This window comes from Paenibacillus sp. GCM10028914 (assembly GCF_042666275.1).
GTDB lineage: Bacteria > Bacillota > Bacilli > Paenibacillales > Paenibacillaceae > Paenibacillus_AQ.
This window is the reverse complement of record NZ_JBHTFO010000006.1, coordinates 173,015-224,981: the sequence shown is the minus strand read 5'-3', so window position 1 is coordinate 224,981 and position 51,967 is coordinate 173,015. Positions and strand designations below refer to the sequence as shown.

General features: G+C 41.3%; 41 protein-coding genes, 4 pseudogenes and 1 riboswitch. Of the genes and pseudogenes, 8 read left to right on the top strand and 37 right to left on the bottom strand.

The window, feature by feature from the left end; translation table 11 throughout:
* Positions 1-115 precede the first annotated feature (115 nt).
* The 15 genes from ACFQV5_RS05685 to ACFQV5_RS05615 all read right to left on the bottom strand — a co-directional run bounded on the left by ACFQV5_RS05685 (position 116) and on the right by ACFQV5_RS05615 (position 19,667).
* Positions 116-844, bottom strand: a complete 729-nt coding sequence (locus tag ACFQV5_RS05685) for a DUF6081 family protein (protein WP_379244502.1) — start codon at positions 842-844, stop codon at positions 116-118.
* Between the two features lie 16 nt (positions 845-860).
* Entirely contained in the window at positions 861-1,787 is a 927-nt protein-coding gene (locus ACFQV5_RS05680) for a prenyltransferase (RefSeq protein WP_379244500.1), read from the bottom strand.
* 263 nt (positions 1,788-2,050) lie between these two features.
* Positions 2,051-2,860, bottom strand: coding sequence for an adenosylcobinamide-GDP ribazoletransferase (cobS, locus tag ACFQV5_RS05675; protein WP_379244498.1), 810 nt, complete (start codon positions 2,858-2,860; stop codon positions 2,051-2,053).
* Positions 2,857-3,429, bottom strand: coding sequence for a bifunctional adenosylcobinamide kinase/adenosylcobinamide-phosphate guanylyltransferase (gene cobU / locus ACFQV5_RS05670; RefSeq protein ID WP_379244496.1), 573 nt, complete (start codon positions 3,427-3,429; stop codon positions 2,857-2,859). The genes cobS and cobU overlap by 4 nt, the downstream gene beginning before the upstream one ends.
* Positions 3,429-4,496, bottom strand: coding sequence for a nicotinate-nucleotide--dimethylbenzimidazole phosphoribosyltransferase (cobT, locus tag ACFQV5_RS05665; RefSeq protein ID WP_379244494.1), 1,068 nt, complete (start codon positions 4,494-4,496; stop codon positions 3,429-3,431). The genes cobU and cobT overlap by 1 nt, the downstream gene beginning before the upstream one ends.
* 69 nt (positions 4,497-4,565) lie before the next feature.
* On the bottom strand, positions 4,566-5,576 hold the full coding sequence (locus ACFQV5_RS05660) for an ABC transporter substrate-binding protein (RefSeq protein WP_379244492.1): 1,011 nt from the start codon (positions 5,574-5,576) through the stop codon (positions 4,566-4,568).
* Between the two features lie 222 nt (positions 5,577-5,798).
* A riboswitch (cobalamin riboswitch) is annotated at positions 5,799-6,005 on the bottom strand.
* A 100-nt stretch (positions 6,006-6,105) separates the two neighbouring features.
* Positions 6,106-6,699 carry a histidine phosphatase family protein gene (locus ACFQV5_RS05655; RefSeq protein WP_379244490.1) on the bottom strand — a complete coding sequence of 198 codons (594 nt, stop codon included), beginning with the start codon at positions 6,697-6,699 and terminating at the stop codon, positions 6,106-6,108.
* A complete protein-coding gene (cbiB, locus tag ACFQV5_RS05650) occupies positions 6,690-7,667 on the bottom strand; it encodes an adenosylcobinamide-phosphate synthase CbiB (RefSeq protein ID WP_379244488.1) in 978 nt (325 codons plus the stop codon). The genes ACFQV5_RS05655 and cbiB overlap by 10 nt, the downstream gene beginning before the upstream one ends.
* On the bottom strand, positions 7,664-8,386 hold the full coding sequence (locus tag ACFQV5_RS05645; protein ID WP_379244486.1) for an adenosylcobinamide amidohydrolase: 723 nt from the start codon (positions 8,384-8,386) through the stop codon (positions 7,664-7,666). Before ACFQV5_RS05645 ends, cbiB begins: the two co-directional genes overlap by 4 nt.
* 16 nt (positions 8,387-8,402) lie before the next feature.
* The gene (cobD, locus tag ACFQV5_RS05640) at positions 8,403-9,494 is read right to left on the bottom strand and encodes a threonine-phosphate decarboxylase CobD (protein ID WP_379244484.1); all 1,092 of its coding nucleotides are present in this window, start codon (positions 9,492-9,494) and stop codon (positions 8,403-8,405) included.
* A 200-nt stretch (positions 9,495-9,694) separates the two neighbouring features.
* Positions 9,695-11,380, bottom strand: coding sequence for a methyl-accepting chemotaxis protein (locus ACFQV5_RS05635; RefSeq protein ID WP_379244482.1), 1,686 nt, complete (start codon positions 11,378-11,380; stop codon positions 9,695-9,697).
* 222 nt (positions 11,381-11,602) lie between these two features.
* Positions 11,603-12,577 (bottom strand): AraC family transcriptional regulator, encoded by a 975-nt coding sequence (locus ACFQV5_RS05630; RefSeq protein ID WP_379244480.1) that lies wholly within the window; start codon positions 12,575-12,577, stop codon positions 11,603-11,605.
* A gap of 65 nt (positions 12,578-12,642) precedes the next feature.
* Complete coding sequence (gene rhaA, locus ACFQV5_RS05625) at positions 12,643-13,896, bottom strand: L-rhamnose isomerase (RefSeq protein WP_379244478.1); 1,254 nt, start codon at positions 13,894-13,896, stop codon at positions 12,643-12,645.
* Between the two features lie 2 nt (positions 13,897-13,898).
* On the bottom strand, positions 13,899-15,329 hold the full coding sequence (gene rhaB / locus ACFQV5_RS05620; RefSeq protein ID WP_379244476.1) for a rhamnulokinase: 1,431 nt from the start codon (positions 15,327-15,329) through the stop codon (positions 13,899-13,901).
* 156 nt (positions 15,330-15,485) lie between these two features.
* Positions 15,486-19,667 carry a S8 family serine peptidase gene (locus tag ACFQV5_RS05615; protein WP_379244474.1) on the bottom strand — a complete coding sequence of 1,394 codons (4,182 nt, stop codon included), beginning with the start codon at positions 19,665-19,667 and terminating at the stop codon, positions 15,486-15,488.
* A 488-nt stretch (positions 19,668-20,155) separates the two neighbouring features.
* Here ACFQV5_RS05615 and ACFQV5_RS05610 point away from each other — a divergent pair, with 488 nt between their 5' ends.
* Positions 20,156-21,133 carry a tRNA dihydrouridine synthase gene (locus ACFQV5_RS05610; protein WP_379244472.1) on the top strand — a complete coding sequence of 326 codons (978 nt, stop codon included), beginning with the start codon at positions 20,156-20,158 and terminating at the stop codon, positions 21,131-21,133.
* Positions 21,134-21,220: 87 nt separating this feature from the next.
* On the opposite strand, the gene ACFQV5_RS05605 is transcribed toward ACFQV5_RS05610, so the two are convergent.
* The 4 genes from ACFQV5_RS05605 to ACFQV5_RS05590 all read right to left on the bottom strand — a co-directional run bounded on the left by ACFQV5_RS05605 (position 21,221) and on the right by ACFQV5_RS05590 (position 26,840).
* Entirely contained in the window at positions 21,221-22,789 is a 1,569-nt protein-coding gene (locus tag ACFQV5_RS05605) for a hydantoinase/oxoprolinase N-terminal domain-containing protein (protein ID WP_379244470.1), read from the bottom strand.
* Complete coding sequence (locus ACFQV5_RS05600; RefSeq protein WP_379244468.1) at positions 22,782-23,885, bottom strand: S-methyl thiohydantoin desulfurase family protein; 1,104 nt, start codon at positions 23,883-23,885, stop codon at positions 22,782-22,784. Before ACFQV5_RS05600 ends, ACFQV5_RS05605 begins: the two co-directional genes overlap by 8 nt.
* On the bottom strand, positions 23,882-25,150 hold the full coding sequence (locus ACFQV5_RS05595; protein WP_379244466.1) for a cytosine permease: 1,269 nt from the start codon (positions 25,148-25,150) through the stop codon (positions 23,882-23,884). Before ACFQV5_RS05595 ends, ACFQV5_RS05600 begins: the two co-directional genes overlap by 4 nt.
* 124 nt (positions 25,151-25,274) lie before the next feature.
* Entirely contained in the window at positions 25,275-26,840 is a 1,566-nt protein-coding gene (locus tag ACFQV5_RS05590; RefSeq protein ID WP_379244464.1) for a PucR family transcriptional regulator, read from the bottom strand.
* Positions 26,841-27,014: 174 nt separating this feature from the next.
* Between ACFQV5_RS05590 and ACFQV5_RS05585 the strand changes: the two genes are divergently transcribed.
* Together ACFQV5_RS05585 and ACFQV5_RS05580 are read left to right on the top strand one after the other, a co-directional pair.
* Positions 27,015-27,977: a LacI family DNA-binding transcriptional regulator gene (locus tag ACFQV5_RS05585; protein WP_379244462.1), complete on the top strand. Its 963-nt coding sequence runs from the start codon at positions 27,015-27,017 to the stop codon at positions 27,975-27,977.
* A 98-nt stretch (positions 27,978-28,075) separates the two neighbouring features.
* The gene (locus ACFQV5_RS05580; RefSeq protein WP_379244460.1) at positions 28,076-28,399 is read left to right on the top strand and encodes a PH domain-containing protein; all 324 of its coding nucleotides are present in this window, start codon (positions 28,076-28,078) and stop codon (positions 28,397-28,399) included.
* 48 nt (positions 28,400-28,447) lie between these two features.
* Here the strand turns inward: ACFQV5_RS05580 and ACFQV5_RS05575 are convergent, their stop codons facing one another.
* Together ACFQV5_RS05575 and ACFQV5_RS05570 are read right to left on the bottom strand one after the other, a co-directional pair.
* Positions 28,448-29,869 (bottom strand): N-acetylmuramoyl-L-alanine amidase family protein, encoded by a 1,422-nt coding sequence (locus ACFQV5_RS05575; protein WP_379244458.1) that lies wholly within the window; start codon positions 29,867-29,869, stop codon positions 28,448-28,450.
* 146 nt (positions 29,870-30,015) lie between these two features.
* Positions 30,016-31,128, bottom strand: coding sequence for an FAD-dependent oxidoreductase (locus ACFQV5_RS05570; RefSeq protein WP_379244456.1), 1,113 nt, complete (start codon positions 31,126-31,128; stop codon positions 30,016-30,018).
* Between the two features lie 190 nt (positions 31,129-31,318).
* Between ACFQV5_RS05570 and ACFQV5_RS05565 the strand changes: the two genes are divergently transcribed.
* A complete protein-coding gene (locus tag ACFQV5_RS05565) occupies positions 31,319-31,738 on the top strand; it encodes a MarR family winged helix-turn-helix transcriptional regulator (protein WP_379244454.1) in 420 nt (139 codons plus the stop codon).
* Positions 31,739-31,806: 68 nt separating this feature from the next.
* On the opposite strand, the gene ACFQV5_RS05560 is transcribed toward ACFQV5_RS05565, so the two are convergent.
* From ACFQV5_RS05560 to ACFQV5_RS05540, 5 genes are all read right to left on the bottom strand, one after another.
* Positions 31,807-33,171 (bottom strand): TrkH family potassium uptake protein, encoded by a 1,365-nt coding sequence (locus tag ACFQV5_RS05560; protein WP_379244452.1) that lies wholly within the window; start codon positions 33,169-33,171, stop codon positions 31,807-31,809.
* A 144-nt stretch (positions 33,172-33,315) separates the two neighbouring features.
* A complete protein-coding gene (locus tag ACFQV5_RS05555) occupies positions 33,316-34,128 on the bottom strand; it encodes an MBL fold metallo-hydrolase (RefSeq protein WP_379244450.1) in 813 nt (270 codons plus the stop codon).
* An 81-nt stretch (positions 34,129-34,209) separates the two neighbouring features.
* Positions 34,210-35,805, bottom strand: a complete 1,596-nt coding sequence (locus ACFQV5_RS05550; protein ID WP_379244448.1) for an extracellular solute-binding protein — start codon at positions 35,803-35,805, stop codon at positions 34,210-34,212.
* Positions 35,806-35,874: 69 nt separating this feature from the next.
* A complete protein-coding gene (locus ACFQV5_RS05545) occupies positions 35,875-36,729 on the bottom strand; it encodes a carbohydrate ABC transporter permease (protein WP_379244525.1) in 855 nt (284 codons plus the stop codon).
* A 55-nt stretch (positions 36,730-36,784) separates the two neighbouring features.
* Positions 36,785-37,708: an ABC transporter permease gene (locus ACFQV5_RS05540; protein WP_379244446.1), complete on the bottom strand. Its 924-nt coding sequence runs from the start codon at positions 37,706-37,708 to the stop codon at positions 36,785-36,787.
* 248 nt (positions 37,709-37,956) lie between these two features.
* Here ACFQV5_RS05540 and ACFQV5_RS05535 point away from each other — a divergent pair, with 248 nt between their 5' ends.
* Together ACFQV5_RS05535 and ACFQV5_RS05530 are read left to right on the top strand one after the other, a co-directional pair.
* Complete coding sequence (locus ACFQV5_RS05535) at positions 37,957-40,200, top strand: AraC family transcriptional regulator (RefSeq protein WP_379244444.1); 2,244 nt, start codon at positions 37,957-37,959, stop codon at positions 40,198-40,200.
* 100 nt (positions 40,201-40,300) lie between these two features.
* Entirely contained in the window at positions 40,301-40,534 is a 234-nt protein-coding gene (locus tag ACFQV5_RS05530) for a hypothetical protein (RefSeq protein WP_379244442.1), read from the top strand.
* Positions 40,535-40,616: 82 nt separating this feature from the next.
* Here the strand turns inward: ACFQV5_RS05530 and ACFQV5_RS05525 are convergent, their stop codons facing one another.
* The 3 genes and pseudogenes from ACFQV5_RS05525 to ACFQV5_RS05515 form a co-directional block, all read right to left on the bottom strand.
* Positions 40,617-41,597, bottom strand: a complete 981-nt coding sequence (locus ACFQV5_RS05525) for a GNAT family N-acetyltransferase (RefSeq protein WP_379244440.1) — start codon at positions 41,595-41,597, stop codon at positions 40,617-40,619.
* Between the two features lie 337 nt (positions 41,598-41,934).
* Positions 41,935-42,066 (bottom strand): annotated as a pseudogene (locus ACFQV5_RS05520) (TCP-1/cpn60 chaperonin family protein); the annotation flags it as partial.
* Positions 42,067-42,476: 410 nt separating this feature from the next.
* Entirely contained in the window at positions 42,477-43,535 is a 1,059-nt protein-coding gene (locus ACFQV5_RS05515) for a hypothetical protein (protein ID WP_379244438.1), read from the bottom strand.
* Between the two features lie 188 nt (positions 43,536-43,723).
* On the opposite strand from ACFQV5_RS05515, the pseudogene ACFQV5_RS25560 reads away from it, so the two are divergent.
* Positions 43,724-44,234, top strand: a pseudogene (locus tag ACFQV5_RS25560) (transposase); the annotation flags it as partial.
* Between the two features lie 334 nt (positions 44,235-44,568).
* Here the strand turns inward: ACFQV5_RS25560 and ACFQV5_RS25555 are convergent.
* Positions 44,569-45,141 (bottom strand): annotated as a pseudogene (locus ACFQV5_RS25555) (IS30 family transposase); the annotation flags it as partial.
* A gap of 274 nt (positions 45,142-45,415) precedes the next feature.
* On the opposite strand from ACFQV5_RS25555, the pseudogene ACFQV5_RS05495 reads away from it, so the two are divergent.
* A pseudogene (locus ACFQV5_RS05495) lies at positions 45,416-46,064 on the top strand (IS256 family transposase); the annotation flags it as partial.
* 500 nt (positions 46,065-46,564) lie between these two features.
* On the opposite strand, the gene groL reads toward ACFQV5_RS05495, so the two are convergent.
* From groL to ACFQV5_RS05460, 7 genes are all read right to left on the bottom strand, one after another.
* Complete coding sequence (groL, locus tag ACFQV5_RS05490; protein WP_379244430.1) at positions 46,565-48,193, bottom strand: chaperonin GroEL; 1,629 nt, start codon at positions 48,191-48,193, stop codon at positions 46,565-46,567.
* A gap of 61 nt (positions 48,194-48,254) precedes the next feature.
* Positions 48,255-48,536, bottom strand: a complete 282-nt coding sequence (gene groES, locus ACFQV5_RS05485; RefSeq protein ID WP_054956559.1) for a co-chaperone GroES — start codon at positions 48,534-48,536, stop codon at positions 48,255-48,257.
* Between the two features lie 318 nt (positions 48,537-48,854).
* Positions 48,855-49,625, bottom strand: a complete 771-nt coding sequence (gene tatC, locus ACFQV5_RS05480; RefSeq protein WP_379244428.1) for a twin-arginine translocase subunit TatC — start codon at positions 49,623-49,625, stop codon at positions 48,855-48,857.
* 163 nt (positions 49,626-49,788) lie between these two features.
* Positions 49,789-50,019, bottom strand: a complete 231-nt coding sequence (locus ACFQV5_RS05475; protein ID WP_379244426.1) for a twin-arginine translocase TatA/TatE family subunit — start codon at positions 50,017-50,019, stop codon at positions 49,789-49,791.
* A gap of 209 nt (positions 50,020-50,228) precedes the next feature.
* Positions 50,229-50,714 carry a MogA/MoaB family molybdenum cofactor biosynthesis protein gene (locus tag ACFQV5_RS05470; RefSeq protein ID WP_379244424.1) on the bottom strand — a complete coding sequence of 162 codons (486 nt, stop codon included), beginning with the start codon at positions 50,712-50,714 and terminating at the stop codon, positions 50,229-50,231.
* 77 nt (positions 50,715-50,791) lie between these two features.
* On the bottom strand, positions 50,792-51,268 hold the full coding sequence (moaC, locus tag ACFQV5_RS05465) for a cyclic pyranopterin monophosphate synthase MoaC (RefSeq protein ID WP_379244422.1): 477 nt from the start codon (positions 51,266-51,268) through the stop codon (positions 50,792-50,794).
* A gap of 14 nt (positions 51,269-51,282) precedes the next feature.
* Positions 51,283-51,891, bottom strand: coding sequence for a 5-formyltetrahydrofolate cyclo-ligase (locus ACFQV5_RS05460; protein WP_379244420.1), 609 nt, complete (start codon positions 51,889-51,891; stop codon positions 51,283-51,285).
* Between the last annotated feature and the right edge of the window lie 76 nt (positions 51,892-51,967).

Sequence of the window (51,967 nt, the reverse complement as noted above, 5' to 3'; positions counted from 1 at the left end):
AATTTAGTCATAAAAAAACTGCACCTCCAACTGTTAGAGTGTGTCTAACAATTGGGGTGCAGTTCAATTGGGCGGCTATTTTATATTTTCAGTAAAAGTCTCAACCGTTTCAACTCTATTCCTTGATCGTCACGGTTACAGGTGAATATTCCCCGATTACGGTCTGCCCATGAACAGACACACTGCCTTCCGGCGTTAAATCCTTCTCTGTCATGATGCCAAGCGCAATGGTGAATTGATTAAACTTGATCGGTACGTTTTTCTCACGACGTACTTCTTCCCCATTCACATAAAATATCACTTCATCATTACCGCGATTGTAAGTGATTTTATAGGTGTTGAATTCGCGTGGTTTAAAGTTGGTATCTTCTTTAAAAACACAGAAATATCGAGTCTTATTGGACTCAGGAACTTCTACACCCGGAAACGGAAGAACGGCATACACGCTCGCGTATTTATCGTTAGAAGCAAAGAAATCGAGAGCTGCGCCAGTGGTGAAATCAAGCAAATTAAGCGATACATAGCCATCATAAAGATCACCCAGTACAGTTCCCTGCGTACGTGCGCGGATCTGGAGCTCGAAGCTAATCTCGCCTTCTTCCGGAACCTTCACCTCTTCTCTCGAATAATACATATGCTTCGCGTTATCGAGAATTTGCACCTGATTGTGCTGACGGCTAAGTGGAGCACGAACATACAATATTCCGTTGCGAACAATAACAACCGCATTAGGCTCACGATATTCCCAGAATGTACCGTCCGGTAGAGGAAAGCCCCCAATTTTCCAAACGTCGTCTTCCGATAAAATATTATGAAAATCTCCAAATACACGAACCTGTTCCATAATACAACCTTCTTTCCTACATAGATTGAATAAATCCTTGTACAATAAGTGATATGATTAAAACTCCTCCACACCGAAGCGCCGTCTTCGTTGAGGCACCCATTAATGGCAAATAAGCCTCTGAACGATTGCTATCCTGCAAGCGTCCGTACACCATGTACAAAGGAATAACGGTGATCAATGCCAGAAGTGCATATGGAGGAAGTGCTCCTGCTAGCACACAAGCAATGAGAGAAAGGCACGCCAATAATAAAAGAATCCGGGAAAACCGAAGTGCCCTCTTTTCTCCCCAAACGACAACAAGTGTATTCTTGCCGGCTAGTCTGTCAGCCTGCCAGTGTAAAAAATGATGGTTAAACAAAATCAAGGTTGTTAATAATCCAATGGGTAGCGATAAGAGCAACGCGCGGATATCCATATGAGAGGTCTGCACGTAATATGCGCCCATCACCGGTAAAATGCCAAAAGACAATAATATAGCAAACTCGCTGTATCCTTTACCACGATATCCGAATCGTATTGGCGGAGCTACATAGAAATATGCGATTAATCCACCTAACGCCCCAAATATAAAGGCCCACCAACCACTTATGATACTGAGAATAATACCACTGAGTGCAGCTATACCGAACAGGGTCCAAGTGGTGATTTCAAACTTCCGCATAGACCATTTCCCATTAGTAAGGAACCCAGAGTTCGTGGAGATCGCATCAACATTATTCTTGGCCTCATCATCTGTCCCGTTCTTATAATCCCAGAGATCATTGATCATATTAGAAAATAAATGAGCTGATCCCGCTCCAATCAGTGTCAATATGAACAGCCATGCATTAAATCTGCCTGTCCAAACAAATGAACCAAGTGCACCGAGCGCTACCGGAATCAACATGACGGGAATAACCTTCATCCGAGAAGCTTTTTTAAATTGTGACCATGAATCCAAGATGTGCCCCCCTTTCGTAACATGAAAGATAACGCCTGCAATAACGATTACAGACGTACTATTTGTGAAACAATGAACTTTCATATTAAGAATATCACACTTGTCGAACTTTGTAAGCCATTTAGGCTCTATTATCATCAAAATATTATGTCAATGAGGACATACCAAAGTGGAATATTCCATAACATGAAGGACATGTTTATTTATTGTCGAATAAAAAAACACCCCTGATTCATCTGTTAGATGAATCAGGGGTGTTTCATTCATATCTGATTATAAATAAGGACTAGCACGAGCATAGCGGTTACTTCCAAAAATTCATTCAAAGCACCATATGTGTCACCCGTTAAACCACCTAGTGCAGAATTCATTCTTCGTGCTAACCAAGTACCCGCGATCCATACCATAAGTGGAATGATTACGAATCCGAGCAATGCCACAATCAGTAAAACATAATCCTTAACAACCAAAGGAGTAATCGATGCCGCTACAAACGACAATATGACAGCGATTAAAAATGTTCTCCATAACTGACTTCGATCCATATCTTTAAATTGTCCAGCCAGACCACTCTTGCCCCGCGCCATAGGCCACGTGAACATTGCGTGTACCATAAACCAGCGACTCCATATGAGAGGAAGAAGTAACAAACCGGAATAATTAGAACCAGCAACAAGCAATGAGTAAATTAAAGAGAACTTAAGAATAAGAAGCAGCACACATGCAATGACACCCATAGCACCAACACGGCTATCCTTCATGATATCTAGCATCTGCTCTCGTGATCGATAACTCAAAATCCCATCTGCCGTATCCATCCAGCCATCCAGATGAAGTCCTCCAGTAAGCCAAACCCATAGGATAAGGGTCAATGCTGCGGCAGGTAAAGGAGGTAATACGAACGCCAATCCTGCGGCAGCTATCCATACGATGAGCCCGATCGCCGCTCCTACCAACGGATAAAACTTCACACTTTGACGAAAGAGTGCTGGCGTGTAATCCAAATTCGCTTTAACAGGCAGGCGCGATAGAAATTGAAAAGCGGCCGCAGCCGCTTGTCCCCATTTCATCATAAATGATACTCCTTGCTCTTCAGCTCAATCGGAATGCCTGCTGTTACCAGGAATACCTCATGACTGCTTCTGGATAGAGCTTGATTCATGTATCCGGCTAAATCACGGTATAGCCTGCCAAGTGGATATTCCGGTACAATTCCGCTACCCACTTCGTTTGTGACCAAAATCAATTGACCTGGATACTGCTCCGCTTGGTCTACAAGACGAGCAATTTCGGATTTCACCTTCGCTTGCGCATCCTGTTTGCCTTCCCAAGAGAGAAGAACATTGGACAACCATAGTGTAAGGCAGTCCACGAGGACCGTAGGAGCACACTCCTCATTACGTAGACTGTTATCACGCCAATCATTTAGCAGCTTTGCCAATTGAAATGGTTCTTCTACATTTCGCCATTCATAACCCGCTTGCTCCCGACTAAGTTTATGGAGGGCAATCCGCTCTTTCATCTCATCATCGAAAGCTTGAGCCGTAGCCACATATACAGCTTCTGGCGACTTAGACATACATAACCTTTCGGCAAAGCTGCTCTTCCCGCTTCTCGCACCGCCGGTAACGAGTGTGATCATTACACTTGCTCCTTCGTTTCACCTGAGATACCCGCACTCTCGAAAGTTGCCATTTCATTAACAATGCGGCATGCCGCATCTACAAGATGAAGACATAATACCCCGCCTGTACCTTCACCAATACGAAGATCTAGTTCCAATACAGGACGGAGATTCAGCTCTTCTAAAAGCCGCCGATGTCCCTGTTCATGAGAAGCATGGGATACCACCATATAATCCGCAGCTGCCGGACAGATCGATTTTGCAAGCAGCGCTGCTGCACTTGATATAAATCCATCTATAATTACTGGGCAGCCGTGTACCGCTGCTCCTAGAATAACACCAACTAAGCCTCCAATCTCAAGGCCCCCTACCTTAGCCAGAACATCCACTGGATCTTGCGGGTCAGGAACATTCACCGCTATCGCTCTTTCAACTACAGCGATTTTATGCTGTAAACGCGAGTCATCAATTCCAGTGCCTCGACCAACCGCCTCGGCAACCGGGATGTTGGAAAGTGCACAAATAACTGCTGAGCTTGCTGTCGTATTACCAATGCCCATTTCGCCTGTGATAAATAGCTGGACCCCGCGTTTGACAGCATCTTCAACAACTTTCATGCCTACCAGAATAGATTCGATCGCTTCCTCATAAGACATTGCAGGACCAAGTGCCATATTCGCTGTACCATACCGGATTTTACGCGATAAAAGATCAGGATGGGATAAGTCGCTATTCACGCCGATATCCACGCATACAACATCTGCGCCCGCCTGTCTGGCTAACACGTTAACAGCTGCACCACCCGCAAGGAAATTATGAATCATTTGAGGTGTAACTTCTTGGGGAAATGCACTAATACCCTCATCACATACTCCATGGTCGCCTGCCATAATAATAACTTCTCTTCGGTCAAATGAAGGACGTACCTCTCCCGTGATGCCGGCAAGCTGTAACGCCATTGCTTCAAGTTTACCCAAGCTGCCAGGAGGGACAGTAAGGTTACTTATGTGCAGTTTCGCAGCCTCGATCGCAGATTGATCAAGACCACGAATTTCTCCGATACGTTCCATGACACTTTGTCTCATACATCATTTCTCCTTCTTAAGCTCTTAAATCTAAAGCACGATTGCTTCATCTCATTACAAATCTAAGCGTTACTTGAACAGTTCAGGATAGATCGCCTTTGCTATTTGCTTCAAACCTTCAGTAACACGTGGACCTGGACGGCTTACCAAGTTATCATCTAACCCAACAACTGCGTCATTCTTAATGGCTGTAATCTGATCCCAACCACTACGTGCTTTAATCATTTGGTCTAGTGTTTCCTTCGTTTTCTCATCAACAACATTTTTTGAGAACAAAATCACGTCTGGATTATCCTTAATGATCTTCTCTTCACTAATTTCATTCCATCCTACCGTATCAGCGGCAACATTAATACCACCAGCCAAGTTAATCAGCTCGTCCATATATTCCCCGCTACCTACTGTCCAGCCTGGAGAGAACTCGATATATACTTTCTTTTTCTGTTCAGGTGTCAGTGATTTTAATGTTTCTGTTACTTCATCACGATCTTGCTTAATTTTGTCTACAACCTTTTTAGCTTCTTCTTGATGATCAGTGATTTGACCGAATATTTCAATGTTTGCAATCACATCATCTACTTTTTTCGGATCTGTCTTGAAGATTGTAATCCCTAGATCGCGTAGCTGCTGTGCACCTTCCGCACTCATGGAGATACCTGTAACAACGAGATCTGGCTGTGCTGCAATAATTTCCTCAACGTTAGGGTTGTACAGACCACCCATCTTTGGCTTCGTTGTAGCAGCTTCCGGATAATCATCATAGTCAGATACACCAATAACTTCCTCATCTAAGCCAATTGCAAACAAAGCTTCTGTCTCTGATGGTGAGATCGATATGATCTTCTTTGGTGCTTCGTTAAATGTAAGCTCCTCGCCTGTAGCATCTTTTACCGTTAGAGGATATTCGGTTTTTAGCGCATCTGTCTCATCAGCCGGTGGTGTTACTTGTTCTTGTTGGGTTGGTGCTGGGTCTGTCGTTTGTTTCGGCTCTGCATTATCTCCACAAGCTGCAAGCGCTAGTACCATTATGAGTGCTAAAGCACCCATCGTCCAATTCTTCCATAATTGCTTCATTTCCATCTCTCTCCTCTATCTACTTTTTTATGATTCCGTGAGATGCTCCCCTTGTTTAGCAATTTACAAATGCTCATTTCCATGAATCCTTTGTGACGAAGTCTGTGCAACAAAAAAAACCTGATCTTCTTGTAACAAGAAAGAATCAGGGATTACGTCTTACGGGCTCACAGTCAAGACCATGTGTTCCGCAGGCTATAGCCAAACGTAATCCTTTCCTCGAAGGACCATCGTACTACTCATAAGGCAGGTCTCCTGACTTACAGGTTAATGATATTCTCACCTTCCCATCCTGCTTATCGCAGAACAGTGGCATATAGAGAATATCCCTGTTTCACAGTGGCGGGACCGTGTCGGATTTTCACCGACTTCCCTTTTAACTAGAATCCTAAGCCTTTTCGCTTCTAATTCTAGACCTCACAAGTTCATTATTCATTTCGATAGCATCATGCTGAGACACAAGTCTTAGCTCTCAATTCATGATTATAGGTTAGATAAGAACACCTTACAAGCTTTTAACAAAGCTTTAAAAAACTCATCCTACATATCCTGTCCATTTTCCTCCATCAAAAGTCAGCTTCAACGTTAACAAGCTTCCCGGATCTGCTGAGAAATCCCAAAAGGAAGAACCGGGAACCGTCATCGTTGCAATCTGCCTGATCACTCCACCATGTGCCACTATTAATAATTGGTTATCCTTCGACTCTTCCTTAGTAAAACAAGTTAAGCCATTCATAAAGTCAGCTATTCTCCCCTGAAAATGTCCCCAAGATTCGCCTCCAGGAGGGGTGGAAGACTCAGGATCGCTGAGCCAATTCCGGTAGGTGTCCAGATGCTTTAACTGATCATATGTCCGGCCTTCCCATTCGCCAAAATCCATTTCCCGCAAACGATTATCGAAGACCACCTGATCTGCTGAGACGGTATAAATCCAGTCGAGTGTCTCTCTGCATCTCTTCAAGTCACTACAGAACACCTTGCGAAAAGACCTTCCTTTAAGAGCCTCTTTCACCGGCGCAAGTTCGATCAGTGACTCTTGTAGAATTCCAACATCCGTATGACCTAAATAACGTCTTTCCTTATTCCACTGCGTAGCCCCATGACGAATACATGTCAATTCTAACTCCATATTGCTCCACCTAAGCTCCATATAATAAGTGCACTTAATAGTAAAAATAACAACGATGCGCTCAGCATTAATTTAATGGTTAACCGAATATCCTCCTTGTTCATTGGGCGGGTGTGTTCTCCCATATAAGCACGGAAAGAGACGACACCATGATACACATTCTCCCCTCCGAGACGAATTCCTAATGCCCCGGCCACGGCTGATTCCGGATAACCACTATTAGGACTTGGATGTAGACGAGCATCATGCCTGATGGTTTGAACCGATTTTTTGTAATCCATTCGCAAGATCCAGCTGCTAATAACTAACAGTAAAGCGGTTAATCGAGCCGGGATGTAGTTCGCCAAATCGTCCAAACGAGCAGAAGCCCAGCCTAAATTTATATATTTCTCATTCTTATATCCAACCATGGAGTCCAAGGTATTCACTGCGCGATAAGCCATGGCAAGTGGTGCTCCTCCAATCAGTGCATAGAACAGCGGAGAAACAATGGCATCTACGATGTTCTCAGCGACTGTCTCAACCGTTCCACGAACAACCTCTGGCTCATCAAGATGCGCTGTATCACGACCAACAATCATGCCTAAAGCCTGCCGAGCAGCTAGTAAATCTCCGTGTTTAAGATGATTGTATACTTCCATCCCCGCATCTTTGAGACCTTTTGTCGCAATCGTTGTAGCAATCAATACGATTTCTGCTCCTAAGGCAAGCCATGGATGAATCATAGCGAGTCCTTTCAGCAACGCCCAAGTTATGAGCAGCGCACTCCCCACGACAACAACCGGGAGTAGAATTCCGGCTTTTTTCAGTTGCTCTGGCTTGACAACCTGACGGCGAATCTTCTTCTCCACCAGATTAATCAATTTACCCATACCGATCACGGGATGAGGAAGCCAGCGTGGATCACCAATGATGAGATCTAATATGTATGCAGCACAAAGAATGAATAGAATGGTCCACTCCATCATGAATGTTTCACTCCCGCAGCCTTAAAGCTCTCTTGTACCGTTCCATATACAGCCCGACCGATAGCAGCCCCCAGGTCTGTGGCTGTTCCACAATAACGATGCTCCGTGGGATATGCAGCGGATTGACTGACACCTACCACGATCGAATCCGTCGTCGTTCCCGTAGCGATTAAGCCATTCTCGGCATCGCGAATACCGAGATCAGCCAGTGCAGCCGCCTTCGCTTCTACAGCTGTTATGATCACATTCACAATGGCCGCTTGGGTCATCCTAGCATCAATCATAAGCATAATATTAATCGTACCTGGTTCATATACGGGATATGTAGTTCTTTCAGAACCAGCCCGTGCACCATTAGATACTCCCGCTGTTGTACAACAGAATAAAGATGCGTCATTCCCGGTCTCCTCGTGAACAGCAGCATATTCCAAACGCACCGCCGTCAATAATCCTGCCGTTGATGATAGGGGGTAATCCCATTCAAGGAACAGCTTCTCTATATCTTTTTCCGGATGGTCACAATTATAAAACCGATCCACATAAATATTAGCTATTCGATCGATCTTTCCCTTACCTCCCCCTTGTATGGCACTGCTCAAACAGTCCATATAAACAGGTGTGTGAAGAAGCAAGTGACGGTCGTACCGTGTAAGTGTTAAGCCTGGACAAGCTGTAGATCTATATATTTTACTGTCATCACTTAAAAAAGGCGTTGTCATCTTTAAGCTCCTATTCTCAACCTAAATTCTTGATCACTTGCTGAATTTCATTTAACAGTATTCGATTCGCTTCCGTGCCTTTAACGGCGATTCGAACATGACCCTCTTCAAGTCCCGGATACATTGCACAGCTTCGAATGAGTATTCCTCGAAGTCCAAGTTCCCGCTGCATCTCGATCGCTCTCCATGGATCGGGAAGTCGTACTAATAAGAAATTAGCTTCTCCTGGGCTAACATCACAACCTAACGCTCTAAGTCCATGAATTAGAACGTCTCGCTCTTTCGCGATCAGATCCATCGTCTCCTGCTCGTATTCTTGATCACAATCCAGCGCAGCCTCACCAGCTAACAAGGCCAGTCCATTCACACTCCACGTTACCTGTTTTCGTGTCATGGATCGGATGACCTCCGGATGCGCCAATGTATACCCCAACCGCAGACCCGGGATAGCATAAAACTTTGTCATGGATCTTACCAGCAGTGTATGGGGATACTTGTCCAGCATCGGTAATAATGACGCCTGCTGTTCGGCTGGAATAAAATCTATAAAGGCTTCGTCTACGACGAGATAGGTATTTGATTGTTCAGCCAACTCTGCTAATTGGAGCAGTTCCTTCAGATTATACTGTACACCGTTCGGATTGTTCGGCTGACCTATGAATAGCAGATCCACTCGCTGTAACAAATCACTGATGTCCTGGAGCGATGCTTTCCAATCCAGATCTTGTCTGCCACGGACAGAATAAACCTCGATATCAAACTGTTCTGCCAGCTGCCGATATTCAGAGAAGCATGGTTCAATAATTCCAACCTTCTGAGGATGAAGTCCAAGCAGAATAAGGGACATACATTCTGCTGCCCCGTTTCCTACACAGATGTTATCAACGTTCACGTTCAGCTTACGACCAAGGATTTGCTTGAATTGCCGATGACCTGGATCAGGATAGCGAATAATAGAGGAGAGTGCCTGTTCCAATTTCTTCAACACTTGCACAGGTGGTCCAAGCGGATTAATATTTGCGCTAAAATCGAGAAATTGACTCTCTTCTATTCCATAGGCCTTCGCTGCACTTTCCAAATCTCCGCCATGCCCATAACGTTCTAACATACCGATTACGCTCCTGACTATTTGGTTTCATTGAATTCATTATTACGTGGGTTCTTCCGTGTCGTCAATTAAAAGTCTAGTTTGGCATAGCCACCTAAAAAAAATGCCCCCCTAGAATAACATCGGATTACCCAAAGGTTGTTCCAATGTCGATTCTAAGGGGTGCACTCAAAAATTTCTTATTAGCTGGACCTGTTACACTATACTTTAAATCTATTAATGGTCTCTTGTAACTCTAAAGCCATACTACTCAAAGCAGATGCCGCGGCGGATACCTCTTCCATGGAGGCATTTTGCTCTTCAGCAGAGGCTGCAACGTTCTGTGTATTCGCTGCTGACTGTTGTGAAGTATTCGCAATACTCTCCATCATTTCTGCCATACCCTTCGAACTTACACTTACCTGTTCTACGATCGCAGACACGCCCTGAGTTTCTGCACTTAAATTCTCTACAGATAGAGCAATATCACGGAATGTTTCACCGGTTAAATGTACCATCTTCATGCCTTCGTCAACAACAGTCGTTCCTTCTTCCATCGACCGCACTGCGCTATCCGCTTTATATTGAACGTCACGAATTAGGTTCTGAATAAGTTCTGCTGCATCGTTCGAGCTTGTAGCCAATTTTCTTACCTCTCCAGCAACAACAGCAAAGCCCTTCCCATGCTCACCGGCCCGCGCTGCCTCAATGCCTGCATTGAGTGACAGCAAATTGGTCTGTTTCGCAATATCCGTAATCATATTAACGATTTGGCCAATCTCTTTTGATTTCTCACCCAACTCATTAATGACCACTGCCGTCCCGCTGACAGATTGTTGGAGGACATTCATCTGTTCCACAGTATTTATCACAACCTGATTTCCTACATTGGCTTTCTCGTTTGCCGCTTCTGTTAATTTTGCCATTGAACGAATCGAACGAGCCGCATGGTTCATTCCTATTGAAATTTGCTCTGCAGATTCAACGGCTTCAATGGAGTTCGAAACTTGTTTCTCTGATCCGGTTGCGATTTCCTGAATCGCCAGGTTGATTTGCTCTGTTGCTTTACCTGTCTCCTCGGCACCGGCATTCAGTTGCTCGGAGGTTGCTGCAACCTGTGCAGTATTTAATCCGACCTGACTAATCAAGTCGCGCAGATTTTTTTTCATCAGATTAAACGATTGTGCCAGCTTACCGATCTCATCACGATTTTTCACCTTAATATCATCTTCGTTCAACACACCAGCTGCAATGTTTTCAGCTGCTTTAGACAATGCCGCCATCGGACTAGAGATCTTTCGCGAGACAATGAGACTGATTCCAATCGCCGTCAATATTGCCAAGATACTCAGACCAATAACCAGACGGTCAACAGACTCAACCAACTTTGTATTGGCTTCAGTACCATTGTTCATGTTTTCAACCTGAGCCGATACCAACTCCTCTGCCATTAGCCTTATTTCTACTGCCAAGGGTATTGCCTCTTCTGTAGCAATTTGTTGGGCACTTTCCGGCAAGCTATTAATTAATCCTTCGATTTGATCTACTTTTGTGCTGAATTCCTTATTTAAAGCCGTGATTTTTTTTAACATTTCTTTATGCTCTTCGAGGAACACTTTATCATTAATTTCCTTAATGGTTTGATCCAATCCGGAAACAGATTCCTTTACAGAGTTGAATGCCTCATCTTCTTTTAACATCATCGCACGCAGGTAACTGATTTCACGAGTTGAATAATTTTGAACATCTTTAGCATGTGTCACAATGACTACCCTTCGATTTATCAAATCCGAGTAGGATGTATTAATCTTCTCAATTTGAGTATGGGATATAAAACTCACTATCCCTAGCAATAGAGAAATACCCAAAAAGCCACTCAGTATTTTTTTTCGAACGGAATTAAACATGTGGTCCACTCTCCTGTGAGGAATTCGTATGATTATATTTACGCATGAAACTGCTATATTTTTATCGGTATTTCCTCTTACAGAATTTAGTGTTTTATACTCACGAAACCAAAGAAGCCCTTCAACCGAAGTTGAAGGGCTTCTACTATATCTAAAAGGGGTGTCTTTATAGTACAGCTGCAATCTTAATATAAGATTAATTTTAGATTAGGGACACATAAATTATTTGATAGAACAGGATCCTCTTTGGCGATACTCCTTAGGAGTCTTACTGTATTTATCTTTAAAAATACGATAAAAATAACTGAGATTATTATAACCCACTTGCTCAGCAATATTTGAGATTGGCATCCCGGTTCCTTCTAATAATTCTTTTGCCTTTTCCAGCCGCCTTTCCTGGAGAAGCTCTTTAAATGTATAAGAGGTGGACTTTTTAATCATTTTACTAAGTCCATAATGGGATTGATTTAATTGTTCAGCCAATTCAAACAACGATGCCTCCTTGAAATTTTCCTCAATATACTTAAGCGATTCAAAAATCAAGTAATGATTGGCACCTGATCCGCCTTCTCTCTCTACCTTATGGGATTTCTTTATTAACTCAATCATTAGTAGTCCCATATACAGCTTAATCGTTGAATCCGAGAAAGCGGAGGGCTCCATAAATTCGCGAATCATAATTCCAATGATATTTTGGATTGAAGGATCTGAGGAGACTTTAAAATAAAGATATTGTCCCGTTTGTGTTTGGTTGTATAAACTGGACAGTAAAAAGTCACTGATTATATTTTCAGAGCTTAAAAAGGAAAAAATAAATTCAAAAAAGGCAGGTCGTATAATTAAATTTATAACGATATCTTCATGAGTAGACGCTAATATTTCGTGCTCAATATGCTGATTTAAAAGAATAAGTTCTCCTTTTTTCAGGTGAATCGTTCTTCCACCTATTTTCTGATATAAATGCCCATTATAAACATAACTCACTTCAATATAATCATGTTTATGCAGAGGGAAATCGACAAATCTTGTATGCTTTCGGATCATGATCATCTTGTCTTTACTTAAGAACTTATCGCTTTCAATAATAAAACTTTTCCCGCTCGTGTATAACTCTTTATTTAGACTACTTTTTTGTTCAAGAATAGCTTTCTCTTCATCGGTTATGGTCAAAAGCTCAGCTAAAATATCCCGTCTCAAGAGTTTCACCTATTTCTTCTCATATTACGGGAATCATATCATGTGGCGTGTGAAATTTATAGATTCTATCGCTTTAATAAAACCTCTTGCTCATAAACTCTAACCTCTTCCAGCCAGGATTCTTTAACAGGAACCCCCATCTTCTCGCAATAGTAATCCCACACAGCCCCGAATGGATAGGTTTTAAATTCCTCCATTAGTGCCAATCTTTCTGTAAAGTCGCCTTTTTCCTGGAGCTCTTTCAAATATTTATTGGGTACCAGCATTGCATAAAGTAATGCTTTTATCATATTACGGGTGCCAATCGTCCATGCCGCCACTCGGTTAATGCTGGCGTCAAAGAAATCAAGACCTATAATTACGCGTTCAAGAGCATCATTCCGAACAATCTCAAGCGCAATTTCTTTCAACTCATCATCAAGGATCACCACATGGTCACTATCCCAGCGGACGGGTCTTGAGACATGCAAAGCAATCTTATCGCTGAATAAGAGCATGGAAGAGATCTTATTCGAAACCGTTTCGGTCGGATGATAATGACCGGTATCAAGCAGGCATAGTTTATTATTTTTCATAGCGTAATGCAGATAGAATTCATGCGAACCCACCACAAATGCTTCTGACCCAATCCCAAACAACTTACTCTCAACCGCATCCAAATTATACTGCTCGTCAATTTCGACTGCATAAATCTTATCTAAAGAATCAAGTAATCTCTTTCTCGGCGTGAGGCGATCACTTGGTATATCTTTATAACCGTCTGGAATCCATAAGTTTGTTAAAGCTGGTGTGCCAAGCTGTTGTCCAAAATACTCACCAATCTTCCGGCTGAGAATGCAATGGTTAATCCAGAACTCACGAATTTCTTCATTTGGATGCGATAATGTCAGACCATCTGCAGCTTTTGGATGAGAGAACAGTGTTGGGTTGAAATCAAGTCCAAGGTCTTTTTCTTTTGCCCATTTCACCCAATTCTCAAAATGCTTTAGTTCAAGCTGATCTCGATCAACCACTTCACCATTTGTTTCTGCATAAATGGCATGTAAATTGACTCGGTGTTTCCCTGGGATTAAAGATAGTGCCTTGTCTAAGTCACTTCTTAATTCTTCAGGAGTCCTTGCCTTACCGGGATAATTCCCGGTTACATCAATCCCCCCCGATCTTTCATTCTGAATGACTTCGAATCCTCCGATATCATCCCCTTGCCAGCAGTGAATGGATATGGAGACTTTTTTCAGTTGTTCGAGAACGGTGTCAACATCAATTCCCCATTTGGCATATGCCTGTTTAGCAAAATCATAATTTTCTTGTATCGACATCTTCAATCTCCTTCCTTTATATAGTTCATTACGCTTGGTTTATATTGCTTGACTTCAAAGGAAGCTTTGATTATCGCACGAGCTTCTTTTATATCCTTGATAATCCCAAGAGCCATTAGTTGTGCTGCAATATTTCCAATGGCCGTTGCTTCTACTGGTCCTGCATAAACCTCCTTATTCGAAACATCAGCAATCAGCTGGTTCAGAATTTCATTCTGACAACCCCCGCCGATTACATTGATCTTTTCAAATCTCTTCTCCAGGATTTCCTCAATTTCTATCACAGCTTCAAGATAGCTTTCTGCTAAACTTTCAAACACACACTTGGCTATTTCCCCTGGACTACTTGGCACAGATTGCCCCGTTTCGAGGCAGTAATTTATTATTTCTTGAACCATATTGTCAGGTCTCAGGAAGCGGTCATCATTCACATTCACAATCGCCTTGAAGTCTTTGACTTCTCTCGCCAAATCGATCAGATCAGCAAAAGAATATTGATCATTGTATACACGTTTGACCTCCTGGATCATCCACAGACCCATGATATTTTTCAAGAAGCGATATTGATCATTGATACCCCCTTCATTGGTAAAGTTGTAGTCCCGTGCCTTATTGGTACAAATCGGAGAATCGGTTTCTGTTCCAATCAATGACCATGTTCCAGAACTGATATAAATGGTTTCGTTCTCTTCAGGAACAGCAATAACGGCAGAGCCTGTGTCGTGAGTTGCCGGAAGGACAACTGTTATGTCAGCCCCTAATTCAGAAACCCATTCTTCTTTTAGCGAACCAAGAATGGTTTTTGGCGGTGGAATCTCTTGGAATATATCTTTATTCATTCCGATGACATCTAAAATATCAAGATCCCACGTTTTCGATATCGCATTCACCAACTGAGTGGAAGTAGCATTCGTATATTCATTTGCTTTTTTACCTGTCAATAAAAAATTGAAATAATCAGGAATTGTTAAGAAGGATTTTGCTTTCTCAAGAATTTCTGGCTGTTCTTTTTTAATTGAGTACAGTTGGTAAATCGTATTGAATTTTTGGAACTGGATGCCTGTTCTCAGATAGAGCTCATCTTTGGGAATAAGCTTGAACACTTCTTCCATCATGCCGTTCGTCCGTGGGTCACGATAAGAAACAGCTTCGGTTATTAACTGATCGGCTTCATCCAACAATACAAAATCAACCGCCCATGTATCGATACCAATGCTGTCCAGTTTTATGCCGAGTTCCTTGCATTTCTTAAGACCTGTTATAATTTCTTGAAATAGCTTATCAACTTCCCAGCAGAAGAAATCACCTTTCTTTACGATCCTATTTTCGAAACGATGAATTTCATCCAATTTCATTAATCCATCTTCCAGATACCCCAGAATAAGACGACCACTGGAGGCACCAATATCAATGGCTGCACTGTATTTTGTCAAAATCCCACCTCCTGTCTGAAAACGATTTATTTATATCATAATAAAAAACATGGAATTTCCTATAACGTGATTAGACCAAATTACTGTCCTTATTTGCACAAAAAAGAAGCTTCCTAAGATCAAAGAGATGATCTCGGGAAGCTTCTAAAGTTCTTCCTATTGCTGCTCAGATTCTTTTTGAGTAGTAGAAGCCTCTACTGAAGGATTCACATCTGCTGTTTCTATCTCATCAGCTGCATCAATTTCAGATGAAGAATTAAACCAGCCCTTTACGGAAACATCAACATTGGCGTTTAGTTGTTTATAACTAATTGCGATTTGCGTTGTTCCTTCCTTCAAAGCAATAACCTTTCCAAAGGAAGCCACGGCTACTTTCGAATTCTTCACTTCATATTTTGCAAACACAGTAACATCACTTGTCTTGCCATCTTCGTCCGTATACAGCACCTTTAAGTCCTTCCATTCTCCTGTCTTCAAGAAAAGCGATTCTGGAGCAACCGTCAGTTGAGGCTGAATGGCTGGATTCTTCACCTTTACATGGACAGTCACCTTAAGGTTACTGTAAGTAATATCGATCTTCGTATCTCCTGCTGCAACCGCAGTGACCACACCATTTACAACGGCGACCTTATCCTGGTCTTTAACATGGTAAGTTGCTAATTCGCTTACATCCGTATCCTTACCGTCTTCACCTTTATAAATCACATTAAGCTTCTGCGACTCGCCTGCACGCAGTTGGAGCTGATCTGGTGTAGCTATTAACTTCGGCTTCGATACCGGTAGATTAAACCAATTTCTCACCGTTACTTGCGCGTTACTCTTCAATTGATTATAGCTAACTTCAACTTGTGTAGTTCCTTCCTTTACTCCGATAACTCTATCCAATATGACAATCGCTGTTCTCGTATCCTTCGATTTAAAAGTAGCTAATCTCGTGACATCTTTAGCCTTACCGTCTTTGCCAATATACGTAACTTGAAGCTGCTGAGATTCACCAATCTTGAGTGTAACATTCGCTGGTGTTACAATCAGTTGTTCCACAATCGGCTTCTTCGTAACGGTCACATCAACCGTTGTAGTGAGATTCTCATAAGCCACTTCGATTTGAGTAGTACCGGCCTGAAGGGCCGTTACTAGCCCATTCGTTACGGTTAATAGCTCAGGATTCTTCACCGAATAACTAGCCGATGCAGCAACATCTTGCTCATCGCCAGCTCCATCTTTATAGAGTACACTTAACTGTTGGGTCGTCCCTTCTTCCAAACTAAGGGTAAGCGGACTCACCGTAAGAACAGGATCACTAGCAAAATTATAATTGACCACATCCGCCGGAACGATTAAACCATTCCCTGCTGCATCATACACATATACCTCGAATATGTTGTCACCAAGCTTAATAGGCACATCAATCTTGAAATTACCATTATTCTCGATCATACCGTCAACCTGCTGCCAGCCAGCTTCATCCTGATATAGTGCTGCCACTCCGATCATCTCATCCATCGTAAAATCACCTGGTTTTACGAGAAGATCGATCAGCAGATCACTTGTCACTTGTCCGGCAATAGAGCCTGTCATTGAAGCCTCATCAATCGTAATCTTCGGATCATTCAGATTAACAGCAGGAGCTCCGTTATCGATTATGAATAATGCTAGCTGAGATTCAAGGGGAACTGCAGTCGTGCTAGAGCTTCCTGCCCAAGGTACCATCAAATACATACCATCCGGAAGACCAGAGCCGTTCCAACCGCGGAGTGCATAGCTACCTGGATTAATCCCCTGCTCTACAAGGGTTCCTATCCACTTGCTACTCGCATCATAAATGTCCAAAGAAAAATACCCCAAAGACTCTGTAACGTTAAAGGTAATATCGGATTTATCCTGAATACCGTCACTATTCGGGGAGAAAATATCTGGCGTCAATGCAAGGTTCGTAACTGGATCTGTCTGAGTCATTGTCCCTACATATACAGCTACCGGCAATTGAATGACATGTCCTCCCGTTTCGGTCAGTATAATCTCGCCTTCATAGCGCGCTTCGGCTGCATCTGCTGCGACATCCAGCTGTACAGAGAAGGAATCACTGCTTCCCGCTGGCACATGAACTTGTGCCATACTGGAATTCAAATTACCTGGTGCTTCGTTATACCACTTCACGTCTACAGAATAGTTAGAGCCTGAACCTACAATATCTTTAACCTCTATATTGCGGCTGGCCGTTTCACCTGCAGCAACATAACCGAATGAAACGCCTCCTGTGTAATACGTCGTATCTGCTCCGCCGCTTACCGCTGATGTCGATTCTTCGACAGTGGCGACGGCTTTCGCTTGAAGAACATGATCCAGAGCAACTCGCCCTGCACCTTGATCCATATGAGTGTAGCGATTACCGTTTCGGTCGTTCATCTTCACGGTATTATTCATGAGCAAGGATTTGATTTCGTATGTATTAAGTGTCGGATATTTTTGCTTGATTAGTGCCGCTGCCCCAGCCATATGCGGAGCGGCCATGCTCGTACCGTTATTGGACTCATACCAGCCTTCATAGTCCGGGACGCTGGATACAATACCTATTCCTGGCGCAGATATATCGGGCTTAATCGCATACGAAGGCTTAGCCGGTCCTCTTGAACTGAAGGATGCCATAATATCTGATTCAATTGTTGTACTGAAGCTGGTATGGAGCGTTTGAGTACTCATAGCAGCTTTAATCGATTCACCGTACGTGCCGGACAAGGTATAGATTGGGATTGTAACATCGACTGTACCTAATGTACCGCTTTCGAGTGTTTCCGGCGAATTATTATATACAACGGCACCAATAGCACCCGACTGGATTGCGTTCAGGGCTTTATCGGTGAAAGCGATCTCGCCTCGTTTGATGAAGGCAATCTTTCCGCTCATGTCTATACCAGCATAGTCTTCTGCTTTTCCAAGCCCAACATCCACCAGCTCATATCTGCCAGTCAGATTCTCAATGCCTGTAGACTTATCAAATGAATCCATATAATACTGAGAACCACTAATTTCCTCAACCTTCATAATCGGTGTAGCCAGCGGTGGCTTTGAAGCTCCCACAGTAAGAGCTAATTCTGAAGTTCCTGGATCCGTCATCGTAGCGTCTCCTGGACCTGAATTGCCAGCGGATACGACTACCATAACACCAGCCGTCATCGCATTATTGAGGGCTACAGAATCAGCTGCCTGCTGATTGTTGCTCTCAGAGCCTAAAGATAGATTAATAACCTCCATACCATCCTTTACGGATCGATCGATAGCAGCAATAACATTGGAAGAAGAGCCTGATCCATACGGGCCTAATACTTTATAAGCATATAAACTTGCTTCAGGTGCAACACCGGTAATCCCTTGCTGCCCATTCACGCCTACACCACGCCCCGCAACTGTACCACCTACATGGGAACCATGTGAGGTCCAATATGGACGACCTTTATCATTCACTTCAGGCAAAGAAGGATCAAGTGCTTTTGCTTCTTCATAGTCCTTCTTTGTCGTTTCAGATGGATCATTATCGTTATTGACAAAGTCATAGCCCCAATAATCGCCTTGAGCAATAGCTGGAGCTAGATCAGGATGGTCCTTTGCCATTCCTGTATCAATAATACCAACTTTTACTCCAGTACCTTTAATCCCTAGATCCCAAGCTACAGGAGCCCCAATATGCGGAGCGCTTCTGTCCATCATGACGGACACAGAATCTTCATCCGTAGCATATACGGTCTTGTCAGGGTATACCGCTTTGACACCTTTAATCGTTAATAATTCCTTCACTTGATTTGCCGGGATAGTGAGGGCGAATCCATTGAATACTTCCGAGTATTCGTGGGTGATCGAGACAGGCAACTTAGCTACCGCATCACTCTTAAATGCTAGATGCTCGTCTTTAATCACTGATTCCTGCGGCTTTACAGCTGAGTAACTTTTTTGTTTACTAGATTGAGCTTCAAAAACTTTGACCGGAGTTGCTTGAAGCTCAACGATAACTGAAATGGTACCTTGGCTGTCTGAACTTGGCACGTAATTCTCAGGAACTGTTGCAGTCACATCTGAGCCATCCGTTGACTCAATCTTTAGTTCTTCCGATCTCAAGCCTTGCTTGGCATCGAAGGTTTTAGAGTTTGGCTGATTCCTTTCAAAGGAACCTTGTTGATCTAGTTCTGTACCCTTCAGAGCCCTCTGCTCATCTAAGAGCTTGGAAGTAATCTTCTTTTCAGCAGTGGGTGAAAGCTGTTTTGCGCTTTCCGCTCCTACGTTAGGAAGAACAAGCATAAGGACAAGCAGCATACTTAGGAAACTTGCTAAAATTCTTCTAATCACTCACATGTCAACTCCTTCATCAAAATAGGATAGTGGTATGATTACTTCATCATTCCTATATCTGTGCTCACTCAAGATGACAATATGAGGATTCTCTGCCGATCGACCATTTCCTTCCAAAGAATTGAACACTGGTTATAAAATGAACTTATACTCCTAGTTAATGTACAATAATTCAGCATTCGTCATTTTCTACCGTATCTAATGTCCTAAGCCTCATAGATGCTCTATTCCTATCTTCATGGATGTAATGTCCTAGATAAGAACTACTTACGTGACTATGGATAATGCTTACACTTCTAGCTTTTTAACGGGTAGCAAAAAAGCACCCCTACAATTAGATGGATTTACCCAGAGGTTTTTCCAATGTCTATTGTAAAGGTACACAGCATATTACTATCAAACGAAAAAATGATACTATGATATGATGGATAAAGGAGTATATAATAAACAAATCATTTTGATATGTTGCAAAAGAAGGGGATCATATGAGTAACGAACAAAACTTTTGGCTTGAATTACCGAAGCCATTTTTTATATTAGCGCCCATGGAAGATGTCACAGATATTGTTTTTCGTCAGGTCATAAATAAAGCTGCGAAACCCGATGTATTTTTCACGGAATTCACCAGTACAGAAATTTATTGTAATCCTGTAGGAAGAAACAATACTCGTGGTCGATTAATGTTCACAGAAGATGAGCAACCGATCGTCGCTCATATTTGGGGCAATAAGCCCGCACTATTTGAAAAAATGAGTATTGATATGAAGAAACTTGGTTTTCGTGGTATCGATTTGAATATGGGATGCCCAGCACAAAGTGTTTCGCACGGTGGAAAAGGTGCAGGATTAATACGACATCCTGAAGTTGCAGCAGAAATTATTCAAGCCGCCAAAGCAGGTGGATTACCGGTCAGTGTTAAAACAAGATTAGGTTACAGTAGGGTTGATGAGTGGCGCGATTGGTTAACACATGTTTTGAAACAAGATATTGCGAATCTTTCCATTCACCTTCGTACAAAAAAAGAAATGAGTAAAGTAGATGCACACTGGGAACTAATCCCTGAAATCAAAAAGTTACGCGATGAAATTGCTCCAAATACGCTATTAACGATTAATGGAGATATCCCTGACCGCGCAACAGGATTAAAACTAGTTGAACAATACGGCGTTGATGGTGTTATGATTGGCCGCGGCATCTTCACCAATCCATTTGCTTTTGAAAAAGAACCAAAAGAACACAGTGCGAAGGATTTTCTCCGTTTACTACTTTTACAAATAGATCTTCATGATAAATATTCAACAGAAGCCACACCACGCTTGTTCAAACCACTTCTTCGCTTTTTCAAAATTTATACTCGTGGATTTAGCGGTGCAGATGAACTAAGACGCCAATTAATGGATACCAAATCAACAGACGAAGTACGTCGATTAGTAAAACCTCTTTTAGATCAAGAATTAGATTGATGCATACTGTGTAAAGCAAAAGGGCCTGCCAGATCGTCAGTTCTCACTGACTTTCTGGCAGGCCCTTTTGTTTGTTACCACTTCGCATCAATCACTTAACGGGTAATCACTCATCTTACCTACAACTTTGACTCTTAATCTTGTCGCATTTTCCGGATGGTAGGCAAGCGGCGTCTCCTCAACCTCAACCAATTTAACCGTAACAGGATCAGCTCCTGCCATGACTGCCTGTTTCACCGCTTTTTCCTCCGCATCTTTCAGCGACTGCTCCCTTGGCTCCCGGGAATAAATATAAATCTGTTCGTACTGTCCGCTAATTTGAGAGATCGATGCACCGATCGCATTCGCGACTCCACCATTCTCTACTTTCACAATCTCGGCAACCCCGGGAATCTCATCTGGAATAATGACGCTACCCCCGCCTACGAGTACGATCTGTACATCTTCGGATGAAGTCTTCATCTTATCAATCGCGTTGGTTATAAGCGAAGAAATAACAGATTGAACTCGTTTGGCAAATCCTTCATCAATATGGCTTACCAAGCTCTTATCACCCATATCAGCTAATCCGAGACGGACCGCAATATCCGTTGTAGTCAGAGTACTTCCGCCAAAGACGAGCGCCTCTTCACCGATCTTATAGCCTACACTATCCGGGCCAACTGTAATCTTGTCATTCTCTACGCGTACAATGCTTCCTCCACCAAGTCCTATGGAGATAATATCTGGCATCCTAAAGTTGGTACGAATATCTCCTACTTCGACTGCTACAGAGGATTCCCTTGGAAATCCATCCTGCAAAACACCGATATCCGATGTGGTACCACCGACATCAATTACCATCGTATCTTTAATATTCGCTAAATAGGAAGCTCCCCGTATGCTATTCGTCGGCCCGCAGGCAATTGTAAGAATCGGGAACTGCTTGGCATACTCAATAGACATAAGCGTACCGTCATTTTGACACAAATACACTTCTACGTCTTGAATCCCTTCTTCCTCTAACGCATATGCAAAACCTGTCGTTGTCGTCTCGATGACTTTGCATAAAGCCGCATTCAATATTGTTGCATTTTCACGTTCAATCAAGCCTACAGACCCGATCAAGGAAGAACAAGATACCGGATATGTCTCCCCGTATGATTCCCAGATTAAGTCCCGAACCTTAAGCTCTTGATCATTCTTAATGGATGAGAAAACACCGATGATCGCAATAGATTCTACCTTATCTCGCCAGTCGACCAGCAGATCCATTATTTCTCGCTCGTCGATCTCCCCTAGCAATTGACCATCATATTCATATCCACCATGAACGAGAGCATAGTTACCTGATAGTTTATCCACCATATCTTTCGGCCAAGCCGTATATGGGGGTACAGACGCAGTAGCGGGGTATCCCAAGCGGATCACACCGACTCTAGCTAATTTCTTCCGCTCTACGATCGCATTCGTGCACTGTGTTGTGCCGAGCATTGCATGTGTGATTTTCGTCTTATCGATATTCGCTTCTTTCAATACTTTCCGCAGCGACGTCTCAATCCCCGTCTTAATATCCAGTGTCGTTGGAGATTTGACGCTATGAACCAACTGGCTATGTTCATCCAAAATAATCGCATCTGTATTCGTGCCGCCTACATCGATTCCGATTCTATACATGTTTAGCCACCGCCTTACTTACCAGTTCCTCGATCGGAACATAATCGTAATCATACCCGAAATATCTTGGTCCTACCGTTTCAATTCCCATTGTGGTTCTCCACTTGGGATGCGCTGGGAGCCCCATGACGCGTACTCGTTTGCCATACTTCAAGCTCTCTGTTGTCACAGGCAGCAAGGTTTCATAATCGACCAGACAGATTAAATCCGGCGTCATGGCTATAACCTGATCATTCTTCTCGGCAATCAGATTCTCATTCTGGAAATAAACTTTCATCTGCTCCTCTTTATTCATTTCAATGCCTTCCAAGTTCATCTTCCCAAAATTGAAGCCGCCCTTGGTTTCCCGGATGACATCTGTTATTTTCCCTTGGAAAAGCTCATAACCGGATGTCAGATTTAACAGCTGCTCAAGCTTGTCTTTCGCATCTCTATTTTTAGAAGAAATGATCTCTCCGATCTGCTCAGATAGAGTCACGATGTTGTGGACACCGCTGTTCTTAATTTGAGCTCCTGTCGTTGGATACAGACTTACTAGAGCGCTAGCTCCCATCTCCACCGTTGCTGTACGGGCCAACCGTTCAGTCCATTTATTGTCGATCGTCTCAAAAATACCGATGTTCCCCTTCTCATCCGTGATTGCAATCGGCGTAGCCGAAATGCCATCGAGGTTAAACGTCACCATCTGAAGTTCAGGAAATGCTCTCCCCATGCCATCACAATCAATAAGCGGCAAATTCAGCTGTGCTGCAACAACGATCGGGATCATCGAGTTGACTCCGCCTGCTTCCATCGGAAACGTGCCGGTAATCTTTTCTCTTCCCAAATACTTAGCCAGCATCTGAAACACCTTAACAAACTCGTCACCTTTTGGAAATTTCTCGACTAATACCGAAGGCGCACCCATCATCGCAGCAGGAATGAAGAAGCCTTCATCTTCGATTTCATCCACAGAGTAAAGTCTTACAGGTCCGTATTTGTCAATGGCCGAAAGAGCCATAAGTTTACCGATGTAAGGATCTCCCCCTCCACCTGTGCCTAAAAATGCAGCCCCTACGGCAATATGTTCAATCGATTGTTTATCTATATATCTCATTGATTTCCCTCCATTAAGACAGTCTTATTAGCTGTTATTCGGTAGCAGACAACATAAATGACAAATGAAATGATGATACCCAGCAGCGGCTGGTTCGATACTTGAGGCAAGCTTGGGAAAAAGGACAAAACAACCGGCATACATGCGATAATGGAGCCGATCAGCCAAGACAATACCCCGAGACGATTAATACCCTCTGTTTCCTTCCAGCTGTTCTTATCACCTTTGTTCATAATCCAATAGGATGCAATCATAACCCCTGCTACCGGTGGAACCATAGCTGACAAGATCGACATCACTGGCGTGAAGTAATTCAAGATACCGATCACGGCAAGTACAGTCCCGATCAGTCCAGCAACACCTACTGCCCACTTCTCTTTCTCTTTAGAAATATGAAGAACATTAGTAAGAGCAAAACCACCTGAGATGGCGTTAACCATATTCGTTTTCCATGTAGCCAGAATCAATACCGTCCCCCCAATAAAAGGTGTTGTAATATTGATAAAGACAGCCGCAATATCACTAGTCTGGTAAGCAAAAGATAGAATAGCACCCACACTAATCATCAGTACGCCAGAAGGAACAATTCCGATTAATGCCGCTTTAAGCACATCGGAACGCTTTCTCGAAAACTGCGAATAGTCTCCTGCAATAACGGCTCCTAAGGCAAATGACCCTATGGTTACTGCTAATCCATCCATAAACTTCATCTGCTTCTCAGGCTGGTAACTCCAAATGTTTTGAATCGAATCCATCGTGAACGCTTGGACTAAACCATATATGCATACCACGATCAGTAAAGGCACTGCTATATAACTAAGTACCCGAAGCACTTTAATACCGTACATCGCTGAGACCACCATGACCAAACCGCTAATCAATGAAGCAAGAGGCACTGGGATGTCCATTCCATACTCCGCCAGCAGATTTGCCAGAGCAGCCCCGCATACATTAGCCTGAATCCCGAACCAACCGAGGCAAGCAATGGCGAGAATAATGGATAAAATTGTGCGCGAGCCTTTTTTGCCAAATACTTGGGCTGCGACTTGAACGGTGGATTTACCTAGATCCGTACTCTGAATACCCTGAAGGATCATAAGGGCTACAATAATGGCATATCCCAAAAACGCGATCCATAATGTCTTGGATAAGCTCATCCCAGATATCAGCGTATTCCCAACCAGCAGACCTGGTATACTAATTACCGCCCCGGCCCATACCATCCCGAGAGTGAACCAAGATTGGTGTTCTCCGTCCTTTCTCATGTCATTTCTCCTCCTCGAAAAGTAAATTTCACTTAGTATAGAGGGAATCATGGGACTACGTCTTTTTCTAAAACCAAAAAAAAATCCGCAATTTTTGTCTTTACGACAAAAGTTACGGATTAAACTAGCTATGGATCAGGCGATAAATCATACAGGCGATGTACACATCGTAAAATTCCGAGTTGACTGTTACATCGTAGCCAATTAATTCGCTGATCTTTTTAATTCGATATTTCACTGTATTTTTATGAACAAATAGCATTTTCCCACAGTCATCGAAATTCCCTTTTGCATCAAGCAAAAAGGTCGACAGTGTCTTGAGTGAATCGGGATCGTTTAATATCGGATCAATGACAGCCATCCATTCTTCAAGAGCTTCTTCTCCCTTTACACTCAAATCAATAGCTTGCTTCATTGAACGGATTTCAGCTGTCGTAAATAATTTACGATGCTCATAAATCAGATGAACTTTGCGCCCCACACTGTTCACAAGCCGGTACATACGCCGTACATCTTGTGTACTTCTCATTCTAGGAGCATAGACCATTTCGGATATCTGCGAGGAGAAATTCGTCGTATCGATATACTCTGCAGCAATTTCATACTCGTTGTACTTATAAGAGCAATTCCCCATGAGGGCTATGATGCAATGGTCGATGGTTTGAATGACCGATGTTTTGTAATACTTGAACAAATGCTCTTCCAGCTCTTCGCGGATTTGCTTCTCTTGCGACAAATCGTGTATATATACTAACCACATCATTTGAATGGAAGAAACATCAATATGAAGAAGATGAGCCAGCCTTCGCATTTTCTCGCTTTCATCATTTATGATCGCTTTTACCAAGGCATATTCGCTGACCTCGTTATGCTTATCTCCCCACAAATTGATCGCCACCTGGACAACTTCACTGGTTTTATCAATGGTCTTCGCAGGTAATTTCGAGTTCTCTTTAATCAAAAATAGATACAGCACTTCCCCATTTTTTTGATGAATACTCTTGTATTCCACATAGCAATCAGAAGTAGACTCTGCTTGTTCCTTCGTTCCATTCATCAAATAGGGAGCATATTGCTCAATAAGAGAAACCACGTCCAATGATGAATTGCGGGGCCACATCACCTGATTTACAATCTCCATGTGAGTATTCGTCAGGATAATGTTCGCTTTCAGCCGGTCAGACAGAATCTTCAGTGTAATTTCCACGCTTCGTGAATGCTCTGGCAACAGCGATACTTTCTCTAACGCTTCATTAACAAAATTATCATTAATCGTCTGGTTGTTCAGAACAATCGCTTCCATCACTTCATAGATCACCTCGTTGTAACGAAGTGAATAATCGTTTTCCGGCATACAAATGATGATGAAATTCTTGGACTCTGCTAATTGCAGCACCTCTTCGGCCACTTCCGGAATGATAATTCCAACATAGTAAAGAATCAATCCCACTTCTCCAAGTCCGTGTAAGTACTCTATCGTTTCGCACTGTTTCTTTACACTGTCTTTAATAGAGAAAAAAGAACTGATAACAATCTCTTCCGAATACCACTCTTCCTGAATCGAATGAACAATTCGAGAAGAGTACTCCGCGTTTGAAACCTCTAAGACGGATACAGAGGAAACGGTACGTTGCAGATTATTCTTTCCAGTCAGTACCTTTGCACCTCGAAATGAAGGCAATTGAAGCATATCTTTTACAGTTATCCCATGTCGTTCACCACTTCTTCTGTGTTGTCTAAGGTGTAATAGATCTATTTTAATTTATATTAGCGGTTCGTGCTATAAGGTATGTTTTTTGTTTAATTCTGAGCTTTTGTATTTTTATATTATAATTCTAATATCAAATACATTTGAGGTATGTAGATGTCAAATATAAAAGATATTGCGAAATTAGCTGGCGTATCAATTACAACGGTTTCAAGGGTGTTGAATAACCATCCATATGTAAAAGATGAAAAGCGAAAAAAAGTATTACAAGTCATCGAAGAATTAAATTATCAACAAAATGTGAATGCCATACATCTTGTTAAAGGGAAGACATTTATGTTAGGGGTAATTCTTCCCTACGCTGATCATCCTTTTTTTCAATCCATTGTCGGAGGAATTATTCAAGCGGCAGCTTCTAATAAGATTGCTGTTGTTATCTGCCCAACGAATTATAGTCAAATTGAAGAACTGAAATATTTAGAAATGCTGAAAAAGAAGCAGGTTGATGGAATAATAATCTGTTCTCGTGCGAATAAATGGGAAGTCATCTTACCGTTTGCTGAGTATGGTTCACTCGTTGCGTGCGAATTAACAGAAGAAATATCATGTGCGTATACCGATCATTATGATGCTTTTTCTTCTGCTTTGAATTTTTTGATTGAAAAAGGTCATAAATCCATCGGATACTCTGTAGCCAGAATTGATAGTACCAGCAGTAAAACGAGATTTTCCGCTTATCATGATGTACTCACTAAAAACAATCTGCCTATAAATGAATCATTTATTTTCTCGGATTGTCTTGATATAGAAGATGGCAAGCGGATTGTCAAAGAGCTTATTCGATTAAAAGAACGACCGACTGCGTTACTGGTGACTGGGGACGGGGTGGCTGCGGGTGTATTGTTACAAGCTAAAGTAGAAGGAATCCATGTGCCTGACGAATTATCCATTATTGGATTTGATAATCAACCATTCTCAGAGGCTTTAGAACTTACTACCATTGACCAGCATTTAAAAGAAATTGGGGAAACAGCATTTGATTTATTTCTTCATGGTAAACAACAAAAAATTTGTGTCCCATTTGAGATGGTTGTTAGGAAGACCGTTTCAAAGTTATAAAAAGATTATTTTTTTCTCTTGACCTGAAAATGATTTCATAAATTACAACTCTAATAAGGGAGTTAGAAAAATACTTTTCGGTCAAGGAGATGGATAATATGAATAACCTGACGGATTCATTGCTTTTACCAGGAGAACGAATAAAATCACGGGTAACTGGAACTTTTGAATTGGATGAGGGTGTAGGAATTTGTTTTGTATTTGGAACTCTAATTGCAACAGACTCTCGATTAATTTGGCTTACCAAATACCCTTTTGCCCATAAAGAAATCATAATTCACCAGTATACTGACATTAGTCATATTGATATCATTCACTCTTCGTTTAGCTTTCACAAAGGTGTTACGATGAAAGGAAATTGGGTTACCAGTGGGGATATGAAAGATTTTTTACAAGCAATCAAGTTTTGTTCGCTTAATTAAAAATACCCGGTCCTATCTTACCGGGTATTTAAGAGCTGTACCTTTTATTTAATTTAAAAATTCGAGTATTCCTTTGACTATAGCTTGGGCTGCTTTATCTTGAAAAGAATCTGTAAACATCAATTTCTCATCTGAATAATTTGATAAGAAACCAATTTCTAGTAGAGCAGCTGGCATTTTTGTTTCCCTTAGCACATGATAATTCGCTTCTTTAACACCACGATCTTTTAAACCTAAAGCTTTTATAAGATTTTTATGAATGTTACTCGCGAGTTCTTTCCCTTTTGCACTTTTATAGTAATAAGTTTCTGTACCATTAGCTGCAGGTGCGCCTACAGCTTTATTACCGTGTATCGAAATAAAGACGTCCGCATTTAATTTATTTGCTAAATCACTTCTATCTTTAAGTGTAGGATACACATCAGCATCACGAGTCATAACAACCTCAATATTTGCCTGCTTTTTCAGCAGGTCTCTAACTTTTAATGCGACAGGAAGTGTAAAATTCTTTTCAAATCTATTATTTACACTCACCGCACCCGGATCAGATCCACCGTGACCAGCATCGATGATAATTAGCTTTTTGGAAGATGTGCCATTATTCGTATTATTAGATTCGCTCACAGAAAAATTCATCTTGATCATGCTTGAATCGGATAAGTCTAGGCTGTAATTCAACTTATTCGTGGATTCAATAACAATACGAACGGTATTAGGATTTGTGGAGAACTGAGAATATCTAATTTCGGTTACATTAGCTTGTCCCGTGATATCAAGTTTTTCCATAGCGAGGCCCGTAGTAATTGATTCATCCAGTACCATATTAGGTATATCTACTACAATCCGATTGGGATTAGATAAAGTTGAAATATTCGGTTGAACATTCTTTGTTTGCATTACCGTGAGTTGATTATTAGCAAAACTAATATTACTTATAGAACCATTATCATTGCTGCTATCTGTATTATTATTGTTGCTATTTGTATCACCGTTGTTATTTGTATTATTGTCGGTATTGCTATTATCTTGTTCCTTGGTTATCAAAGATACGGTTTTACTATGATTATCCCAACTTACTTTAAGACCCGTTTGATCGCCTACAAACCGTAAGGGAACTAATGCAGTAGACTTACTTATTTGAGGAGCTATACTCAACTTGTATGTTTCCCCATCTACTATTGCATTTTTACTCCCTATGGTTAACAAAATCGTTTTATCCTGATTCACGATTTCAACCGTTTTTTCTTCTTGATTCCATGTAACTTTATATTTCAGGTTTTCAGTAACCACTCGTATGGGAATCATGATCGTGCCATTCATATTTTCTACATCTGCAACACTTGTCGTATCAAGCTTATTACCATTTAAGATGATGCTCGTATTTCCTGAAGAACTAGCATAACTATCATTCGGATTAATAATAAGGAGCATTGTAAACATTAACAATACAAAAAAAGAAATCTTCTTCATGTTTCACCTCGTTGCGTTATCTAAAAGTTTTAAGATTTATTCTTATCCTCCTCTCATTATTATTTTGACGCAAAATATACCAAAAAGTTACATCGTTTCTTAAATTCAATCATTAGAGACGTAGAACCTCATACTCTATAATTCTTCTAATCCCTAAAAGTCTGACTGAAAAACTGTCCAGATTGCACCATTTGGCGTACTCTATTTAATCGGAGAGATTCGTATTTTTGTAAAGCTTTAATCGCCTTATTGTCATCTATACCTTTTGAAACACATGTACCTAATACGGCAGCATCCTGCAGCGATTCATTAAAACCACTGGCAGTGACGGGCGCAGGCACATGTGCAGCATCTCCAACCAAGCCGATCCGCCCTCTAACAAGATTGTCAGGAACGTATTCTTTAATGGGTATGCCAATAATATTACGAGTTCGAACAGCATGACGCATGACGGATGACCAAGGCTCAGGCCATTTCACAGTAGCTTGTCCAGCTAGTTCGGTGAGAGTCTGCTCTGGAATATCTGGGCCGCTAAGTGAATGAACCACTACATCTCCTTCTATACATCCTAAGCGGCGCAGCAGATCATTCCGGGAATTATCGTACCAAGTACATCCAATCCGCCGACCTCCTGAATCGGATGAACCATCTTCTCTATCAATAACAGAACCAAATAAAAAGCCATTGCTGCTATCTAGCATCGTGACAGGCGGGTGGTTGTAACGTGGACGGTATTTCTCGGGCAAGTCCTCCTCACTCATCGAAGAAATCCATACCATATACCCGGCAAATATAGCGTTTGGTTTATGCGGTGCAACATGACGCCTCACCATACTGTAATGACCGTCCGCACCAATCAGAATATCACCTCGAATTGTCTCCCCTGTGTCTGTGACAATCCAAGCAGCAGCATTGTCCTGCTCTACCGTTTGAACTCGGGTGTTATATCTCAATTCAATTCTGGGATCACTCATAGCTTCTTTACGCAAACGAGACTCTATGGAAGACCACAGCTGTATAGAACTCTTCCCTCCCGAAACTAAGTTTCGTAAGTATTTCGCTGTTTTCGAATCATCGAATTCCCCGCCGTCAACACGAAGACCAGCTCCCGTACGCCCTTCCTCTCCAACTTTGTCGACAATCGTTACATGTAATCCTTCACGCGCAAGAGCAATACCTGTCATGAGTCCAGAAAGCGAGGCACCGACGATTACAGCAGATTCATCTTTAGTACCGTTATGTAGATTAAATATATTCATAGATATTTTCCTCCCGTTGTTAAATGCTAACTTCACTATTGAATTTGGAAATGATGACTAGAAAATTAGTTAGTAAGCTAATTAAATAATAATGTAAAAATAAAGTCAATTCACAGTTAAAATAGTATACTATAGCAATAATACATCTTATTTAAAAGTTAGTATGCTAACTTACTATGGAGGAGTAACTATGGTTGAAAGTGAGATTCGCATCCTATTACAAAACATCGCTATTCAAACACGGAAAAAATACGCCCAGCAGCTTCGGGAATTAGGGCTTCATATCGGACAAGAGCTAGCATTATTCCATTTGTGGGAACAGGACGGCATTCCTCAATCGCAATTAAGGAATAAGATGGGGGTTGAAGCGTCAACCATAAGCAATATGCTAAGAAGGTTAGAACAAGATCACATCGTCTATCGCAAGCAAGATGAATCAGACCAACGCATTTCCAATGTCTATCTCACAAATAAGGGACAACAGCTACAAGGACCTGTAGAAGAAATCTGGAAAGAACATGAACTGTCGATGTTTCGTGGCATTCCGTCTGAGGAATTAATGCTGATGCGGAGGATTTTGAAGCAGATGGAAGAGAATTTGGAGGGGTAATGGAAGAACCAGAGCAAAAAGCCGAATTTTCTTACTCTAAGGATTCAATTCGGCTTAATTGTTCTAGTTTATCCAATCAAGATTTTTTCCTCAGGATAACGATATGGTTGTTTCAAGTTTCTCTTTGCTAAAGCGTATGCGAGGGTTAAGGGTCCGAGTCTTCCCACAAACATCATGATTATAATAATAATCTTCCCAATGGGTGAAAGATCAAAAGTTAACCCCATCGATAGACCGACCGTGCCAAATGCCGAAGTGGCTTCAAACAAAATGGTCATGAAATCATAAGAATGAGACGGATCGCTTTCAGTAATGACCAGCAAAAACGTAACAACTAGAACAAGTATTAATGAAATAATAATCACTGCAAGTGATCTTAATACAAGTTCAGTGGATATTCTTCGATTAAAAGCCTGAACGTCTCCTCTACCACGAACAGTAGAGAAAACAGAAAGAATCAATAGTGCAAAGGTACTCGTCTTAATTCCACCTCCTGTTGAACCTGAAGAGGCACCAATAAACATAAGAAAAATGATAAAGAACTGAGATGCTGTCATCATTGATGCAATATCAAGTGTATTAAAACCAGCTGTTCTTGGTACCACTCCTTGAAAATAACTAGCCCAGATCTTTTCACTTAATGTGAGATCACCAAACGTTTTTGGATTTGGAAATTCGATAAAGAAGATGACGATGGGACCTAGCACAAGAAGTACAGCAGTTACAGTTATAACTATTTTGGAATGCAACGATAATCCGTTCCAATTTCTATTTTGAAAGATGTCTAAAATGACTGTAAAACCAAGGCCACCAGCTATAAACAGAAACGTGATAACGATATTAACAATGGGATCACCTACATGTCGCATCAAGCTATCCGGCCATAGTGCAAAACCTGCATTATTAAAGGATGATATGGAATGAAACGAACCGTAATAAAATGCTCTTAAAAATCCATAATCCCCCTTCCAACGGAGTGCAAGTATTAAAGCACTTATGACTTCAACTATAAAAGCAATAAGGAAAATGCTTAAAGATAACCGTACAACGCCCTGTGTTTTAAAAGCATTTGTAGATTGCTGGATCAGCAAACGTTCCTTTAATCCTATTTTCCTACCCAAAAGTAACGCTACAATAACACCAAATGTCATAAATCCAAGACCGCCAACTTGAATCAGTATCATGATGATGATTTCACCAAAGGTTGTAAAAGCTGAGGCTGTATCAACTACAATCAACCCCGTCACACATACGGCAGAAGTAGACGTGAAGAAAGCATCCATTATACCTACACTCATACCCGTTGTTGAAGATACAGGTAACGCCAATAACACGGTTCCGATCAAAATGGTAATGGCAAAACCGAGTAGAATGACTCTTGGTGAAGATAACTTATCCGATTTATCTTTTCCTTTTAATTCTGAAGTTTGCATTATTCGTTACGCACCTAACTCCAATTATTTTATTTTCACCTCACCTATCTTTCCACAATGAATCGAACAATATTAGTGATTATTTCAAGCTATGTGACAATGGCGGAGATCTAATGCAAATCGTTTTCATGAATATGCCTGAGCTTATATGTCTAGTTGCATCCCATCATAGGCCACCATAATTCCATTCGGTTCAAAAATTGCCATCAAATCTTCATGCAACAGATGAGCATTATGAGAGAAATGAGTTACCACAATTCCCCCTCCTGCATTCATAACATTATTCTCAACTAACCAATCCCGTGTGTTTAGTGTATCCTTGACATTCATATGACCGTCGCATTGTTCAGCATTTCCCGTCGTGCATTCCAGAATAGCAAGATCTAGTTTCTTCCCTTTCAACCAATCCCAAGTCTGTTCAGGAAACCAGCCGCTATCGTGTCCAAAGAAAATAGTTTTGCCGTCCTTCTCTATGAAGTACAATAAACAAGTTTCTTTAGGATCATGGTTAGCAAGTAATGGAGTAATCGTAGCTGTTTGCGTTTGTATGGTTTCAAAGGGTTTCACGTTGTGGAATTGAAAGCGATGTGATTCCGTGGCAAGCAATTGACTGCAGTGCTTAATAGGCAAGTCATGACCATACAGATGGAGTTCTTCCTCTTCAATAAACTTCGCATAACCAGAGGCACGGATCAGTAAATCTTCAGGATACATATGATCCGAGTGTGAATGTGTAAATAATAAATCACGAACCTTATCCATATCTACAGAATCACGAATCGAGTGATAAAAGGTGTCCGCCGGAAAATCGATCTTAAGCACCTCATCAATCAAGATCGAGGTCCGTGTACGAATATTTTTCCCGCCAAGCACTTTAGCTTTCTTGCAAGTCTCGCAATGACAGAATAACGAGGGAATTCCTTCGAATGCAGCCGTTCCATGAAAATGAACCTTCATAAATATGATCCCCCTTATAACAAGAGAACAACAGAACGTTAGTTTCGTTCTGTTGTTCCCTCTACGTAACTTTAGACTATTCTATTTAATGTTCGAATCATCCAAATACTGCAACCATTGCTTCGTGTATTCCGCTTGAATTTTATCGAGACCAGCTTGTTTGGCCTTTTCCATAAATAACTTCAAGCCTCCTTCAACATCTTCAACCAAACCAACATTCAAAGGATATAAGTATTGCTTTTCAACTTGTAGAAGGGCAGCCTTCTCTGCTTGATAAGACGTCCAATCCTCTCCGAAGCCTTGGAATATATTCGGTTTGGCTATCTTATCTAATTCGTCAAACATATCTAGCACAGCTTGAAAGCTCTTATCAAACAACATGAACTCCGGATTTCTCCATGCCCATCCATTCATGGCTTCTCTTGAGAAGCCGTTTGATTGGACATCACCTAGCATTTTATAATATTTACCATCCTCAATCTCAAAATTTTTGCCTTCGATACCGTATTGCGTCAGCCAATTGTATTTTTTATCGGTGACCATTTTCTCATAGAAAGCAAGCGCTCTTTCTGGATTTTTGCTGCTGCGTGGAATTGCAAAGCCATTATGAATCGGATGAACAGGTGAAGAGAACCCTTTCATATTTGGATATGGGGAATAGCCTAGCTCCCAATCCGGGTGCAGTGTTTTCACTTTGACAACAGCATCACCAAAGCGGTTTGGATTTTCTCCTCCTAAAATGGCTGCGGCTTTACCGGCGGCAAATATATCATGAGCACTATCTTTAATGTTCAGCATATTCTTCATAAAGAATCCTTTTTCTTGCCATCTCCGGAACATTTTCAAATTTTCCAAATGTTCTGGAGAGCCCCAATAGGAGATTACGTCTCTTGGGGTGTCATACATGATGTTAAGTCCATATGGAACGTTATCGTTGGTATTCACAATTTTAGTTTTCATTTGTAGGATGGAATCTGTATGACTAACCTCAGTATCCGCCAGAGGCAGCATATCCGGTTCATTCTTGCGTATGCCATCCAAATACTGCTCTAGCGTTTCGAGTGATTCCGGCTTTGGCAAATTATACTTTTTACGCAAATCTTCCCGATAGGCAATACCATCATTCACGTACTCTTTCCAGATCGCTGGAACTGTGTAAATTTTCTTATTAACCTTGACCGCTTCCCAAAAATCCTGAGGTACAAATTCTTGAAGTTTAGGTGCAGCCTTCGGTAAAAGTTCATCTAGCGGAAGGAAAGCCCCTTTCTTCGCATATGACTGGTAATCCGTCCATTCTGCCGTAAAGATCAGGTCAATCGGCTGCCCTGATGACAACAGAAGTTTGTACTTCTGTTCCCAGTCTGTCCAGGTTGTATAGTTGAATTTGACGGTTGCATTCAAATCTTCTAAAGCCATTTTGTTAATTTCATCCTGAATGATCTTTAAATCCTTTGGTGCATCGCCAAGCATATAGAACTGAAGCTCTACTCTCTTGGATGTGTCGATGCCGACTGGCTCCTCCGGTGCAGGAGATGGTGTATCTTCAGGTTTGTTTGTTTCTGTTGCTTGTGGAGTTGACACCGTTTCCTTCGCCGTGTTACCGCATCCAGTCATAACCATTGAGAGTAAGAATAACAAAGTTAAGACAGATGCGATAATCTTTTTCCTATTTTTCATGTTAATCCTCCCTTTTAATTGCTATATGTCAGCCGATCGCCTACGAGTTTCTTACGTTTGCTTTCGGTACTAACCCTTCACCGCACCAATCGTTAATCCCTTCACAAAATATCGCTGCACGAACGGATACAAGAAAATAATAGGTCCTGTAACGACGATCGCCATCGCCATCTTGGTTGATTCTGTCGGAATTTCACGCCCTAGAGATACCCCGGTTCCAGAGGCCATTTGAGAAACGAACATCATGGTATTGATCGTGTTATACAAGTAGTATTGAAGCTGATACATGCTAGTATCATTAATGAACAAGGATGACATGAACCAGTCGTTCCAGTACGTCAGAGCAAGGAACAGACCGACAGTAGCTATCCCAGGCATAGCAAGCTTCAGCACGACACTGAAGTAGATCGTAAAGTCGTTCGCGCCATCGATTTTGGCTGATTCGAATAATTCTTCCGGAATCGCAGACTTGATAAAGTTTTTCATTAAAATAATGAGAAAAGGTGTCATAAGACCAGGTAATATCAGTACGGCATAGGTATCAGCCAGCCCAAAGTATGTGGTCAGCATGATGTACCAAGGCACAAGTCCTCCTCCAAACAGCGTTGTGAAATAAATGAAGAAGGACAATTGATTGCGATACTTGAAATCTTTTCTCTGCAGAACATAACCAGCCATCGTAATAAGAAACAATCCCAATAGTGTTCCAACCACAGTTACAAAAATCGTAACACCATAAGCCTTGATTAGCTGTGTTGGAAAGATAAACACCATTTCATAACCTTCCAGCGAGAATACTTTAGGGATCAGATGAAAGCCGTCACGAATAATGGATTCATTGGCTGTCAATGAGCCTGAAATGATCAGAAGGAAAGGAAAAAGACAGAGCAAAGAAAAAATCGTAATGATCAGGTAAGCCATCATGCGAAAAACTCTAGAACTTAGAATGTTATCATCCAATGTGATCCTCCCCCCTATTTTAGAACAATGCGTATTCATCATTAATTTTCCTGATGATATAATTCACTGTCATAATCATTGCAAATCCGAAGATAGACTGATACAAACCAGCAGCCGTTGCCATCCCAATATCAAAATTAACTTTTAAAGATCGATAAACGTAAGTATCGATAATATCCGTAACGTTGAAGAGCACTCCGTTGTTACCGACAAGCTGATAGAACAGATCGAATTGACCTTTCATAATGCTTCCAAGTGCAAATAAGAGCAGAATGATAAATGTTGACTTCAGCATAGGTACGGTAATATGCCAGATTCTCTGAAAAATATTTGCACCATCCATTTTGGCAGCTTCGTAGTACTCATCGCTGATTCCCATGATGGATGCAAGATAAATGACCATCGAATAACCGAGGTTTTTCCATATATAAAATAATGTAATCAGAATTGGCCAGAGCCATGGTGTATTGTATATGTCTACTGGATCGAATCCGAACGATTTTAGTAACTGATTAACAAAACCGGAATCGGCATTAAACATGTTAAACGCTAAAACACTAATCAGAACAAAAGAAACAAAGTAGGGTAGAAACATAATGGATTGTGATAATTTTTTAAATAACTTACTTCGGACTTCACTTAATAAGATTGCTGCCCCTATAGATACCACGTTTCCTAATATGATAAATACCACGTTGTATCCTAGCGTATTAAGTGTCAACTTCAACAGAATTCCTGACTGAGTTAAAAATTTAAAATTGTCTAATCCTACAAACGGACTTCCCAATAAACCTCCTGCAAAATCATAATTTGTGAATGCATAATAGATACCGACCATTGGAAAATAAGAATTTATTAAGAAAAAAAGCAGTGTCGGTGCAATCATCAAAAACATGATTTTGTTTTTATTTAGTTCATATAAAAAACCTTTTTTCTTAAACATGTCTCTCCACCTCCCCCCTAAAAATCGTTGTAAATCTTTACATCCAAATCATAGTTCAAATGGTTTCGATTACATACTGAACCTTGTCGCATAATACTGTGAATTCTGTACTTTTCACGTGTGTACTTTATGTACTTTCGTGAAACTTCTCTACATTTCACCCCATTCTAGATTGTTTGAGCACGATTTCAATTGAAAAGAACATCATTGACAGGTATACTCAAGCAACAATGAAAGGGGTTTCAAAAATGTTGAAACAATGGTCAAATGAGCACAAAAAAGTATATATACGAATACTGCTCGGCTCAATCGCATGTGTTATTATTACACTTTTGATAACTTCAACGATTCTTTACATGAGCTTCGAAAGCATTGCACTTAAACAAGTATATCGTTCCGATTCAGATAGTCTGAATCAAATTAAAACAGAACTATCTAATATGACAGAAACGGTTACTTCACTGTCCTCCCAGATTTACACTGACCCTGCGGTAGCCAAATTGTTGTATTATACGAACTTGAATATCTATGACACCATTTTTGCACAGCAACAACTTGATAACTATCGCGCATCTTTACCATTCATTGAATCCATTTATGTATATAATGCAAAATCCAATCAGTTCTATATTAGTTCCAATAATGCACGGAATGGAGTTCAACCGAAGTCCGAACTTGATGATAAGGGAATTCTAGAACTTTTTAAGAATTTCAAAGAACATCGTCCCTTCCAACCTATTCCCAGAACCTATAACATCGGTTCGATTGTTGAGACCACTTCAGTATCAAGCTACACTTACTTGTGTTATAGCATCGTTGATGATAATACCGATTTAAATACAGCGGTCGTTGTCAATATCTCGGCATCTTGGTTAGGCGAGCGAATAGATCAATCGGAGAAAGAAAAATCGGAGACTAACACATTTATCATTAGTCAGGATGGAATACTGTACTCCAGTAATGACAGGCAAACAATGCTAACGGATATATCTGATAAAACCTATATACAGAAAATTATTCAGGACCCTTCACACTCAACATATTTTGTAGACAAAGTGGACGAAGTTAAATCATTAATAACGTACACTTCTCCCGATCCATTAGGTTGGAGATACGTTCGCATTACCCCTTATAGCATTATTAATCATGAAATAAAGGATATGAGGTATCAGGTACTCTATATCTGTCTTGCCATTCTTCTCTTAGGCTTGTTGATTTCGTTAACCTTATCTCATCGTGTATATCGCCCAATTGATAAAGTCATACGTAAGTTCAAAACCTTGGAAACAGAAAGACGTAATCATCAACATATTCTCAAGCAAGATTTTCTAAGAAATACGATTTTGGGTAGAGAATCGAATAACGTTGAGGTGTTACAACAAAAATTGCAATACTTCAATTCAGGACTAAAGGTAAATAGTAAATCACTGATTATTCTATTAAGGATTGATCAGTACCCCTCTGTTCTCGAGAAATACAAGGATGATATTAAATTGCTCAAATACGGAATAATGAACGTTTGCACGGAAATTGCCTCGCCGAACTTTCAAATCGAAGCCACTGATATTGGGGATGATAGTCTTATTCTTATACTGGGCATCCATGATCCGCTTTATAACTTGGAACGGGATTCGTTGATTGAAATGGCACAGCTTATGCAAGTGTCAATTACCAAACATTTAAAGTTATCCGTCTCCTTTACATTTAGCCCTGTGGAGGAATCCATCGATCAATGCATTTCAGTTTACAAGCAAGTTCTTGAAGCTTCTTACCACCGATTATTCAAAGGACATGGCAGCATCATTTTTTCGGCCGATATTATGAAATTAAAATCCAAAGAATATATATTTCCCGTTCACAAAGAAAAACAGTTCATTGAATCCTTAATGTCAGGAAATGTGGATAAAGCCCGAAGCTTTTATCTTGAGATCGTTGAAGAAATATCGGAATATTCTTTTACCGTTGTTCAGCTTGTCATATCCAATTTAGCACTTACCGTTAATAACGTATTGCGAGCGTTGAAAAAGAACAATGCGATTTTAACAATACCCGAATTCGATACAACATTCTTACTCCCCAATCATGTTGAAACCATGGAAGAAATCAACATTCCGTATTTCAAGATATTTGAAGAGATTAGTCAAAAACTCGAGGAAAAACGAAGTACAAAACAAGAGGATCTCATTAAAAAAGTACATCAGATTATTGAGCGAGACTATAGTGATTCTAACCTTTGCTTGAATTCAATTGCTGATGAAATATCGATGTCTCCGATTTATTTGAGCCGGTTATATAAACAATTAACTACAAATGGACTATCTGATGTAATTAGCGATATAAGGTTGAATAAAGCCAAAGAGCTGCTGAAGACTTCTGAATACACCATTGTTGATATCGCTGAAAAAACAGGTTTTACGAGTAGTTCGTATTTTTATCGTATATTTAAGAATAGTACGGGTACTACCCCAAGCGATTATAGGAAAAGAAAATAAAAGCATTCTGGGTGGAGGTCTCTTCCTTTCATCATCTCACAAATGCAAATCGTTCTCCGATCGGGTACAATAAGACAAAACGGAATGTGGAGGCTACATCATGAATATGGAAGAAGAATCAAAACAACAAGCCATACCGGCGGAAGACGACCAGGGCAATTTCAAGCTGCTCGACGTTGAACGTATCCTATCGATCTCGTCCGAAATTGAAGGCGACGAAGATAGTGCTGCTATTTTTCATTATGAGGACGGCAAAACGTATAAATACGTGCACAGCGAGAAAGCCATGAAGCAGTTCGGCGAATGGATTCAAAAAGGGGAAAACGGAATTTAATCATAAAAAAGCTGCCATAAGGCAGCTTTTTGTTGTTATTGAACAGTTACAGTCTCAAGCTAGGAGTACGTGAATATGCGCTTCAAACCGTGCATACCATTTTGTAATCTCCTGGAACCGCGATAAACCCTAGCAAATCACGGTTGATGTGAAGCATAGGAGCGTTCATCGAATCGTTATGAGTCCTCAGAGAATTAGCCCCGGCGGCACGCGCAGATTGTATACCTAGAAGTTTTAACGCAAGTCCGATCCTCTTCCCCCGATATTCCGGCAGGACGCCAGTATAATGGTGGTAGATCGCATCGCTTTGTTCGTTCTGCTGTAGCGTCACTACCCCAATGTAGCGTTCGCCTTCTTTGGCGATATGTATGTAATCAGGCCGAATGCCAGCTAAATCCAGATTCCACTTCCGCCACTCCTCAAACCAAGGGAAGTCCTCGCTATATCCCGGGATATCCTGGTGGGTTATGCGGTACAACTCATAAAGCTTCCGTTCATTCTCCTCGCCGGGCTCATCCGCCAGCGTGACAAACCGAATGCCTGACTGCTCGGCCATACCGATACACTGGAATAAATCTTCATTAGAAAAAGAAGGAAGATTCAGCACAGATTCGAAGGTGTGCCGCTCCTTGTCGTAACCCCGCCGCTGCGCAAAACGGAGTGAAGTCTCATCATCCTCCTTCAGGGAGCTAACAAGAAGAGTAGCCTTTACCTCTTGAGCCCATGACCGTACTTCATCGTACAAGGCCCTGCCGACTCCGTATCTGCGTTCCTCCGGACGAACGATCAGAGTGAGATACAGATTGCCCGGCTCACTCCAGGGCGCGCGCCATATGATCGTATATCCAATGACCTCCCCCTGCTCGTTCTCTGCCACCCACTTTGGACGGTCCCACCCCATCAGTTGGCCATCCTCATTATAATGCAGTTGCCCCGGCGGAATGCTCTCCTCATCAGCCTGCAGCTGCTCAGCCGTTATGGGCATCGACCAGATGAGGTTGAGCAGCGAAGCGACTGCCGGATAATCCTCCTTGCGAAATGGGCGAATTGTAAAATTAGTCAAGATATGCATTCCTCCAAAAATAGAATTGGATTTATTTTCCTTTATATTATCTCATGACATAGTGATTTTGGGGTAGAGTTTAATTACATACAAAAAAACCACCTCAAGAGTTAATTCGCTCGCCCCTGAATGGCAATGTAACACCTACTATTCCAAGTTAACTCAAAGTCATTAATGTGATTAATGCCGATGTCCGAAAGTTAATCTACATTGCATATCACAAAACGCAAAAAAAAGAGGCATCTCAAAAGTTCGGAGAACTAATGAGATGCCTCTAAAAAATTAATGTTACCCGTACTCACCTAAACCCTTGTTGTATCAAAGGTTTTTGGCGTTATTACATCATGCCGTCCATACCTGGAGCTGCAGGAGTTGCTAGTTCTGGCTTATCAGGGATTACGGCTTCAGTAGTCAAGAACATAGCTGCTACGGAAGCTGCGTTTTGAAGAGCGGAACAAGTTACTTTAGTTGATGAATTAAGGTTTCAAATCGTTTTCCGTTCTCACTTATTGGGCAACTACCACTTCCCAATAAGTTATTTATCAACGATTTGAATGTATACTTTTGTATGGTGCTTTTAGCATACCACCCAAATCGATAAATGCACAATATTTCGAATGAATCGAATGTTAACTTTTATCTATTAATTTGCATTCACCTAATAGGCTACATACTCAAACTATTGGTAACAAAAATCTTTTCCCGTATTATCGCTTAATTGATTACAGTTACATATCCCCTTTAAATTTGTCACAAGCAACAACAGTTAATTACTATGTGATTTCTCATTTTATCCACACCAGAATTACAGTTGTTGTTAAGCATTATATTTAAAAAAGATAACAGCCTTTTCACTGCTCTCTTAGACTACAAGTTATATTATTCAATAATTTCAGCTTCTAAGTATGGTAGAGTTATTTGATGTCCTGCTTGAGATTCATATGTGTAAGAACCCTGTATTGTCCCATAAACTGTAACAATGTCTTCCTTTACAAATGGTGTTGTTCCTTTATAAGTGATGTATACAACGTCATTAAAATCATATCCATACGAATCTTTTGTAACAGCCAATCTAATAACAGTAGAAGTTTCGTCCTCTATAATTTGCAATATTTCACCTTGATACTTAACAAATTCCCCATAATATTTGTCAGGATTCTTATCAAGTTCTGCAAAGCGAATTTCTTTTGCACTAGCTTTCTTTTGCTGTATTTTTTCTTGCTCCTGCTTTTTTAAGTCATTATATGAGACGGAATTTGTGATTTCAAAATACTGTTGACCTAGTATTACTGTATATTCGCCTTCTTCCGCATTTCCCGAAATAGTAGTGTTTATAAACCTTTGTTTAGCTTCATCCATGGTTCCCATCTCATCATATAAATCCTCATTAATTAACGAACCCACTTCAAAATCTAACCAAACACCATATTGCCCATTAATGAAGGTTGTTGTTGTATCAGAGGAATCATAATGAAGATTGAGTTTTCCGTCTTCAACCATCTTTTCCTCCCTTTCTAAATTTAAACTCTTCAAAACTGGGTCATTTAAGTCAATATCAATTCCTTCTTCACCAACTAACATTTTGGTTAGACCAACATTAACTTTTGTACCACTTGGAATATTAGTAGATAATTCAATATCAACCGAATTATTCTCCCTGTTATACTTAAACTTCTCCACTTTGTATTTGAAATCATCAAAGTCAATTATTACCTTAGTTTTTGAATCTTTTATACTGCCATCTGTTTCAGGAGAATTTGAGTTGCTGATTATTTGAATACCAACACAGATAAAAAACACTAGTAGCGGTAATATCGACCATGTTAAGCCTTTCTTTCCCCAACTTTTTCTGAGTAGTAATCCAAAAATTGCAATAATCAATATAATAACAAAAATTAAAAAGCTGCCTACTCCAATCAGTGCTAAAGCAGTTTCCATTTACAAAAGACCCCTCTTCTGAATGTGTTAATCTAGGATGTGATTTTAAGCAAAACAATTTTGTTTATTTTGTCAAACGAGAACGTAAAATATCTTGTGTAAATAGAAAAGGAAGACCTCTGCTTGTAGAATTGAGTTACCACACAACAATTCAAAGAGTAGTCTTCCCTATGAATCATTGTAGACGCATTAGCGAAGTTTATCCAAAGGCAAAATACCAAACATATTGTGTCCATTTAGCTCGAAGTATTGCCATAGAGTACGCGTATCTGATCATGCTGAGATTTGTAAAGACTTTACCGAGCAAGGGATGAGCAAGCTGGTAGAGAATCTCTAGAGCCCTTCTGCAACAACTAAAATCTACTCATCCTAAGGTTGTTAAATCTCTACAAGATAACCAATACATCTTCACGTTTTATAGCTTCCAGACTCTATATGGAGAAGCATTTATTCGACTAATTAAAATGAATCTTTCAACAATCAAATTAACCGATATACCAAGCTTAAAGAGCAATTTCCACATAAAGAAGCGCTTGAAAAAATCTTAGTTTCTCACTTTGAAAGTTACAACCAGCACTTTGCTACACGTGCCATATTGATTTTGACAGAGCTCGTTCCGATATACTGACTATGTTCTCCACCAGGGCTAGCATCATCTTCTACAAGACAAGGATATTTTCATTTACACATATTTCTTAACGCTATCTTTCAAACTTAATAACATCAAACTCCTCCCATTACCAATAATACTCATAAGTACTATTATAATAAATTTTTATAGTTTGTGAATCTACTTTCCAAACTAACTTCTCTACTTTGATAGAGAGGTAATTAACACATCTGATTTTTCGGGATTTTTTGGAGGTCATGTTCGTGCAATTAGAAAAGCAAGAGATTCGACACAAGAAGAACTTGAGGAAAAGATGGACTTCAATTTTCCTATATAGGTGGAGTTGAGCATAGGGAAGGAAATATTTTCTTAAAGTCCTTAGAATAGATAATTGAAGGATTAGGTATTACTTCCAGGTTTGCAGCAAGCGAATTCTTTACCTCTATCTGACGTAGCGGTCAAAAAGGCTGAAAATGGATACTGACTTACAAGAATACCAAGAGCAACCTCAATGGAGTGCGCCATTTGATCCGGCATTTTGAGAGCGACATACATTCGGGTTTTTACGTTCGACAAAGTTAGCTGAACAAGTCTTGCTTATACCACGGCTGGACACAACATTGTCTAGTTCCCAATGACCAAAAGCCTTACGTACTCGAACCTCTCTAGGTTTCTGACGAATAGGCTTACCGATTCGAAACCGACCGCGAGTTTCTTGGGGTTTATGCCGTTTGCTTATCTTCAATTTCTTTAGCCAACTCGGGTGTACACTTCCCTTTTGGAACAGAGGAGGATCTCCTCTGTTCGTAAGCCTCTTGAGCGGTCTGTGCTGCATAGAGTTTATCCATTCTTCCTCATTTTAGTTCTCGGTGCGATGGTAAAATGATGCCTCTTTAATTCACGGGCAATCTCGCGTGCTGTCCAACCTAGACGATGTAGAGCCTCTAGTTGTCTTAGTTGTCTGCGTTCAATTATGCTAAGATGGGCGTAGCTCATGTTGGATTCTCCTATAATAGTGATGATGTGGTAACTTCCATTTTACATGAATCCATACATGGGCCTTTTATTTTTTAGCTCTCGGACTGCATATTACAATCCGCCATCAAAATACATCAATAATACACTCATTGAAAATGATAAGAAGGAAAATTTCAGTTGAGTCCGTATAATTGTGTAAAATAGGTTCTTCCAATAATTAAAGAGAGCCATATTCAAAACCCTCAAGTAGAATGAAGTTGTCGAGACAACAAACTAATGAGGTGGATTTGAAATGGCTCAATATCAGATTAATGTAGATTCAGAAATTTTGCATCAATATATTTATTGGAGATTCTAAAGATACGGGTGTGGCCAAACTACTGGTATCCGTATTAAACCAAGTCTTACAAGCGCAGGTAACGGAACATTTGGAGGCAGAACGTTACGAACGAGCTGAGGAGAGCAAGGGATACCGAAATGGCTCGTATCCACATAAGTTAATGACACGTGTAGGTACACTTACCCTTCATATTCCACGGATCCGGAACGGGAAGTTCTATACGGATTTATTTGCTAGGTATCAACGTAGTGAGCAAGCTTTTGTACTTGCTTTAATGGAGATGGTCGTCAATGGTGTCTCTACTCGCAAAGTTAAGCAAATCACGGAAGAGTTATGTGGTGCAGAATTCTCGAAGTCTACGGTGAGTGAGCTATGCAAGAATCTTGATCCCATCGTGCAGGCTTGGAGCAACCGTCTGCTTGGTGACAGCCATTTTCCACTAGTACTTGTCGATGCAATGTACTTGAAGGTGCGTGAAGACGGATGTGTTCGTTCTCGCGGTCTGTTAATCGCCACAGGCGTCAATACCGATGGTACTCGTGAAGTACTTGGACACACGCTAGGTGATTCTGAGTCCGAAGAGACATGGGGGCATTCTTTCAGGAACTAAAATAGCGTGGACTGCATTAATAGTATTTGTTTAACTAATTGGTCATTTATTTGTTGAATAAACTTACTTGATTCATCAAACTGAGCTGAGACTGTAATAACTTGTTCAGGAGTTATTTTAATAGTCGTCATAAAATACCTCATAGAAATAGACACCATTCTACTATGTTTTTCCAAAATAGTACAACCTCATCCCCTTCGCTACACGCTGTCATATTGAATTTGACCAAGCACATTCCGATCTATTGGAAATGTTCTCCACCAAGGATTAGAACCATCTTCTACAAGGAAAGATATTTTCATTTACACAAAATTCTTGTCGATACCTCTTGAAATGCAAACTTTACAACACAAAAAACCACTCCTTAATAAGACTATTAAGAAGTGGTCATTGCTTCATTTATAATTTGTAACAGTGACTGCTTCACAAATCCCCGTCTAATTTAGACGAAAATTCACTCCGCTAGGCACATGATCTAAGGCTTTATTGCCTTACATCATGCCACCCATTCCACCCATGCCGCCCATGTCTGGCATAGCTGCTTTTTCTGGTTCTGGCTTATCAGCGATTACCGCCTCAGTAGTCAAGAACATAGCCGCAACGGAAGCTGCGTGTTGAAGAGCAGAACGAGTTACTTTAGCAGGGTCAACGATACCTGCTTCGAACATGTTCACCCAAGTATCTGCAGCAGCGTTGTAGCCGATGCCGATATCTTCTTTTTTCAGACGCTCAACGATTACGGAACCTTCTTGACCTGCGTTAGCAGCGATTGTACGGATTGGCTCTTCAAGAGCACGCAGAACAATGTTCACGCCTGTCTTCTCATCGCCTTCTGCTTCTACCGCTGCAACAGCGCCATATACGTTCACAAGCGCAGTACCACCACCGGATACGATACCTTCTTCAACCGCAGCGCGAGTTGCGTTCAGAGCATCTTCGATGCGAAGTTTGCGTTCTTTCAATTCTGTTTCAGTTGCCGCACCGACTTTAACTACGGCTACGCCGCCAGCCAATTTAGCCAGACGCTCTTGCAATTTCTCTTTATCGAACTCGGAAGTTGTTTCTTCGAGTTGGTTACGGATTTGCTTAACGCGAGCAGCGATGTCTTCTTTGTTACCAGCGCCGTCCACAATGATCGTGTTCTCTTTCGTTACGCGCACTTGACGAGCTGTACCCAATTGATCGATTGTAGCGGATTTCAGGTCAAGACCCAATTCCTCAGTGATCACTTGACCACCAGTCAATGCAGCGATGTCTTGCAGCATTGCTTTACGACGGTCACCAAAGCCAGGAGCTTTAACAGCTACAGCGTTGAATGTTCCACGCAATTTGTTCACGATCAGCATCGCTTGAGCTTCGCCTTCGATGTCTTCAGCGATCAGAACAAGTGCTTTACCTTGTTGAACGATCTTCTCAAGGATTGGCAAGATTTCTTGCGTATTCGTAATCTTCTTATCTGTGATCAGGATGTATGGATTCTCTAGAACAGCTTCCATTTTATCCGTATCTGTAATCATGTATGGGGAGATGTAGCCACGGTCAAATTGCATACCTTCTACAACTTCCAGCTCAGTCAAGAAACCGCGGGATTCTTCAACCGTGATAACACCGTCTTTACCCACTTTTTCCATAGCTTCAGCAATCAGTTGACCAACTTCTTCGTCAGCTGCAGAAATAGCAGCAACTTGAGCGATGGACTGTTTGCCTTCGATAGTTTTGGAAATGCTCTTAAGTTCTTCTACAGCTGCACGAACCGCTTTGTCGATACCTTTACGGATGACCATTGGGTTAGCACCTGCAGTTACGTTCTTCAGACCTTCACGGATCATTGCTTGAGCAAGAACGGTTGCAGTAGTTGTACCGTCACCGGCAACATCATTAGTCTTTGTAGCTACTTCTTTAACAAGCTGAGCACCCATGTTCTCGAATGCATCTTCCAGCTCGATTTCTTTAGCAATCGTTACACCGTCATTTGTGATGAGCGGGCTTCCGAATTTTTTCTCCAAAACAACGTTACGGCCTTTTGGACCGAGCGTTACTTTAACTGCGTTTGCCAATGCATCAACACCGCGAAGCATTGCGCGGCGGGCGTCTTCACTAAACTTAATATCTTTAGCCATGATATTACATACCTCCTAATGGATTATGAAAATTTCAGCATTCTTATATTCAGGTTGTGAATTAACCCAAGATCGCGTGGATGTCGCTTTCTTTCATAATCAAATATTCTTTACCTTCGTATTTGATTTCTGTTCCAGCGTATTTCGAGAAAATAACACGGTCGCCTTCTTTAACTTCCAAAGCTACACGCACACCGTCTTTCAAAGAACCGCTACCTACAGCGATAACTTTACCTTCTTGCGGCTTTTCTTTAGCGGAGTCCGGAAGCACGATACCGAATGCCGTGGTCTCTTCTTGTTCGATTGGTTCTACCAATACGCGTTCACCTAAAGGTCTGATCATGAAAAAATAGCCTCCTTATAAAAATTATATTGTTGTACTTTTTCGTTCAAAGCTTTATGTATTAGCACTCGACCATCGTCAGTGCTAACAACCAACTTTATGATACTCAAGTTGCCTGAAGATTTCAAGTCTTTTGCGATATTTTTTGATCAATTTTTGATCTGATTCGCTTAAAAAGAAGTTTGTCCTCATGACTCCTCTCTCCATTTTATCCACGACTTTTTATTTTATGCTTAACTAATCTTTTAGAATCCACAAAAAAAGAGCATCCCTATTTAGGACACTCTTCTCAAATGAATGACGGTATTCACTTCGGCTTTACTCTTCATCAACTCTTGTATAGCGATTCTCCCGCTCTAGATCTGCCTCTAATTGTTTACGATACAACAACGACGAAAGGAAGACACTGAACTCATATAGAAGAATCAGTGGAATAGATACTAGGAAATCAGAGATAAAGTCCGGTGGAGTGATAACCACAGCCACAAATATAAGAGCAAAGTAAGCAAGACGTCTCATTTTTCTTAGTCTAAGCGGATTCAGAATCCGAATTTTCGTTAAGAACATCACAACCAGCGGCAGCTCGAATATCAGTGCCAGAGGGAGTACTAAATTGAACATAAAGTTGAAATAATTCGAAATCCCGTACGTTTCCTGTAGTCCCATACTCTGAGTAATAGATGTCGTGAAGTGCAGTGTCATCGGAAATACGATGTAGTATCCGAAGAGCGTCCCCATGATAAAAAGAATGAAAGCATAGGGAACATAGCGCACGGCCGCCTTCTGCTCCACTTCGCGTAGCCCTGGCTTTACAAAAGCCCACACTTGATAAAAAATAAACGGAACAGATATAACAAGTGAGAAAAGAGCCGCGATCTTCATATAGATCCCAATACCATCCCAAAAAGAAAAAGCATTCAGTTCAAATCTCTTAGCTTGCTCTGATTCTGTCAGATAATGATAGATTGGCTCAGCTATAAACAGCCCCGCAATCAAGCCGCCAACAAACACGACAAGTACAACAATGATTCGCTTGCGAAGCTCACCCAGATGCTCCACAAGTGCCATCTCTTCCATTTTCTCTGTCACGCTAGATATCACCTCATATGTATCCCGGCAGCACAAGAAGAAACGGCTGGATCCTCATCCCAGGAGAGTTCCGTTTCTAATTCAATCATTGCACAAACTTGGATGATACTAATGTAAAACAAAATCCCTCCCGAGGGAGGGTATTCACTTCACGAAATTGTACTTATTCGGGAAGACGTTTATCTTCAGCTTTAGTCTGTGCTGCGACAGGCTGAGGAGCTGCTTGCTTCTTAGAAACCGGCTCATCCTCAATAATTTCGCGTGCACCATCCTTAAACTCACGGAATGTTCTACCAACAGCGCGCCCTAGCTCAGGTAGCTTGTTCGGACCGAACAGCAGCAATCCTAAGATAACAAGCAAAATAACACCCGGTACTCCGATGCCCATACCCATTCTCCTCCTTGTCCTATTTGAAACAAGTCGAATAAAGCCCTCGCAATCAAACAGGTTGTAACTGCAAAATTTCAAAAATCAGCCAATTGACATATATAACGCCATCATACCATAAGAAAAATCACATATACAGTACAAATCACGACATTCATTATAGAATGATGACATTTTTTGTACAATCTTCTCTAAATTCGATATGGGTTCGAGTGTTATTCGCGGTACTGCCCTGTTACCATAAGAAGTGCCTCTGGCAGCTGATCCATGACAGCAGCGAGATTCTCGTGTACACCTTTCGGAGAACCTGGCAAATTGAGAACCAGAGTACGTCCCCTTATGCCACACACGCCTCGAAACAGCATAGCACTTCGGTTCTTCTGCATAACTGTAGCTCTCATCGCTTCAACGATACCAGGTACTTCCCGCTCAACCACCCGCATCGTAGCTTCTGGTGTTACATCTCTTACCGCTAATTCCGTTCCTCCGGTTGTAAGAACCAAATCCACTTGAAAATAATCCGTCAATTCGATCAATGCTGCAATAATTTCATCCTCTTCATCGGGAACAATACGATATTCAATAATTTCGCCGCCCAGTTCCTCTTCGATCAGTTCCCGGATAACTTGGGCGCTCGTATCTTCGCGTTCCCCCCGTGAGCCTTTATCGCTCGCAGTCAGGATCGCCGTCTTCCACAACATGAGTACCCTCTCCTTCCCCTTCAGCCGAATCTTTCTTCTATATATTCCATAAATAGAAAGAAGAATGCTTATTCTAGCTATCTTCTTTCGTTTAGGTAATCTCCACTCTTGCCACCGGTCTTCTTGAGTAATTTCGTCGGACCGATCTCCATATCCTTCTGCATCGCTTTACACATATCATAAACGGTCAAAGCAGCAGCCGAAACAGCTGTAAGAGCCTCCATCTCAACTCCAGTTTTGCCCGTTATTTTAACGGTTGCTTCTATGTATAGTTCGTCCACCCCGTTATTACCAAATTCCACGTTAACTCCCGTAAGGGGAAGTGGATGGCACATCGGGATCCAATCAGATGTCTTCTTAGCAGCCATAATAGCCGCTACCTGCGCTACCGCGAGTACATCTCCTTTGGCAACGCCGCCCTCTTGAATACGACGAAGCGTATCCGGATGCATCTTAACGGTCGTTACTGCAGTAGCTGTTCGGGATGTAACGTCTTTATCGCTCACATCCACCATCTTCGCTCTACCCTGCTCATTAAAATGACTAAGTTCCATTTCATCACCTTCCGCTACAATCCAGACTTTATGTAACCATTCTCTGTTATAAGCCCGTCCAGACGCAAGTCATGACACTCCATAGGTACATGATCAGTCAACTGCACTTCATACCCTAAACCGATCCATAAAGGAATATTATGCCCATCGTTCTCTTTCGTCAGAATGCGTTCACGAAGACGATCAAAATATCCGCCACCATAGCCGAGCCTGCCACCAAGCCGATCGAATGCCAGTCCGGGTACCCATACGATTCCCGGGATTACATCCTCAGGACATTTCTGAGCTCGAAGAGGATCTGGTTCGAGAATGCCATATGAACCTTTCATCAGTTCATCCCAGCTGTGCAGACTGTATAACTCCATCATTCTGTTCTCCTTCAGACTTCTGGGCACGATAACATCCACGCCGTTCTTCCAAGCCCATGAAATCAAGGGACGTGTGTCAAGCTCAGAACGAAATGGAATATACACGAGCATACTCTGTACACGAGTATCTGTCAGAAGTTCAGCCGCATAACGGCAGGCCTGACCGGAAAGCTCTTCGCGAAGGCTGCCGGTTATAGAATCTCTAAGCGAAATCTGATGTGCACGAAGTTCAGCTTTGGATACAGAAATGTTCAAACCAGTCTTTCCTCTCCTGCTTATAATTAACATTAGTTTACCACTGTTCCTCCCTTTCGCCAAGAATGCCAGAAGT

Bases quoted from the DNA above. Each gene is read 5' to 3' on its own strand.
- cobT (WP_379244494.1), bottom strand. From the start codon at position 4,496: ATGAGACAAAGTGTCATGGAACGTATCGGAGAAATTCGTGGTCTTGAT.
- ACFQV5_RS05590 (WP_379244464.1), bottom strand. From the start codon at position 26,840: ATGCTTCAATTGCCTTCATTTCGAGGTGCAAAGGTACTGACTGGAAAG.
- ACFQV5_RS05540 (WP_379244446.1), bottom strand. From the start codon at position 37,708: ATGTTTAAGAAAAAAGGTTTTTTATATGAACTAAATAAAAACAAAATC.
- ACFQV5_RS05635 (WP_379244482.1), bottom strand. From the start codon at position 11,380: ATGTTTAATTCCGTTCGAAAAAAAATACTGAGTGGCTTTTTGGGTATT.
- ACFQV5_RS05660 (WP_379244492.1), bottom strand. From the start codon at position 5,576: ATGGAAATGAAGCAATTATGGAAGAATTGGACGATGGGTGCTTTAGCA.
- cobD (WP_379244484.1), bottom strand. From the start codon at position 9,494: ATGTTAGAACGTTATGGGCATGGCGGAGATTTGGAAAGTGCAGCGAAG.
- ACFQV5_RS05645 (WP_379244486.1), bottom strand. From the start codon at position 8,386: ATGACAACGCCTTTTTTAAGTGATGACAGTAAAATATATAGATCTACA.
- groES (WP_054956559.1), bottom strand. From the start codon at position 48,536: ATGATCAGACCTTTAGGTGAACGCGTATTGGTAGAACCAATCGAACAA.
- cbiB (WP_379244488.1), bottom strand. From the start codon at position 7,667: ATGATGGAGTGGACCATTCTATTCATTCTTTGTGCTGCATACATATTA.
- ACFQV5_RS05580 (WP_379244460.1), top strand. From the start codon at position 28,076: ATGAATAACCTGACGGATTCATTGCTTTTACCAGGAGAACGAATAAAA.
- ACFQV5_RS05535 (WP_379244444.1), top strand. From the start codon at position 37,957: ATGTTGAAACAATGGTCAAATGAGCACAAAAAAGTATATATACGAATA.
- ACFQV5_RS05610 (WP_379244472.1), top strand. From the start codon at position 20,156: ATGAGTAACGAACAAAACTTTTGGCTTGAATTACCGAAGCCATTTTTT.
- rhaA (WP_379244478.1), bottom strand. From the start codon at position 13,896: ATGTCGATACAAGAAAATTATGATTTTGCTAAACAGGCATATGCCAAA.
- ACFQV5_RS05685 (WP_379244502.1), bottom strand. From the start codon at position 844: ATGGAACAGGTTCGTGTATTTGGAGATTTTCATAATATTTTATCGGAA.
- ACFQV5_RS05560 (WP_379244452.1), bottom strand. From the start codon at position 33,171: ATGCAAACTTCAGAATTAAAAGGAAAAGATAAATCGGATAAGTTATCT.
- ACFQV5_RS05565 (WP_379244454.1), top strand. From the start codon at position 31,319: ATGGTTGAAAGTGAGATTCGCATCCTATTACAAAACATCGCTATTCAA.
- ACFQV5_RS05545 (WP_379244525.1), bottom strand. From the start codon at position 36,729: ATGATGGCTTACCTGATCATTACGATTTTTTCTTTGCTCTGTCTTTTT.
- ACFQV5_RS05600 (WP_379244468.1), bottom strand. From the start codon at position 23,885: ATGAGATATATAGATAAACAATCGATTGAACATATTGCCGTAGGGGCT.
- ACFQV5_RS05475 (WP_379244426.1), bottom strand. From the start codon at position 50,019: ATGGGTATGGGCATCGGAGTACCGGGTGTTATTTTGCTTGTTATCTTA.
- ACFQV5_RS05570 (WP_379244456.1), bottom strand. From the start codon at position 31,128: ATGAATATATTTAATCTACATAACGGTACTAAAGATGAATCTGCTGTA.
- cobU (WP_379244496.1), bottom strand. From the start codon at position 3,429: ATGATCACACTCGTTACCGGCGGTGCGAGAAGCGGGAAGAGCAGCTTT.
- ACFQV5_RS05555 (WP_379244450.1), bottom strand. From the start codon at position 34,128: ATGAAGGTTCATTTTCATGGAACGGCTGCATTCGAAGGAATTCCCTCG.
- moaC (WP_379244422.1), bottom strand. From the start codon at position 51,268: ATGGAACTTAGTCATTTTAATGAGCAGGGTAGAGCGAAGATGGTGGAT.
- ACFQV5_RS05575 (WP_379244458.1), bottom strand. From the start codon at position 29,869: ATGAAGAAGATTTCTTTTTTTGTATTGTTAATGTTTACAATGCTCCTT.
- ACFQV5_RS05515 (WP_379244438.1), bottom strand. From the start codon at position 43,535: ATGGAAACTGCTTTAGCACTGATTGGAGTAGGCAGCTTTTTAATTTTT.
- ACFQV5_RS05655 (WP_379244490.1), bottom strand. From the start codon at position 6,699: ATGGAGTTAGAATTGACATGTATTCGTCATGGGGCTACGCAGTGGAAT.
- ACFQV5_RS05595 (WP_379244466.1), bottom strand. From the start codon at position 25,150: ATGAGAAAGGACGGAGAACACCAATCTTGGTTCACTCTCGGGATGGTA.
- ACFQV5_RS05530 (WP_379244442.1), top strand. From the start codon at position 40,301: ATGAATATGGAAGAAGAATCAAAACAACAAGCCATACCGGCGGAAGAC.
- groL (WP_379244430.1), bottom strand. From the start codon at position 48,193: ATGGCTAAAGATATTAAGTTTAGTGAAGACGCCCGCCGCGCAATGCTT.
- ACFQV5_RS05470 (WP_379244424.1), bottom strand. From the start codon at position 50,714: ATGTTGTGGAAGACGGCGATCCTGACTGCGAGCGATAAAGGCTCACGG.
- cobS (WP_379244498.1), bottom strand. From the start codon at position 2,860: ATGATGAAATGGGGACAAGCGGCTGCGGCCGCTTTTCAATTTCTATCG.
- ACFQV5_RS05585 (WP_379244462.1), top strand. From the start codon at position 27,015: ATGTCAAATATAAAAGATATTGCGAAATTAGCTGGCGTATCAATTACA.
- ACFQV5_RS05550 (WP_379244448.1), bottom strand. From the start codon at position 35,805: ATGAAAAATAGGAAAAAGATTATCGCATCTGTCTTAACTTTGTTATTC.
- ACFQV5_RS05605 (WP_379244470.1), bottom strand. From the start codon at position 22,789: ATGTATAGAATCGGAATCGATGTAGGCGGCACGAATACAGATGCGATT.